General features: G+C 61.9%; 57 protein-coding genes and 2 tRNA genes. 30 read left to right on the forward strand and 29 right to left on the reverse strand.

Annotation, left to right across the window (positions count from 1 at the left end; all coding sequences use genetic code 11):
• Positions 1-149: 149 nt before the first annotated feature.
• The 6 genes from NCT04_RS06170 to NCT04_RS06195 form a co-directional block, all read right to left on the reverse strand.
• Entirely contained in the window at positions 150-401 is a 252-nt protein-coding gene (locus NCT04_RS06170) for a type II toxin-antitoxin system death-on-curing family toxin (RefSeq protein ID WP_250464388.1), read from the reverse strand.
• An 8-nt stretch (positions 402-409) separates the two neighbouring features.
• Positions 410-592 carry a hypothetical protein gene (locus tag NCT04_RS06175; protein ID WP_250464389.1) on the reverse strand — a complete coding sequence of 61 codons (183 nt, stop codon included), beginning with the start codon at positions 590-592 and terminating at the stop codon, positions 410-412.
• Between the two features lie 88 nt (positions 593-680).
• On the reverse strand, positions 681-1,541 hold the full coding sequence (locus NCT04_RS06180; RefSeq protein WP_244827672.1) for an efflux RND transporter periplasmic adaptor subunit: 861 nt from the start codon (positions 1,539-1,541) through the stop codon (positions 681-683).
• Positions 1,542-1,587: 46 nt separating this feature from the next.
• A complete protein-coding gene (locus NCT04_RS06185) occupies positions 1,588-1,788 on the reverse strand; it encodes a DUF1656 domain-containing protein (protein ID WP_250464390.1) in 201 nt (66 codons plus the stop codon).
• The gene (locus NCT04_RS06190; RefSeq protein WP_250464392.1) at positions 1,778-3,931 is read right to left on the reverse strand and encodes an FUSC family protein; all 2,154 of its coding nucleotides are present in this window, start codon (positions 3,929-3,931) and stop codon (positions 1,778-1,780) included. Before NCT04_RS06190 ends, NCT04_RS06185 begins: the two co-directional genes overlap by 11 nt.
• A gap of 11 nt (positions 3,932-3,942) precedes the next feature.
• Positions 3,943-5,472, reverse strand: coding sequence for an efflux transporter outer membrane subunit (locus NCT04_RS06195; RefSeq protein WP_250464394.1), 1,530 nt, complete (start codon positions 5,470-5,472; stop codon positions 3,943-3,945).
• A 166-nt stretch (positions 5,473-5,638) separates the two neighbouring features.
• Between NCT04_RS06195 and NCT04_RS06200 the strand changes: the two genes are divergently transcribed.
• Together NCT04_RS06200 and NCT04_RS06205 are read left to right on the forward strand one after the other, a co-directional pair.
• Positions 5,639-6,577 carry a LysR family transcriptional regulator gene (locus tag NCT04_RS06200; RefSeq protein WP_244827676.1) on the forward strand — a complete coding sequence of 313 codons (939 nt, stop codon included), beginning with the start codon at positions 5,639-5,641 and terminating at the stop codon, positions 6,575-6,577.
• Positions 6,578-6,727: 150 nt separating this feature from the next.
• Positions 6,728-6,892 carry a hypothetical protein gene (locus NCT04_RS06205; protein ID WP_244827677.1) on the forward strand — a complete coding sequence of 55 codons (165 nt, stop codon included), beginning with the start codon at positions 6,728-6,730 and terminating at the stop codon, positions 6,890-6,892.
• 2 nt (positions 6,893-6,894) lie between these two features.
• Here NCT04_RS06205 and NCT04_RS06210 read toward each other — a convergent pair whose 3' ends face one another.
• The 5 genes from NCT04_RS06210 to wrbA all read right to left on the reverse strand — a co-directional run bounded on the left by NCT04_RS06210 (position 6,895) and on the right by wrbA (position 11,087).
• On the reverse strand, positions 6,895-7,620 hold the full coding sequence (locus NCT04_RS06210; RefSeq protein ID WP_250464396.1) for an SOS response-associated peptidase: 726 nt from the start codon (positions 7,618-7,620) through the stop codon (positions 6,895-6,897).
• A gap of 30 nt (positions 7,621-7,650) precedes the next feature.
• Entirely contained in the window at positions 7,651-8,454 is an 804-nt protein-coding gene (locus tag NCT04_RS06215) for a metallophosphoesterase (RefSeq protein ID WP_244827679.1), read from the reverse strand.
• Positions 8,451-9,911, reverse strand: a complete 1,461-nt coding sequence (locus tag NCT04_RS06220) for an FAD-binding oxidoreductase (RefSeq protein ID WP_250464398.1) — start codon at positions 9,909-9,911, stop codon at positions 8,451-8,453. Before NCT04_RS06220 ends, NCT04_RS06215 begins: the two co-directional genes overlap by 4 nt.
• Positions 9,912-10,058: 147 nt before the next feature.
• Positions 10,059-10,445, reverse strand: a complete 387-nt coding sequence (locus tag NCT04_RS06225) for a DUF2069 domain-containing protein (protein ID WP_250464400.1) — start codon at positions 10,443-10,445, stop codon at positions 10,059-10,061.
• A gap of 27 nt (positions 10,446-10,472) precedes the next feature.
• Positions 10,473-11,087 carry an NAD(P)H:quinone oxidoreductase gene (gene wrbA / locus NCT04_RS06230; protein WP_244827682.1) on the reverse strand — a complete coding sequence of 205 codons (615 nt, stop codon included), beginning with the start codon at positions 11,085-11,087 and terminating at the stop codon, positions 10,473-10,475.
• Positions 11,088-11,182: 95 nt separating this feature from the next.
• Between wrbA and NCT04_RS06235 the strand changes: the two genes are divergently transcribed.
• Positions 11,183-12,490: a YihY family inner membrane protein gene (locus tag NCT04_RS06235; protein WP_370652103.1), complete on the forward strand. Its 1,308-nt coding sequence runs from the start codon at positions 11,183-11,185 to the stop codon at positions 12,488-12,490.
• Between the two features lie 9 nt (positions 12,491-12,499).
• Here NCT04_RS06235 and NCT04_RS06240 read toward each other — a convergent pair whose 3' ends face one another.
• The 3 genes from NCT04_RS06240 to NCT04_RS06250 form a co-directional block, all read right to left on the reverse strand.
• Entirely contained in the window at positions 12,500-12,820 is a 321-nt protein-coding gene (locus NCT04_RS06240; protein WP_244827684.1) for an Mpo1-like protein, read from the reverse strand.
• 322 nt (positions 12,821-13,142) lie between these two features.
• Entirely contained in the window at positions 13,143-13,973 is an 831-nt protein-coding gene (locus tag NCT04_RS06245; RefSeq protein ID WP_250464402.1) for an alpha/beta fold hydrolase, read from the reverse strand.
• Positions 13,970-15,322: an O-acetylhomoserine aminocarboxypropyltransferase gene (locus NCT04_RS06250; RefSeq protein ID WP_250464404.1), complete on the reverse strand. Its 1,353-nt coding sequence runs from the start codon at positions 15,320-15,322 to the stop codon at positions 13,970-13,972. Before NCT04_RS06250 ends, NCT04_RS06245 begins: the two co-directional genes overlap by 4 nt.
• Positions 15,323-15,561: 239 nt before the next feature.
• Here NCT04_RS06250 and NCT04_RS06255 point away from each other — a divergent pair, with 239 nt between their 5' ends.
• From NCT04_RS06255 to aroC, 3 genes are all read left to right on the forward strand, one after another.
• Positions 15,562-16,014: a CBS domain-containing protein gene (locus tag NCT04_RS06255; RefSeq protein WP_244827687.1), complete on the forward strand. Its 453-nt coding sequence runs from the start codon at positions 15,562-15,564 to the stop codon at positions 16,012-16,014.
• 196 nt (positions 16,015-16,210) lie between these two features.
• Positions 16,211-18,154: an MFS transporter gene (locus NCT04_RS06260; RefSeq protein WP_250464406.1), complete on the forward strand. Its 1,944-nt coding sequence runs from the start codon at positions 16,211-16,213 to the stop codon at positions 18,152-18,154.
• A 52-nt stretch (positions 18,155-18,206) separates the two neighbouring features.
• The gene (gene aroC, locus NCT04_RS06265; protein ID WP_250464408.1) at positions 18,207-19,313 is read left to right on the forward strand and encodes a chorismate synthase; all 1,107 of its coding nucleotides are present in this window, start codon (positions 18,207-18,209) and stop codon (positions 19,311-19,313) included.
• A 136-nt stretch (positions 19,314-19,449) separates the two neighbouring features.
• On the opposite strand, the gene NCT04_RS06270 is transcribed toward aroC, so the two are convergent.
• A complete protein-coding gene (locus NCT04_RS06270) occupies positions 19,450-21,123 on the reverse strand; it encodes an electron transfer flavoprotein-ubiquinone oxidoreductase (protein WP_250464410.1) in 1,674 nt (557 codons plus the stop codon).
• Between the two features lie 203 nt (positions 21,124-21,326).
• Here NCT04_RS06270 and NCT04_RS06275 point away from each other — a divergent pair, with 203 nt between their 5' ends.
• Entirely contained in the window at positions 21,327-22,100 is a 774-nt protein-coding gene (locus NCT04_RS06275) for an SDR family oxidoreductase (protein ID WP_244827691.1), read from the forward strand.
• Between the two features lie 28 nt (positions 22,101-22,128).
• A complete protein-coding gene (locus tag NCT04_RS06280; RefSeq protein ID WP_250464412.1) occupies positions 22,129-22,560 on the forward strand; it encodes an acyl-CoA thioesterase in 432 nt (143 codons plus the stop codon).
• Positions 22,561-22,570: 10 nt separating this feature from the next.
• Here NCT04_RS06280 and NCT04_RS06285 read toward each other — a convergent pair whose 3' ends face one another.
• Positions 22,571-23,116, reverse strand: coding sequence for a LuxR C-terminal-related transcriptional regulator (locus tag NCT04_RS06285; protein WP_250464414.1), 546 nt, complete (start codon positions 23,114-23,116; stop codon positions 22,571-22,573).
• Between the two features lie 194 nt (positions 23,117-23,310).
• Between NCT04_RS06285 and NCT04_RS06290 the strand changes: the two genes are divergently transcribed.
• The 14 genes from NCT04_RS06290 to NCT04_RS06355 all read left to right on the forward strand — a co-directional run bounded on the left by NCT04_RS06290 (position 23,311) and on the right by NCT04_RS06355 (position 36,874).
• The gene (locus tag NCT04_RS06290; RefSeq protein ID WP_244827694.1) at positions 23,311-24,015 is read left to right on the forward strand and encodes a CoA transferase subunit A; all 705 of its coding nucleotides are present in this window, start codon (positions 23,311-23,313) and stop codon (positions 24,013-24,015) included.
• Between the two features lie 2 nt (positions 24,016-24,017).
• Positions 24,018-24,659: a CoA transferase subunit B gene (locus NCT04_RS06295; protein ID WP_244827695.1), complete on the forward strand. Its 642-nt coding sequence runs from the start codon at positions 24,018-24,020 to the stop codon at positions 24,657-24,659.
• A gap of 172 nt (positions 24,660-24,831) precedes the next feature.
• Complete coding sequence (locus NCT04_RS06300; RefSeq protein WP_250464415.1) at positions 24,832-25,752, forward strand: alpha/beta fold hydrolase; 921 nt, start codon at positions 24,832-24,834, stop codon at positions 25,750-25,752.
• A gap of 60 nt (positions 25,753-25,812) precedes the next feature.
• Positions 25,813-26,163: a RidA family protein gene (locus tag NCT04_RS06305; protein ID WP_244827697.1), complete on the forward strand. Its 351-nt coding sequence runs from the start codon at positions 25,813-25,815 to the stop codon at positions 26,161-26,163.
• A 30-nt stretch (positions 26,164-26,193) separates the two neighbouring features.
• Positions 26,194-28,416: a RelA/SpoT family protein gene (locus NCT04_RS06310; protein WP_250464417.1), complete on the forward strand. Its 2,223-nt coding sequence runs from the start codon at positions 26,194-26,196 to the stop codon at positions 28,414-28,416.
• Between the two features lie 124 nt (positions 28,417-28,540).
• Positions 28,541-28,617, forward strand: a tRNA-Val gene (locus tag NCT04_RS06315).
• 284 nt (positions 28,618-28,901) lie between these two features.
• Entirely contained in the window at positions 28,902-30,809 is a 1,908-nt protein-coding gene (gene thrS / locus NCT04_RS06320) for a threonine--tRNA ligase (RefSeq protein ID WP_244827699.1), read from the forward strand.
• A gap of 47 nt (positions 30,810-30,856) precedes the next feature.
• Positions 30,857-31,384: a translation initiation factor IF-3 gene (infC, locus tag NCT04_RS06325; protein ID WP_074168877.1), complete on the forward strand. Its 528-nt coding sequence runs from the start codon at positions 30,857-30,859 to the stop codon at positions 31,382-31,384.
• Positions 31,385-31,612: 228 nt separating this feature from the next.
• Entirely contained in the window at positions 31,613-31,810 is a 198-nt protein-coding gene (rpmI, locus tag NCT04_RS06330) for a 50S ribosomal protein L35 (protein ID WP_244827700.1), read from the forward strand.
• A gap of 29 nt (positions 31,811-31,839) precedes the next feature.
• Positions 31,840-32,199, forward strand: a complete 360-nt coding sequence (gene rplT / locus NCT04_RS06335) for a 50S ribosomal protein L20 (protein WP_050454097.1) — start codon at positions 31,840-31,842, stop codon at positions 32,197-32,199.
• A 202-nt stretch (positions 32,200-32,401) separates the two neighbouring features.
• A complete protein-coding gene (gene pheS, locus NCT04_RS06340) occupies positions 32,402-33,415 on the forward strand; it encodes a phenylalanine--tRNA ligase subunit alpha (protein WP_244827701.1) in 1,014 nt (337 codons plus the stop codon).
• 78 nt (positions 33,416-33,493) lie between these two features.
• Entirely contained in the window at positions 33,494-35,926 is a 2,433-nt protein-coding gene (gene pheT / locus NCT04_RS06345) for a phenylalanine--tRNA ligase subunit beta (protein WP_250464419.1), read from the forward strand.
• A gap of 72 nt (positions 35,927-35,998) precedes the next feature.
• A complete protein-coding gene (locus tag NCT04_RS06350) occupies positions 35,999-36,406 on the forward strand; it encodes an integration host factor subunit alpha (RefSeq protein WP_244827703.1) in 408 nt (135 codons plus the stop codon).
• A gap of 84 nt (positions 36,407-36,490) precedes the next feature.
• Positions 36,491-36,874: a MerR family transcriptional regulator gene (locus NCT04_RS06355; protein WP_244827704.1), complete on the forward strand. Its 384-nt coding sequence runs from the start codon at positions 36,491-36,493 to the stop codon at positions 36,872-36,874.
• Positions 36,875-38,260: 1,386 nt separating this feature from the next.
• Here NCT04_RS06355 and NCT04_RS06360 read toward each other — a convergent pair.
• The 4 genes from NCT04_RS06360 to NCT04_RS06375 all read right to left on the reverse strand — a co-directional run bounded on the left by NCT04_RS06360 (position 38,261) and on the right by NCT04_RS06375 (position 41,657).
• Positions 38,261-38,668: a hypothetical protein gene (locus NCT04_RS06360; RefSeq protein WP_244827705.1), complete on the reverse strand. Its 408-nt coding sequence runs from the start codon at positions 38,666-38,668 to the stop codon at positions 38,261-38,263.
• Between the two features lie 517 nt (positions 38,669-39,185).
• The gene (locus tag NCT04_RS06365; protein ID WP_250464421.1) at positions 39,186-39,794 is read right to left on the reverse strand and encodes a CatB-related O-acetyltransferase; all 609 of its coding nucleotides are present in this window, start codon (positions 39,792-39,794) and stop codon (positions 39,186-39,188) included.
• Between the two features lie 533 nt (positions 39,795-40,327).
• On the reverse strand, positions 40,328-40,723 hold the full coding sequence (locus tag NCT04_RS06370; RefSeq protein WP_250464424.1) for a nuclear transport factor 2 family protein: 396 nt from the start codon (positions 40,721-40,723) through the stop codon (positions 40,328-40,330).
• Positions 40,724-40,922: 199 nt separating this feature from the next.
• Entirely contained in the window at positions 40,923-41,657 is a 735-nt protein-coding gene (locus NCT04_RS06375; RefSeq protein WP_250464426.1) for an SDR family NAD(P)-dependent oxidoreductase, read from the reverse strand.
• Positions 41,658-41,765: 108 nt separating this feature from the next.
• Between NCT04_RS06375 and NCT04_RS06380 the strand changes: the two genes are divergently transcribed.
• Positions 41,766-42,134 (forward strand): winged helix-turn-helix transcriptional regulator, encoded by a 369-nt coding sequence (locus NCT04_RS06380; RefSeq protein ID WP_250464428.1) that lies wholly within the window; start codon positions 41,766-41,768, stop codon positions 42,132-42,134.
• A 60-nt stretch (positions 42,135-42,194) separates the two neighbouring features.
• On the opposite strand, the gene NCT04_RS06385 is transcribed toward NCT04_RS06380, so the two are convergent.
• Together NCT04_RS06385 and NCT04_RS06390 are read right to left on the reverse strand one after the other, a co-directional pair.
• Entirely contained in the window at positions 42,195-43,133 is a 939-nt protein-coding gene (locus tag NCT04_RS06385; RefSeq protein ID WP_250464430.1) for an SDR family oxidoreductase, read from the reverse strand.
• A gap of 50 nt (positions 43,134-43,183) precedes the next feature.
• Entirely contained in the window at positions 43,184-43,819 is a 636-nt protein-coding gene (locus tag NCT04_RS06390) for an NADPH-dependent F420 reductase (RefSeq protein WP_250464432.1), read from the reverse strand.
• A 124-nt stretch (positions 43,820-43,943) separates the two neighbouring features.
• Here NCT04_RS06390 and NCT04_RS06395 point away from each other — a divergent pair, with 124 nt between their 5' ends.
• Positions 43,944-44,396, forward strand: a complete 453-nt coding sequence (locus tag NCT04_RS06395) for a winged helix-turn-helix transcriptional regulator (RefSeq protein ID WP_244827711.1) — start codon at positions 43,944-43,946, stop codon at positions 44,394-44,396.
• 425 nt (positions 44,397-44,821) lie between these two features.
• Here the strand turns inward: NCT04_RS06395 and NCT04_RS06400 are convergent.
• From NCT04_RS06400 to NCT04_RS06420, 5 genes are all read right to left on the reverse strand, one after another.
• Positions 44,822-44,898, reverse strand: a tRNA-Pro gene (locus tag NCT04_RS06400).
• An 89-nt stretch (positions 44,899-44,987) separates the two neighbouring features.
• Positions 44,988-45,404: a hypothetical protein gene (locus NCT04_RS06405; protein ID WP_244827712.1), complete on the reverse strand. Its 417-nt coding sequence runs from the start codon at positions 45,402-45,404 to the stop codon at positions 44,988-44,990.
• A 183-nt stretch (positions 45,405-45,587) separates the two neighbouring features.
• Positions 45,588-46,484, reverse strand: a complete 897-nt coding sequence (locus tag NCT04_RS06410; RefSeq protein ID WP_250464434.1) for a LysR family transcriptional regulator — start codon at positions 46,482-46,484, stop codon at positions 45,588-45,590.
• A gap of 125 nt (positions 46,485-46,609) precedes the next feature.
• Positions 46,610-47,533, reverse strand: a complete 924-nt coding sequence (locus tag NCT04_RS06415; protein WP_244827714.1) for a LysR family transcriptional regulator — start codon at positions 47,531-47,533, stop codon at positions 46,610-46,612.
• Between the two features lie 75 nt (positions 47,534-47,608).
• Entirely contained in the window at positions 47,609-48,421 is an 813-nt protein-coding gene (locus tag NCT04_RS06420) for an IclR family transcriptional regulator (RefSeq protein WP_250464436.1), read from the reverse strand.
• A gap of 220 nt (positions 48,422-48,641) precedes the next feature.
• Between NCT04_RS06420 and NCT04_RS06425 the strand changes: the two genes are divergently transcribed.
• The 6 genes from NCT04_RS06425 to pcaC are packed head-to-tail and all read left to right on the forward strand — an operon-like array spanning position 48,642 to position 53,819.
• A complete protein-coding gene (locus tag NCT04_RS06425) occupies positions 48,642-49,346 on the forward strand; it encodes a 3-oxoacid CoA-transferase subunit A (RefSeq protein ID WP_250464438.1) in 705 nt (234 codons plus the stop codon).
• 12 nt (positions 49,347-49,358) lie between these two features.
• Entirely contained in the window at positions 49,359-50,015 is a 657-nt protein-coding gene (locus NCT04_RS06430; protein WP_244827717.1) for a 3-oxoacid CoA-transferase subunit B, read from the forward strand.
• Between the two features lie 33 nt (positions 50,016-50,048).
• Positions 50,049-51,251: a 3-oxoadipyl-CoA thiolase gene (gene pcaF / locus NCT04_RS06435; protein WP_250464440.1), complete on the forward strand. Its 1,203-nt coding sequence runs from the start codon at positions 50,049-50,051 to the stop codon at positions 51,249-51,251.
• A 4-nt stretch (positions 51,252-51,255) separates the two neighbouring features.
• The gene (locus NCT04_RS06440; RefSeq protein WP_250464442.1) at positions 51,256-52,614 is read left to right on the forward strand and encodes a 3-carboxy-cis,cis-muconate cycloisomerase; all 1,359 of its coding nucleotides are present in this window, start codon (positions 51,256-51,258) and stop codon (positions 52,612-52,614) included.
• Between the two features lie 27 nt (positions 52,615-52,641).
• Positions 52,642-53,436: a 3-oxoadipate enol-lactonase gene (gene pcaD / locus NCT04_RS06445; protein ID WP_250464444.1), complete on the forward strand. Its 795-nt coding sequence runs from the start codon at positions 52,642-52,644 to the stop codon at positions 53,434-53,436.
• On the forward strand, positions 53,433-53,819 hold the full coding sequence (gene pcaC, locus NCT04_RS06450; protein WP_244827721.1) for a 4-carboxymuconolactone decarboxylase: 387 nt from the start codon (positions 53,433-53,435) through the stop codon (positions 53,817-53,819). Before pcaD ends, pcaC begins: the two co-directional genes overlap by 4 nt.
• A 65-nt stretch (positions 53,820-53,884) precedes the next feature.
• Here the strand turns inward: pcaC and NCT04_RS06455 are convergent, their stop codons facing one another.
• Positions 53,885-55,195 carry a DUF3443 domain-containing protein gene (locus NCT04_RS06455; protein WP_250464446.1) on the reverse strand — a complete coding sequence of 437 codons (1,311 nt, stop codon included), beginning with the start codon at positions 55,193-55,195 and terminating at the stop codon, positions 53,885-53,887.
• Positions 55,196-55,209: 14 nt separating this feature from the next.
• Positions 55,210-55,683 (reverse strand): DUF2844 domain-containing protein, encoded by a 474-nt coding sequence (locus tag NCT04_RS06460; protein ID WP_244827723.1) that lies wholly within the window; start codon positions 55,681-55,683, stop codon positions 55,210-55,212.
• Positions 55,684-55,996: the final 313 nt, after the last annotated feature.

Raw genomic sequence — 55,996 nt, forward strand, 5'->3', positions numbered from 1 at the left:
CGGAATAGCTAGCGAATCGCGCAGATGACGCCGAGGTAATCGGCCAATTCTTCTCGACTGATGTTGCCTTCGGCCACATCCACCATTGTTTCGACCAGATCCTCTTCAATGTCTGGCGTCGCGGACAGGTCGTATCCCTGTTCCCCCAGCTACGCCAAGGCACAGACAAGCGCTGTTCGCTTGTTACCGTCGTTGAATACGTGCCCTCGGGCAATGGCCACCGCGTACATCGCTGCAATACCGAAAATATCGTCCAGCCCTGCGTAATGGGCGTGATTCTCTACTCGGGCAAGCACGGCGTCCACGCCGCCCGGACCCGCTTGCGCGAAACCCGGAAGCCCGCCTTCCCAGGCCAGTATGTCGTCGTGCGCGACGATGACGAATTCAGCGTTTAATAGCATGGCGAGACTCAGCGCTTTGCGAGTGCCTTGATCGCGACGTTATGCGTACGGATCACCTTGCGGATCGCAGCCGAGGCTCTTTCGCGCGCTTCCGGCGTCGACATGTCGATGGCTCGTTCAGGCTTGGGCGTGATTCTTTCACGCGGCGGAATGTCTTCGACCGCGAAGCGACCGATCTTCTTGGATCCCATTCGAGACTCCTTTACTGCAACGAAAATTTCGTTCGACTTTACCTCGAACCCGTCCGTCGCATGAGCGGCGCTGCTCGCCCTTCGTACCTCACATCGCCCCAATCACCACCGTACAAGTCGTCCCCGCCGCGAGCAGCACGCCTTCCGGCACATCATCGATCTTCACGCGCACCGGCACGCGTTGCGCAAGCCGCACCCAGTTGAACGTCGGGTTCACATCCGCGAGCAACTCACGGCTTTGCGGATTGTCGCGATCGTAAATGCCGCGCGAAATGCTCTCGACGTGACCCGTGAGCTCGCCGCCGCTCATCAAACGAATCTGCGCCTTGTCGCCGATCTTCACATGCGGCAGCTTGGTCTCTTCGAAATAGCCATAGACCCAGAACGAATGACTATCGACGATGGCGAGCTTCGCCGCGCCCGCCGTCGCGTAGTCGCCGCGATACACGTTCAGATTCGTCACATAGCCATCCACCGGGGAAAACACCTTGGTGCGTTCCAGATTGAGCTTCGCGGCATCCAGCGCGGCGTTCGCCTGCTGCAACTGCGCCTCGGCAGTCGATGCCGTCTGCATGGAGTTCTCGCGTGCTTCCTTCGAGACGACCAGCGCGTCCATGTCCGCGCGACGCGCCGCATCGGCCCGGCGCATGCGCAACTCGGCCGCGCGCGCCGCGACGTTCGCCTGCGCCTGCTCGACGGCGATCTGGTAATGCGACGGGTCGATCTCCAGCAGCAAGTCGCCTTTCTTCACGAACTGATTGTCGTGCAACGGCATCTGCACGACCGCGCCCGACACGTCCGGCGCCACGTTGACCACATCGGCGCGCACCCGTCCATCGCGCGTCCACGGATCGTTCATGTAATGCACCCACAGCATGCGGCCGATGACGAGCGCCGCGGCGAAGATGGCTATCGTCATGACGAAGCCGACGAGTTTTCTGATCAGCATGATGCAACTCTCTTGAATATGTTGTTGGCGACGAAGCGGTCGAGAATCATCGATACACCGCGAGACCCAGCACGCCGCACACGCAGACGAGCAGGCTCGCGCGAAACAGCGCCGGATGCCAGACCACGCGATACAGTCCGGTCAGCGCCAGCACGCGGTCGATGATCCAGGTGACGAGCCCGCCCGCGAGGCACAGCAAAAGCAGCGTTGGCACGTAAGCTTCGAGAATCGCGGTATCACGCGGCATGGGACGCTCCTTCAGGCGAAATCGGTTGGAACGCTGCGAACGGCGATTCCGGGTCGAGCAGCGCGGTACGAATGAAATGCAGATGACTCACGATGCGTTGCAGCCGATGCCGCTCTTCACGCGGCGTATCCGAATCCGAAGCCTGCGAAGCAAGCCTGGCCTGCATCTCGTCGATGGCGTGTTCCGTCGCGACGAGCGCGCCATCGAAACGCGCTTGCCGTGGCCGATCGAAGAGCCGCGCCACCGCATCGAGCGTCGGGTTGACGACGCGTTCGAAGCCCGCCATTTCGCGTCGCAAATCGATCACCGCATTGCCGAATTCGAGCACCGCGAAGAGCCACTGCAAGGCCTCGCGTTGCAGCGCGGGCTTGTCGGAAGCGAGCGCGTTGATCTGCGAAAGCAGGTCGCGCGTGCGGCTTTCGAAATGCGTCGTCAGTTGCGCGAGACGTCCGCGCCGCGCGCTCACTACTTCGCGGCGCAGGTCCGCGAGCAGCAGACGGCGCAGCCACGGCGCATCGGTCGGCAGGAGCACGGCGAAGGCGATCGCGGAGACGATCATCGACAAGACGAGCGCGATGGCGTCGTTCATGAAGCCGGTCGGATCGTAATGCACGAGGTTGTCCGGCCCCGCGAGAAAGCAGAAGAAGATGCAGTAGCCGATGCCCACGCCCGCGAGCGAGCGACGCGTCGTCAAGAACGCGCCGAGCATGAGCGCGGGCACGAGCGCCGCGCACATCAGCACGAAGCCGTCGATATGCGGAAACACGCCGAACACGACGATCATGCCCGTGATGCTCGCGAGCGTCGTGCCGATAGCCATTTGCGCGGCCATCTGCGTCGGCCGTGGCGACGACGACGCCAGCGCGCATACGGCAGCGGCGTTGAGCACCATCGTGCCGCCGCTCGGCCACGCGCTCGCGATCCAGAACGCGCTCAGGACGAACATCACGACCGCGCCGCGCAGGCCGGAAATCGCGGCCGCGAGCAGATTGGTCTTGGGCACGTAACGCGCGACCCAGCGCTCGCGTTCATGCGACGGCGCCGCGAGCGACGCGTAGGTGTCGGCATACGCGAGCATGTCGTCGACGAAACGATAAAGCAGCTCGGTCGCGGTATCGAATTCGAGTGCGGTGAAGCCGGGCGCGGCTTCGAGCGAGATACGCGTCGCGCGCACGCGCTTGGGCAACGCGGCCTTGTAGTCGCGCAATTGCGCGGCGGCGTGCGCGGCGTCGGCAGCGTTGCGCACCGGCTCGCCCGCAATCAGCAACAGCGGCGGCACTTCGTGGATGAACGGTTCGAGCGCATCGATGGTCGTGCCCGACGCGTTTGCGCGCAGCCGGTTCATCAACTGATGCAGCGCGTGAAAGCGCGTGGATGCGCTCATGAATTCGCTATTCAGCCGCGCGAGCCGCCCGCCGCGCCGCCGCGATTCGGGATGCTCGAAAATCGCGACACTGCGCGCCGCCTCGAAGCCGACGATATCCGCGACGAAGCTCAGATTGGTGCGTTCGATCTGCGCGCGCTCGAGCTTGCCGGACATCGCGTGACAGACGTAATCGACGAATTGCGTGAAGCGCCGTCGCACCGTGGTGCGGATCTGCTCGCCCGCGAGTTGCGGAAACACGAGCGCGCTCACGGCGCCCGCGCACACGATGCCGAGCGACACTTCGCCCACCCGCGTCAGGGCCGACAGATACGCGCCATCCGGATGCTGCGCCGCCGGTATGCCGATCAGCGCCGCCGTGTATCCCGCGAGCACGAAGCCATACGAGCGGAAGTTGCGATTGCGCGCCGCGCCCGCCGTGCAGATGCCGACCCAGAGCGCCGTCGCCGAGAGAAACAGCACCGGCTGCTGCGAGAACAGGCTGATGAATGCGAGCATGACGACGAGACCGACCATCGTGCCGCAGAAACGGTAGAAGCTCTTCGCGAGCACCATGCCGCTTTGCGGCTGCATCACGACGAAGACGGTGGTCATCGCGGTGCGCGGCTGCTGCATGTCGAGCCGCATGGCGATCCATAGCGCGATCAGCGCCGCCAGCACCGCCTTGAAGATGTAGATCCACGCGAGGCCGTCGGTGCGCGCCCAATCCGCGAAGGCGTTCACGAGCGATGCGCGCTTGTCGATGAGAACAGTGGCCATGAACGTTCTCCTCACTTCACCGAGGACGACGCGCCGAGCGACGAACCGAACGGGCCGATATGCTTCGCGGGCGCGAGCGCCGTTTCTTGCGGACCATTCGAGGGATCGTCGATACCGCCGCCGAGCGCGGAGGTGAGCGTTGCATAGGCTGCGAGCCGTTGCGCCCGCACGCGTGCTTCGCCGTCCTGCGCGCGCAGCAATTGCGCTTGCGCGATCAGCACGTTGACGTAATCGGTCAGGCCGCGCTTATAACCGGCGTTGGCGAGGTCGTAGTTCTTGCGTGCGGCGGCGACCGAGCGCCCCGACGCTTCCAGCTGCGTGTCGAGCGAACGCACGCGCACGACCTGATCGGCGATGTCCTTGAGCGCGGCGACGAGCGTCGCGTCGTAGTGATCGACGGCTACGTCGTATTGCGCCGACACCGCGCCGAGTTGCGAGCGCAGCCGTCCGCCTTCGAAGATAGGCAACGACAGCGCCGGGCCGAATGTATAACCCGTCGCCTTGCTCGTGAGGAAGCTGAGCAGCGCGCCGCCCGCGAAAGTCTGCGTGAGCGACGCCGCGAGATTGATGTTCGGATAGAACTCGGCCTTCGCGACATCGATACCGCGCGCTTGCGCCGCCACCATCCAGCGCGCCGCGACGATGTCGGGCCGATGACCCACGAGTTCGGCGGGCAGCGACGAGGGCAAGGGCAGCGGCGTCGCGAGCGCGAGCGTGGGACGCGTGAGCGCATCGCCCGCGCCGGGACCTTCGCCTGCAAGCGCGGCGAGCTGATGGCGCGCGAGCTCAATCTCTTCCTGATAGATATCGACCTGACGCTCGTACTCGGGCAACGGCGTTTCGGCCTGACTCACTTCGAGCTGTGTGCCGATGCCGCCTTTTAAACGCCGCTCTGCGAGATCCGCGATGCGCTGCTGCTGCGCGAGCGTCTGTTGAGCGATATCGAGCAGCGCGAACGCCTGCGAAAAGCCGATGTAGGCGCGCACCACGTTGGTTTCGAGTTCGAGCTGGGCGGCGCGGGCATCGGCCGCGCGCACGTGGGCGACATCGAGCGCGCGTTCGGCGGCGTTATCGTCGCGGCCCCAGAGATCGAGGTCATAGGAGAGCGAAAGGCCGGCGGTGTTGTCCCACGTAGTCGTGCCGCCGTAGTAGCCGGGGCCGTAGAAGTCGTTCTCCGGCCAGTGCTTGCGTTGCAGGCTCATCGCGCCATCGACGTGCGGCAAAAGCGCCGAGCGCGCCACGCCGGCTTCCTCGCGCGCCTCGCGAACGCGTGCGGCGGCCATCGCCAGTGTCGGGTTGCCGCCGGTTGCGCGTGTAATCCAGGCATCGAGCTGCGGATCGCGATACGCGCGCCACCATTCCTGGCCGGGCCACGCGGCGTCCGCATTGGCGGCGCGAATGGCGTTGCCGACATCGAGCGTTGCCGCGTCTTTCAGCGGATCTTGCGGCGCGACCTTGCCCGTACCTGCGCATCCGGCGATTGTTAAAAATGCCGTAAGAACCGCGGCATAAGCGGCGTAACTGAACGACCGACTCCGCACGATTCCCTCCCAAAATTGAATAGAATTTGAGAGTGAATTATATTTTTGCAGGGATTGTCGAATAACCAGTAACGATGTAAAGCATTCTTACTGAGATTGCGATAATCGCTGTTACTGGTCATGTAACAATTCGATCTACACAAACGCCGAAAAACGGGAAAGCGTCATGGATACGCTCCAAAACATGCGCGTGTTCGCGCGCGTCGTCGAGGCGGGTAGTTTCACTGCCGCCGCGCAGCATCTCAATACGACCACCGCCTACGCGTCGCGCGCCGTGTCCGACCTCGAAGCGCATCTGCGCACGCGGTTGCTCAATCGCACGACGCGCCGAATCGCGCTGACCGAGGCGGGCGAGCGCTATTTGCAACGCTGCGAGCAAATTCTCGCTTACGTCGATCAGGCCGAAGCCGAAGCCAGCGACGCCCACGCGCGTCCGGCCGGCAAACTCAAGGTGCATTCGATGACGAGCTTCGGCGTGCACTATGTCGTGCCGATGATCTCGCGCTATCAGCAGCGTCATCCGTCCGTGCAGGTCGAGCTGACTTTGGCGCAACGCGTGCCGGATCTACTGGACGAGGGTTACGACGTGTCGGTGGTGCTGGCTTCTGAGTTGCCGGATTCCGCATTGGTGTCGGCGCGGCTCGGCACGGTGTTCAGCATTGCATGTGCGTCACCGGCGTATATCGAGAAGCACGGCACGCCGCATGTGTTGTCCGATCTGGTGCGCCACACCTGTCTGCAATTGATGACGCCCGTGTTTCCGCCCGACCGCTGGGTCTTCGACGGTCCGAACGGGCAGGAAACGGTCAGTCTCGGCGCTTCGCCCTTCACGGTGAACGTGGCCGACGCCATGGTGACGGCGATCCGGGAAAACATGGGCATCGGCGTATTGCCGACGTCCTCCGCGCTGCCCGCCTTGCGCGCAGGCACTTTGGTGCGTGTGCTGCCGCAATACACGATGCAGGAACTGACGGTCTACGCCCTGTATCCGTCGCGCCAGTATCTGGACGCCAAGATCCGCACGTGGGTGGAGTTTCTGCGCGAGGCGCTGCCCGACACGCTCGCCGCCGATTCCGAGTCGCTCAAGGAGTTCGTAGTAGGCTGAATATGCTTGCCGTCAGTGCTGTCGGCTCCGGCGCGCTGACCGAAGTCCGGTTACGAAATAAGCTGCGGCGCAACACTTGCTTACTCCTGATTCACCCGCATTTGCTACTGTCTGTCCACGTTCACTGCATTTATCTTGGGGACTCGTCTGATGAGCACGCCACTTATGTTCGCTCTTGCCGCGCTTGTGTCGTTGATCGCCGTTCCGGCGTCGCGCGAGCTTTTCAATGCCATGCGTGCCCAGTCGGAAGAAGAGGCAAGAAAGCGCCTGATCCCGATTCGCGTCGAAAGCAACCGCGACCGGCGCACCCGCTGAATCTAAAAAAGCGCTTCCAGCGGCTCGATGAGCCGCGCTTCGTCCGTGGTGGCGCGGTTCACATCGGTTGAAACGCGGTGCCAGACGAAGTGCGAAGCCGGCATGCCGTCGGACTTCACGAGCCGCGCCAAATCCTCCGCTGATGCGTCCGGGTCCAGCCAGCGCCGCGCCGTGGCTGCGGAGAAAACCAGCGGGCGGCGGTCGTGGACGTCCACGAGGCCTTCGTCGGCTGCTGCCGTGACGATCACGAAGCCCGCGCCGGGCTGCGCGGCGTCCTCCTCGCGCGTGATGCTCGTGAGCGCGGCAAGGAACATGGGCTCGCCGTCGGCGCGTCGAATGTAATACGGTTGCTTGAGGGGCTTCGCGGCGGCGGGTTTGGTCGCCAATTCGCCCGGACGCGGCTCGATTCGCCATTCGAACCAGCCATCCGCCGGCACGAGAATGCGCGCTTTTTTCCACAGATTGCGAAAATAGGCACTGGTCGACGCCGTCTCGACGCGCGCATTGATGGTCTGCGGCAACTTCTTTTGTATCGCCCACGGCGGGCAATATCCCCAATGCACAGCGCGAATCGATTCGTCGGGATAGACGGCGAGCGGATGCGTGCCCGGCGACAAGTTGTAGCCGGGTCGCCGGTCGGCGGCATCGACGAGTACGAACGGGTTCTTCAGATGCAGACGTTGCGCGTAATGCATCGGCAGTCGGTACTGGCTGATTCGGCCGCACATGGCTTGGCTCCCGTTATTCGCGTTGCTCCGTCAGATTTCGACGACCTTGTCCCAGGCGAACTGTTCGTTTTCCCAGCGCCCGGAGCGACGGTCGAAGTAGCCGCGCGGATTGCAGACCACGCGCGTCCCATTCGCCGTGTAGTCGAACGACGTATGCGTGTGGCCGTGAATCCAAAGCGCGGCGGGCGTGCGGGCGAGCGTCGGCAGATGATTGACGAAGCCCGCCGACACGATATCCGTCGCATACCGCTCGGACAGACTTTCGCGCAACGGCGCGTGATGCGTGACGACGATCGTCTGGCCCGCGAACGGTCTGGCCAATTCGTTTTCGAGCCACGCGCGCGCTTGCTCGTGCAGCGCGAGGGAATCTTCCGGTGCGAACGCGCGGGGTTCGCCGTCTTGCTCCGGCCACGCGAGCTGGATCAGCCCTCGATAATCCAGCATGACCTTGATGCACGCTTCCTGCGCGCGGCCGATTTCTTCGTCGCTCGACCCGAACAGCGCGAAGTCGGTCCAGAGCGTCGTGCCGAGAACGCGCCACGCGCCGCGCCGGTCGACGAGCGCCGCGTTGTTCAGGTAATGCACGTTGTCCACGCTTTGCGCCGCGTCGAGCATGGCGACTTCCATCGCGCCGAATTCGGCGTCGTAGTACTCGTGATTGCCCGGCACATAGACGATAGGCACATCCGAACCGAAATTCTCCACCGCCCAACGCACGCCCTCGGCGTGATTGTGGATATCGCCCGCCAGCACGACGAGATCGGCTTCGGCATAAGGAATCGCGAGCGGCTCGTCGTTTTCCAGATGCAGGTCCGACAGCACGCGTATCTTCATGCGATGTTCTCCTTCCTTGTCCCGGCTTGCGCCCAGCGCACGACCTTGCCCGGATTCATGCGATTCTCGGGATCGAGCGCGGCCTTGATGCTTTGCATGAGGCGCACCTCGACGGCCGATTTATAGTGCATCGCTTCGTCCACCTTCAGTTGCCCGAGACCGTGCTCCGCGCTGATACTGCCGCGATGCGCATGCACCTGGTCGTAGACGAGTGCGTTGATCGGCGTCTGGAACGCTTCGAGAAATTGCTTCTGATCGACGCCTTCGGGCGCCTGCACGTTGTAATGCAGATTGCCGTCGCCCAGATGTCCGAAGGTCACCATGCGCGCGCCAGGCGTGGCTCGAGCGATGATCGCGTCGGTTTCCTCGATAAAGCGGCCGATGCTCGAGATCGGCACCGCAATGTCATGTTTGATGTTCAGCCCTTCCTCCGCCTGCGCGAGCGGGATATGCTCGCGCAAGTCCCAGAAAGCCTGCGACTGCGCCAGGCTTTCCGCGACCACGGCATCTTCGACGATACCTTCTTCCATAGCCTGTTCCATCAGCCTTTCGAAGAGCGCGCGGGCGTGTTCGTCGCTTTCGCTGTCGGAGAGTTCGAGCAGCACGGTTTGCGCGTGCGGTTCGCCGAACGGATAACGCAGTTGCGGAAAATGCCGGCCGACGAGGCGCATCGAGAAGTCGGACATGAGCTCAAAGCCGGTCAGGAGCGCACCTGCGTGACGTTGCGCCATTGCCAGGAAATCGAGTGCGGCGTGCGGCGAGGCAAGACCCGCGAGCGCCGTCACGCGCGCGACCGGCGCGGGATGCAGTTTCATCACCGCCGCCGTGATGATCCCGAGCGTGCCTTCCGCGCCGATGTACAGATCGCGCAGATCGTAGCCGGTGTTGTCCTTGCGCAATCCGCGCAGGCCGTCCCAGATATCGCCTTGCGGCGTCACGACTTCGAGGCCCAGGCACAACTCGCGCGTGTTGCCGTAACGCAGAACGCCCGTGCCGCCCGCGTTGGTCGAGAGGTTGCCGCCGATCGTGCAACTGCCTTCGGCCGCGAGACTCAGCGCGAAGAGACGTTGTGCGCTTTTGGCGCGCGCCTGGACTTCGGCGAGCACGACGCCTGCTTCGACGGTAATGGTGTTGTTATGCGGATCGATACCGCGAATGCGGTTCAGGCGGCGCAGGCTCAACACCGCTTGCGCGCCGCTCTCGTCGGGGGTTGCGCCGCCCGCGAGTCCCGTGTTGCCGCCTTGCGGCACGATGGCCACGCCGTGTTCATGCGCGAGTCCGACGACGGCGGCGACTTCCGCGGTATCGGCGGGAAGCAGCACGGCGCACGCATTGCCGCGATAGCGCTTGCGCCAGTCGACGAGAAACGGCTCGGTGTCGTGATCGTGCGTGAGAACGTGGGACGCGCCGAGCAGTTCGGTGCAGGCGGCGATGAACGGGGCGTGAGAGGCAGTCATGGATGAGGGCAGATTGGACCGTGTAGCGTAGTCGACAGTATCGCGCAGCGGGGCGCGGCTTGCGCCTCGGCCGAATGGCATAGGCCGCGCGCAGCGTTTCGATCCGTGCTAAAAAGCATCACGTCCGTATGGAAAAAAGCGAACGATTCAGCGTTTTCTTGCACGCGCCGCACGTTTGAAGGGGGCGACGAAGCCGAGCGCGCAGACGAAGAATGCGAACGCAAGCAAAGTTTCGAGCCAGGCGAGGCGCGCGGAGAGGCCGGTATCGGTCATGCCGCGCACGATGCCTTCGGCGAAGTAGAGCAAAACGAGCATCGAAGCCCATTGCAAGGTATAGACGTTGCGCTTGATGACACCGGGCAGCGCGCATGCAAGTGGCAGTGCTTTCAACGCGAGTGCCCATGCGCCGGGACGCAGCGGCGCGAGCCACAGCTCCCAGAGAAGCGAGAGCACGATGAGCGCGGCAAGACTCGTCAGCGCACCGATGGCAAGCGGCGCGTTCGTTCGCGGCTCGGTCAGCGAAGGTGCGGTCATGGCGGGCTTAAGCGGGTTCAAACGGATTTAAGCGGCCTTCGCGCCACGCACGAGGTCGAGCGCGGTGCGCGCGAGCCTTGCGCCGAGCGCGACGGCGAGCGCTTTCTCGTCGGCGGTGATGCCGTGCTGGCTGGCGTCGCCCGTGCGCGCATGATGCGATGCGCCGTAAGGCGTGCCGCCGCTTTGCGTGGTAGTCAGGCGCGACTCGGTGTAAGGAATGCCGACGATCAGCATGCCGTGATGCAGAAGCGGCAGCATCATCGAGAGCAGCGTGGTTTCCTGGCCGCCGTGCAGGCTGCCGGTGGAGGTGAAGACACTCGCCGGCTTGCCCGCGAGCGCGCCGGACAGCCACTGCGGCGTGGTGCCGTCGAGGAAATATTTGAGCGGCGCGGCCATGTTGCCGAAGCGCGTGGGCGAACCGAGCGCAAGACCCGCGCATTCCTCCAGATCGCGCAGCTCGGCGTAAGGCGGGCCGTCGGCGGGAATGTCGGGCTGCGTGGCTTCGCAGACGGTGGAAACCGGCGGCACCGTGCGCACCCGCGCGGCCATGCCAGGAACGCTGTCGACGCCCTGGGCGATGGCGAGCGCAAGCTCGCGGGTCGCGCCGTGGCGGCTGTAGTAGAGCACGAGGATGTCGTTCATAAGGCTTTTTTAGTGAACGGCTATTATAGGGATTAGCCTGTTTTTAGGGGCGCGCAGGGCAATAGCCTCACGCGGCCTCGCTTGGGAGAATGCGTTTGCGGCACGTTTTCATCGATCTCGCGGCAGTCAAGCGTCTCGCCGGTTTCGTCGCGCGGCGTCTTGGCGAGGATCGCGTCGCGCAGGTGGCGGGCAGTCTCACGTTCACGAGCGTGCTGTCCGTCGTTCCGCTCGCAACCGTCGCGTTCGCGCTCTTCACCGCGTTTCCCATTTTCGGTTCGTTCCAGTCGTCGTTGCAGGACTTCCTGGCGGCGCACCTGATGCCGACGCAGATCAACACGCAGATCTTCAATTATCTGAACCAGTTTGCCGCGAAAGCGAAGGGCCTGACCACGGTCGGCCTCATTATCCTGTTCGTCACCTCGGTGATGACCATGATGACCATCGAATCGGCGCTCAACGTCATCTGGCGCGTGAAGAAGGCGCGCCCGTTCGCGCAACGCGTCATGGTCTATTGGGCCATCATTACACTCGGGCCTATTCTCTTCGGCTGCAGTCTTTCCATCTCGTCCTACGTGTTCGCGCATTCGATCGCGTTCGCGGGGTCGCACAATCTCATGCCGCCTATCGTCGAATGGGCGCTCACGGGCGTTTCGTTGCCGCTCACGGTGTTTGCCTTCACCATCATTTACGTGTTCATGCCGAACTGCAAGGTCGAATGGCGCGATGCCGTCATTGGCGGGCTGATTGCAGCGGTGGCGTTCGAACTGGGCAAGCGCGGCTTCGGCTACTACGTGCGGCGTATTCCCACTTACACCGCCGTGTATGGCGCGTTCGCCGCGCTGCCGGTGTTTCTGCTGTGGGTTTATCTCTGCTGGATGATCGCGCTCGTCGGTGCAATGGTGACGTCCGCGTTGCCGGCCATTCGCATCGGGCAATATCATCGGCGCGAGTTTCCGGGCAGCGACTTGCTTTACGCGCTCGAAATACTCGCGCGACTCGTCGAATTGCGCGACGAAGGCAAGCCTGGCTACACGGCGATGGAACTCGCCAAGATGGCGCGTTGCGATCTGGATACCTCCACGCGCTTGATCACGCGGCTCGATGCGCTCGGCTGGATCGGCCGGCTCGAAGACTCGAAGATGCCGCGTTTCGTGTTGATCGCCAACCCGGCGCACATCACCATGACCATGCTGTTCGACCAGTTCGTGATCGACCGGGAGGAACTGGATTATCAATTGCGTCTCGATGCCACGCATCTCGATCGCACGGCGCTGATGGAAGCGCTCGAAAACGACAGGCTCGAAGCCACGCTCAATTCACTCGTCGCGGCGCGCGCGGCGGCGCTCACAAACCCGCGCCTGCTCGAAACACCGCGTTCTTCCATGCCGCAGCAACCGGCCTGAGTGCGCGGTTCAAAGCGAGATCCTGCCGATGCAGATGTCCTTGAACATTACCCAGTCGCCCATCAGGCTATAGACCGGATGGCGAAAGGTGGCAGGGCGGTTCTTTTCGAAAAAGAAGTGGCCGATCCACGCAAAGCCGTAGCCGCAGATCACGGCGGCCGGCAGCCAGAGCCAGTCGCCGGTGGCGATGGCCATGGCAATGCAGCCAATCACGCCGAGTGAGCCTAAAAAGTGCAGCCTACGCGATGTCAGATTGCGATGCTCGTCCAGATAGTACGGATAGAACTCGGCGAAGTTCGCGAAGTGTTCTCCGTGTGTCGTCTGCGCCATGATCGCCTGCGGGTCGATGCGGTGCCTTCCACCTGACGAATACGCCAGCAAGATTCATTCTGCGACGGCGCGCATGGTGGTGCAAGCGATGCAAGGCTTTGATACGCGTGAGGCGTTCAACTATTGCAAACCACGCGCTAACCGGATTTCCATGCACTTCGGCGCCAAGACAAACGACGTGCCCGATTACCCGGCTATCTGCGCAGAATCGTGACTCAGACCGGAAGCGCTTACCGCTTCCCCACACACTTCGGCGCCAAGACAAACGACGCGTCCGGTTCCTCGGCCAACAGCGCAGAATCGTCAATCGGTTCGAAAGCGCTTACCGTTCCCCCGCACACTTCAGCGCGAACGTAAACAACGTGTCCAGCACGGCATCCGGTTGCTCGGCCATTAGCGCATGACCGCCGTCCAATTCGACCGCGCTCACCGTTGCGCCCGCACGCTTCATCGCCTCGACGAGCGGGCGGGAGGCGCGGGGCGGCGTCATTACATCGCGCTTGCCGCTCAGTATGAGTACCGGACACTGCACCGTTGCAGCGCGTTCGAGCGCATCCGCGTAACCGTTGCACGCGCTGAAATCGGTGTGAAAAAGCTGCGCCTCGCCTTGAGCGCTGATGCGTTCCATCAGGCGCTGGTTGACGCCTCGCAACCAGAATCCGGGCGCCGGAGCCGACGGTTTCGCGGCGATGGTCGAATGCGACCATTGGTTGACCATATCGATCGCTTCCGGCTCGTGTTCGCGCGCGGCATCGAGAAGCATGTCGGAGACGGCCATCGGTGCGGCCGTGCTGACGAGCGCCAGTCCGAGCGCGCGGGCCTGATGGCGCGCGGCGGCATCGAGCGCTACTAGCGAACCCATGCTGTGCCCGACGAAAATGGCCTTGTCCGTTTGGGCTGCATCGAGAAGGTGAATCGTCCAGTCGGCGAGCGCGGCGATGGTGCTCAACGCGGGCCCGGCGCTACGGCCATGCGCGGGCAGATCGGGCGCGAGCACACCAAAACCGTGATGCGCGAAGTAACGCGTCTGCAAGCCCCAAACGCTGTGATCGTGCTGCGCGCCGTGCAGGAAGACGATCGTTGGCCTGGCGGCATCGAACGGTTTGCCGCCGGTGTAGGCATAGGCCGGGCGCCCGGCGATATCGAACATCATGCGCGGCTCCCAAGCGGCGCGGCGCGTGAGCCTTCGCTGCTTTTGCCGCTCTCTGCGCTTTCGGCCGCCTTTTGCGCTGCTTTGAGCCCGCGTTTGAGATCGTCGATGAGATCGTCCGCATCTTCCAGTCCGATAGACAAACGAATACGTCCCGGACCGATACCCGCCGCGGCGAGCGCCGCCGCGTCCATGCGAAAGTGCGTGGTCGAGGCGGGATGGATGACGAGCGAGCGCGCATCGCCGACATTGGCGAGATGCGAAAACAGCGTCAGCGACTCGATGAACTTGCGCGCCGCCGGCACGCCGCCACGCAGATCGAAGCTGAACACCGCGCCCGCACCGCGCGGCAGAAGCCTCTTGGCGAGCGCATGGTCGCGATGCGTCGGCAGTTCGGGATAAGCCACGCCTTCGACTGCCGGTGAACTCAGCAGGAATTCGATCACCTTGCGCGTATTCGCAACGTGCCTATCCATGCGCAACGGCAACGTTTCGATGCCTTGAAGCAACTGCCACGCAGCCTGCGGATGCAGACACGCGCCGAAGTCGCGCAGCCCTTCGCGCCGCGCGCGCAACAGGAACGGCGCAACCGTGCTTTCCTCGGCGAAGACCATGCCGTGAAAGCCGTCGTAAGGCTGGGTGAATTCGGGGAAGCGTCCGCTCGCCGCGAAGTCGAACGTGCCGCCATCCACCAGCACGCCGCCGATGGTCGTGCCATGACCGCCCAGAAACTTGGTCGCGGAGTGGTAGACCAGGTCGGCGCCGTGTTCGAACGGTCGCAGCAGGTAAGGCGTGGTGAAGGTCGAATCCACAAGCAGCGGCGCGCCATGTTCATGCGCGATCTCCGCGACGCCCGCGATATCGAGCACGTCGAGTCCCGGATTGCCGAGCGTTTCGCCGAAGAAGAGGCGCGTTTCCGGACGCGCCGCTTGACGCCACGCATCGAGATCGTGCGGCGCGACGAAGGTGGTCTCTATCCCGAAGCGCCGCAGCGTGTAGTGCAGCAGATTGTGCGAGCCACCATACAGCGCGCTCGATGCCACGACGTGCGAGCCCGCGCCCATCAGTGTGGCGATGGCCAGATGCAGCGCCGCCTGGCCGCTCGCCGTGCCGATTGCACCGGCGCCGCCTTCCAGCGCCGCCACGCGTTCCTCGAAAACCGCCACCGTCGGGTTCGAGATGCGGGAATAGACATGCCCCGAGCGCTCCATGTTGAAGAGCGCGGCGGCGTGATCGGTATCGCGGAAGGTGAACGACGTGGTCTGGTAGATCGGCGTGGCGCGCGCCCCGGTCACGGGGTCGGGCGCGGCGCCCGCGTGCAGCGCGAGCGTGTCGAAGCGGTTGGCGGGCATGGTTGGCGGCCTGTGCGGAGCAGGTCAGGAAAATAGCGGTCGATCATCGTAACATCCGCCTCGCGCGGGAAAACCTAGGGCGAACACGCGCGCATCGAATGGGGAATCGGCCCGCAAAGCCTTATCCGAATGGCCAGACAAGGCTGCTTTGCTTTCTTTTTGCGGGCCTTTCCGATAGCATCGAAACATGGTTTCAAGAACGTTCGGCAATTGAACAGGCATTTCGCGAGGAGACAGTCATGCGAGTCAGCGACATTCTGAAAGTAAAGGGCAACGCGCTATTCACGGTCACGCCCGACACGCCGCTCGCCGAAGCAATCGACGCCATGGCGGCGCATGACATCGGCTCGCTCGTCGTCATGGAATACGGCGATCTGGCCGGCATGCTTACCTTCCGCGAAATCATCGTCACCTTGCGCGACAACGGCGGCAGCGTCGGCACAACGAGCATCCGCAAGATCATGGACGACCATCCGCTCACCTGCACGCCCGAAACGGACGTCAACGAAGTGCGGCGCATGATGCTCGAGCATCACGTGCGTTACTTGCCGGTCATGGAGAATCGCGCGCTGATGGGCGTGATCTCGTTTTATGATGTCGCGCGCGCGGTCGTCGAGGAACAAGGCTTCGAGAATCGCATGCTGAAAGCGTATATACGCGACTGGCCTGAGCAACAGGAAGAAGCGCGCTGAGCACCTGCCCGATCCAACGCTTCGACGCTTCGCGTGACACCCCATGGAAGCGCGCCCCGGTGGCGCGCTTTTTTTCGTCCGGCTCGAACGCCTTTGCAGGCTTCGAGCTTCTTTTCCCGTGACATCCGCATTCGATCGCGCGGCGCCATTCAAGCCCGGTTCGCGATCAACTCCGGATCAATTTTTGTAGATAGCCATGAGTAGTGAAAATCCGTCGCGTGCCTCGTCGCGCGCATCCCGCGCCGCACGCCACGAAGAGAAAGGCCAGTTCGGTCTTTTGCGCGAACGCCGTTTCGCGCCGTTCTTCTGGACGCAGTTTCTAGGCGCGATGAACGACAACGTCTTCAAGGTCGGCTTCACGTCGCTCGTCACGTTTCAGGCGGCGCGCTTTTCCGGCGTCGATCCGGGCACGGCCGCGTTCCTCATTTCGGCCATCTTCATCGTGCCGTTCGTGCTGTTCTCCGCGACCTCCGGCCAGATCGCCGACAAATATGACAAGGCCACGCTCGCGCGCCTGGTCAAGAGCTTCGAGATTCTCGTCATGTTGGTTGGCGGCGCGGGCTTCGTGCTGCATAGCGCGCCGCTTTTATACGTCTGCACATTTCTGATGGGCGTGCACTCCACGGTGTTCGGGCCGGTGAAGTATGCGTATCTGCCGCAGCATCTGGAGGCTTCCGAACTCGTCGGCGGCAACGGGCTCGTGGAAATGGGCACATTCGTCGCGATTCTCATCGGCACGATCGTCGGCGGGGCGGCGGCGGGTGCGGTCGAACACGGGGCGATGGTGCTCGCGGCTGCGTGTCTCGCGTTCGCGATCCTTGGGCGCGTCGTATCGAGCTTCATTCCGAAGTCCAAGGCGTCGCAGCCGGATTTGCGCATCAACTGGAATCCGGTCTCGGAGACGTGGCGCAATCTCAAGCTCGCGAAAGCCGACCGTACCGTGTTCTTGAGCCTGCTCGGCATTTCATGGCTGTGGTTCGTCGGCGCGACTTTTCTCACGTCGTTCTTCAACTTCGCGAAGGACGTGCTCTCCGCGAACCCCGATGTCGTCACCATTCTCCTCGCGACGTTTTCGCTCGGCATCGGCACGGGTTCGCTCTTGTGCGAGAAGCTGTCGAAGCGGCGCGTCGAGATCGGACTGGTGCCGCTCGGGTCCATCGGCATCAGCGTGTTCGCCATCGATCTGTTCTTTGCCAGTCATCGGATTGCGCCGGCGGGGCATCTGCTCGGCGTTGCGGAGTTTCTGCTCGCGTTGCCGCACTGGCGCATTCTCGCGGACCTCTTTCTCCTTGCCATGTTCGGCGGCTTCTACAGCGTGCCGCTCTACGCGCTGATCCAGGCGCGCAGCCAGCCGACGCATCGGGCGCGCATCATCGCCGCGAACAATATCCTGAACTCGTTCTTCATGATCGTCTCGGCGTTGATGGCGCTCGGGCTCACGGCGCTCGGCGTAGGCATTCCCGGGCTCTTTCTCGCGACCGCGCTGCTCAACGTGGTTGTCGCCGTGTACATCTATTCGCTCGTGCCGGAGTTTTTGCTGCGCTTCATGGCCTGGGTGCTGGTGCATACGTTCTACCGCATTCGTCTCGTGGATGCCGAGCGCATTCCATCGCGCGGCGCGGCGGTGCTGGTGTGCAATCACGTCAGTTTCGTCGATGCCATCGTCATCATGGCCGAAAGTCCGCGCCCGATCCGCTTCGTGATGGATCACCGCATCTTTCGCTCGCCGGTAATCGGCTGGCTGTTCCGCCATGTGAAGGCGATTCCGATCGCGCCCGCGCACGAAGACGCGGAATTGCTCGAACGCGCGTACCAGAAATGCGCCGAAGCGCTCGAAGAGGGCGAGCTCGTGTGCATCTTTCCCGAAGGCAAACTCACGCGTACGGGCGAGATCAATCCGTTCAGGCACGGCATTTCGCAGATCCTGCGGCGGCATCCGGCGCCGGTCGTGCCGGTCGCGCTGCGAGGCTTGTGGGGCAGCGTGTTTTCGCGTCATGAAGATGCGCGCTGGCCGCGGCCTATCCAACGCGGCGTCATGACCCGCCTGACGCTGGCGGTAGGCGAACCGATCGCGCCGGAAGAGGCGACGCCGGAACGTTTGCAGCAGATCGTGACGGCGTTGCGCGGGGCGCGGCGCTAGATGCCACTGGCATAATGTCGGTTTCCCCGGCACTTTTCTAAGGTCGACGCTCATGTCCGGCAATACCCTTGGCACGCTTTTCACCGTCACCAACTTCGGCGAGTCGCACGGACCGGCGATCGGCTGCGTGATCGACGGCTGCCCGCCCGGCATGGCCCTGACCGAGGCCGATATCCAGGTCGAACTGGACCGCCGCCGTCCCGGCACGTCGCGCCACGTGACGCAGCGCCAGGAAGCGGATCAGGTCGAGATTCTCTCGGGCGTGTTCGAAGGCGTGACCACCGGCACGCCCATCGCGCTGCTTATCCGCAATACGGATCAGCGCAGCAAGGACTACGGCAATATCGTCGAAACCTTCCGCCCCGGTCACGCCGATTACACTTACTGGCAGAAATACGGCGTGCGCGACTATCGCGGCGGTGGCCGTTCGTCAGCGCGTCTGACGGCGCCGACAGTCGCGGCAGGCGCGGTCGCGAAGAAATGGTTGCGCGAAAAGTTCGGCGTGGAAACGCGCGGCTACATGAGCGCGCTCGGCGAGATTCCCATTCCGTTCGTCGGCTGGGAACATGTGCGCGAGAACCCGTTCTTCGCGCCGAATGCCGACGTGGTGCCGCAGCTCGAAGCGTACATGGACAACTTGCGGCGCGACGGCGACTCGGTCGGCGCGCGCATCGAAGTGGTCGCGAGCGGCGTGCCGGTCGGCTTGGGCGAGCCGCTTTACGATCGACTCGATGCGGACATCGCCAAGGCGATGATGGGCCTGAATGCAGCGAAGGGCGTCGAGATCGGCGCGGGCTTCGCGAGCGTGGCGCAACGCGGTTCGCAGCATGGCGACGAAATGACGCCCGAAGGTTTCGCGACCAACAATGCGGGCGGCATCCTCGGCGGCATTTCGAGCGGGCAGGACATCACCGTGTCGATTGCGATCAAGCCGACATCGAGCATTCGCACGGCGCGGCAGTCGATCGACAAATCGGGCGCGCCCGCGACTGTCGAGACCTTCGGCCGTCACGATCCGTGCGTGGGTATCCGCGCGACGCCTATCGCCGAGGCCCTGCTTGCGCTCGTGCTAATGGACCACGCGCTGAGGCATCGTGCGCAGAACGGCGATGTCGTCGTCGGCACACCGAAGATTGCGGCGCATACGCCGGCTAGTTGATTGCGCGTTGATTGCGCTTTTCTGAACGGCAGGCTTGACCGCGCCGGCGTTATCCTCGCCGAAATAAGCACGGCGCCGGTTCAAGACCGGCGCCGTACGACAGCCGCGCCTACGCGCAGCCCACCATCTCACCCGATTACATATTCGGGTAATTCGGCCCGCCGCCGCCTTCAGGCGTCACCCACACGATATTCTGCGTTGGGTCCTTGATATCGCATGTCTTGCAATGCACGCAGTTTTGCGCGTTGATCTGCAGACGTTCGCCGCCATCGTCCGTCTTCACGAACTCGTACACCGCTGCCGGGCAATAACGTCCTTCCGGACCTGCATAGGTCCGCAAATTCACGTTCACCGGCACGCTCGGGTCTTTCAGCGTCAGATGCGCCGGCTGATTCTCTTCGTGATTCGTGTTCGAAATGAACACCGACGAAAGTCTGTCGAACGTCAGCTTGCCATCCGGCTTCGGATAAACGATCGGCTTGCTCTGCGACGCGGGCTTCAGCATCTCGTGATCCCAATGCTGATGATGCAGCGTCCACGGCACGTTGCCGCCCATGACCTTCTGTTCCAGCCCGACCATGAACGTGCCGAGGTACAGGCCCTTGCTCATCCACTGCTTGAAATTGCGCGCGCGATGCAGTTCGGTCTTGAGCCAGGAAGTATCGAAGGCTTCTGGATAGGCGCTCAACTCGTCGCTCTGACGGCCCGCCTGCACCGCGTCGAAGGCGGCTTCGGCGGCCATCTTGCCGGACTTGATCGCCGCGTGGCTGCCCTTGATGCGCGATGCGTTCAAAAAGCCCGCGTCGTCGCCGGCCAGCGCGCCGCCCGGAAACACGAGCTTTGGCAACGACATCAGGCCGCCCGCGGTAATGGCGCGCGCGCCGTAGGAAATGCGCTTGCCGCCTTCGAGGAACGGGCGAATGGCCGGATGCGTCTTGTAGCGCTGAAACTCTTCGAACGGCGAAAGATACGGGTTTGAATAGCCGAGCCCGACCACGAAGCCCACCATCACCTGATTGTTGTCCATGTGATAAAGGAACGAGCCGCCGTACGTGTCGGGATCGAGCGGCCAGCCCGCCGTGTGGATAACGAGCCCCGGCTTGTGCTTGACGGGATCAATCTCCCACAATTCCTTGATGCCGATGCCATATACCTGCGGATCGGCATTCTGATTGAGCTTGAACTTGTCCATCAACTGACGGCCGAGATGCCCGCGCGCGCCTTCGCAGAAGAGCGTGTACTTCGCGTGCAATTCCATGCCGAGTTGGAAGTTCTCGGTCGGCTCGCCATCCTTGCCGATGCCCAGATTGCCGGTGACGACGCCTTTCACCGCGCCACTGTCGCTGTACAGCACTTCGGCGGCCGGAAAGCCCGGGAAGATCTCGACGCCCAGTTCCTCCGCCTGCGCGCCCAGCCAGCGCGTGACGTTGGCGAGACTCACGACATAGTTGCCGTGATTCTTGAAGTTGTCGGGAAGCAGCCAGTTCGGCACCTGCTTCGCGCTGTCCTGCGTGAGAAAGAGGAAGCGGTCTTCGGTCACTTCGACGTCGAGCGGTGCGTTTTTTTCCTTCCAGTCGGGGATGAGTTCGGACAGACCGCGCGGGTCCATGACCGCGCCCGACAAAATGTGCGCGCCGATCTCCGAACCTTTTTCCAGCACGCACACGCCGATTTCGACGCCTTTTTCTTGCGCAAGCTGCTTTAACCGGATAGCCGCCGACAAACCGGCTGGCCCGCCGCCGACGATGACGACGTCGTATTCCATCGATTCGCGGGGACCGTACTGCTCGATAAGGCTCGCCGGGGTCATCAATGCTCCTCTGTACCGTTAGAATGGCCTTTTAAGATCGCGTATTGTCAGCGAACGTCAGGCAGGCTGCAACCGACCTTGTCTGATCGAGTACGATCGTACTATTCTAGACGGCGCCGCGAAATCGGTGTCGATGCCACTAGCGGACTGGCGCATGCCGCGTGCCGCGTAAGGCCGAATCAACCGTAAAAGAAGGAAGCACAATGGGCCGTTCGATCAATCTGGAAGGCAAGGTCGCGCTGATTACCGGCGCGTCCAGTGGACTTGGAAAGCGTTTTGCGCAAGTACTGTCGCAAGCCGGCGCGAAAGTGGTGCTGGCGAGCCGTCGCACCGAGCGTCTCAAGGAATTGCGCGCGGAAATCGAGGCATCGGGTGGCGCGGCGCATGTCGTGTCGCTGGACGTGACCGACTATCAGAGCATCAAGTCGGCGGTCGCGCATGCGGAGACGGAAGCCGGTACCATCGACATCCTCGTGAATAATTCGGGTGTTTCGACCACGCAGAAGCTGACCGACGTCACGCCCTCCGACTACGAATACGTCTTCGGCACCAATGTGCGCGGCGCGTTTTTCGTGGCGCAAGAAGTGGCCAAACGCATGATCATGCGCGGCAGCGGCGCGGCCAAGCCGGCGTATCGCATCATCAACGTGGCTTCGGTGGCGGGACTGCGCGTGTTTCCGCAGATCGGCCTCTACGCCATGAGCAAGGCGTCGGTCGTGCAGATGACCAAGGCCATGGCGCTCGAATGGGGCCGCCACGGCATCAATGTGAACGCCATCTGCCCGGGTTATATCGACACCGAAATCAATCACCATCACTGGAAAACCGAGCAAGGCCAGAAGCTCGTGTCGATGCTGCCGCGCCGCCGCGTGGGTTCGCCCGGCGACCTCGACGGCCTTCTGCTCTTGCTCGCCGCCGACGAATCGCAGTTCATGAACGGCGCGGTCATCTCGGCGGACGACGGTTTTTCGCTCTGAGCGCGCGCGCTTTCTCGAACAGGCAAACATGAGCAACAACCCTTTTCACACCGTCTTCGAACTTTCCATGCCTATCCGTTGGGGTGACATGGACGCCTTCGGGCACGTCAACAACACCGTCTACTTCCGCTACATGGAGCAGGTGCGAATTTCGTGGTTCGAAGAGCTCGGCATCGTCGGATCGAACGCCGAGGGACAAGGGCCGGTGATCGTCAATGCGTCGATGGAATTCCTGCAGCAACTGCATTATCCGGGCAACGTGATCGGCCGCATGTCGGTCGGCAAGCCTGGACGCAGCAGCCTGGAAACGCACTTCGAGCTGTATCGCGACGACGCGCCCGGTGAGCTCTTTGCAAAGGGCGCGGCCAAGATCGTGTGGGTGGATTACAAGGCGGGCAAGTCCGTGCCGCTGCCGGACTTGCTTCGTCAGATCATCGAGACGGCTGCGCCCGCACTATGAGCGTGCGCGCTCAGTTGCCGAGCAGGCGCTGCAGCAACTCCGTCGCGTTGCCCGTATCGTATTTGCGCATGAGCCGCGCGCGGTAGATATCGACCGTGCGCGGGCTAATGTCGAGCACGCGGCCAATTTGTTTGCTCGTCTTGCCGGTCACGAGTTGCGCGGCGATCTCCCTTTCGCGCGGCGTCAGTTCTATGGCCACACGCCGCGTCGCGCTCAAATCCTCGAAAGTCCAGACGCCCGCCGCATGCGGTGCGTCGCGCTCCAGCGCGCGGCCGGTGACGTGGCACCAGAACATTTCCCCATCCGAGCGCTTCATGATGCGATCGTCGCTGTAGGTGCCTTGCGTGCTGATATGCGCGGCAATACGCTCGCCGATGCGCGCAAACTCGTCCGGACTCGGATAAAGCACCTGAAACGACTCGCCGATGAGCGCCGCGCGCTCGAAGCCGAACATGGCGCAGACCTGCTCGTTGCAGTCCTCGATGATGCGCTCGCGCGAAAGCACGAGGCCAACGGGCGCGAGATGAAACGCGGTTTGGTAGTCCAGTTCAGGCATGAGGAAAAGGTGCGCCCGTGCTTCGCTCCCGGACGGAACCAAAGGGCGCGGGCAAAGACTTATGTATTTTTGCGTATTGTGCCGGATGGATCGCTAAGCGTAATCTTTGCCCAAGTCTAAACGCCGCCTTGCATGCCACGGCGGCCAAGAAAAGCCGGTTTTCAGTCGGGTTCACAAATGGAAGGGACAATCAGATGAACAAGGTCTATCCCAGCGCGAAGGCGGCGCTCGATGGCATCGTCAAGGACGGGCAGACATTCGCCGTCGGCGGTTTCGGGCTGTGCGGCATTCCCGAAGCGCTGATCGCGGCGTTGCGCGACTCGGGCGTGAAGGACATCACCTGCATCAGCAACAACGCGGGTGTCGACGGCTTCGGGCTCGGCCTCCTGCTCGAAACACGTCAGGTCAAGAAAATGATTTCGTCTTACGTGGGCGAAAACAAGGAATTCGAGCGGCAGTATCTGGCCGGCGAACTCGAACTCGAATTCACGCCGCAAGGCACGCTCGCCGAAAAACTGCGCGCGGGCGGCGCGGGCATCCCGGCGTTCTTCACGAACACGGGCTTCGGCACCGTGATCGCGGACGGCAAGGAAACGCGTCAGTTCGGCGAAAACCATTACGTGCTCGAGCATTCGCTGACAGCGGACGTCGGTATCGTGAAGGCATGGAAAGCCGACAAATCGGGCAATCTCATCTATCGCCGCACGGCGCGCAACTTCAATCCGATGTGCGCCATGGCCGGCAAGATCACCGTGGCCGAAGTGGAAGAGATCGTCGAAGTGGGCGAGCTCGACCCCGATCACATCCATACGCCGGGCATCTTCGTGCAGCGGCTCGTCCTGAATGCGCACCCTGAAAAGCGCATTGAGCAACGTATCGTCCGCGCGAAAGGAGAATGACCATGGCTTGGACTCGTGACCAGATGGCCGCGCGCGCGGCGAAGGAATTGCAGGACGGCTTCTATGTGAACCTCGGCATCGGCTTGCCGACGCTCGTTGCCAACCATGTGCCGGACGGCATGGAAGTATGGCTGCAATCGGAGAACGGCCTGCTCGGCATCGGCCCGTCGCCGACCGAAGAAGAAGTGGACGCCGATCTCATCAACGCCGGCAAGCAGACGGTGACCACGCTGCCGGGCTCGTCGATCTTTTCGTCGGCGGATTCATTCGCGATGATCCGCGGCGGCCACATTAACCTGGCGATTCTCGGCGCCATGCAGATCAGCAAGACGGGCGACCTCGCCAACTGGATGATTCCCGGCAAGATGATCAAGGGCATGGGCGGCGCGATGGACCTCGTAGCGGGCGTGAAGAAAGTCGTCGTGCTGATGGAACACGTCGCGAAGGGCGACCAGCACAAGATTCTCGAAGAATGCTCGCTGCCGCTGACGGGCGTGGGCGTGGTGGATCGCATCATTACGGACCTCGGCGTGATCGACGTGACCGAGAATGGTCTCAAGCTCGTCGAACTGGCCGATGGCGTCAGTGCCGAGGAGATTCAGCAAAAGACCGGCGCGCCGTTGGATGTCAGCGGCGTGAAGTAATCGGCTTGAGTAAAGCGGCGTCTTTCGACGAGGAAAGGCGGGCGGGGCTGCGAGGCTTCGCCCGCTTTGTTTTTGATCACCGTGGTCAAGGGGTCGTCCGTTCGGCCGATGTTCAGTCGGTTTCGCGCGCGGCGCTTACAATCGATTCGACATCTTCCTGCGAGGAATACCCATGAGCACATCCATCGTCGTCGAAGCGCCACATCCGGCGGCCGCCGTGCCGCGCCAGCGTTTCGTGCAGTGTGCGAGCCCGGCCGGCCTGCATCGCATGGCCTACACCGAATGGGGCGATCCCGCCAATCCGCGCGTGCTGATGTGCGTGCATGGCCTGACGCGCTCGGGCCGCGATTTCGACAAGGTGGCGCAGGTGCTCGCAAACGAGTATCGCGTGGTGTGTCCGGATGTCGTCGGGCGTGGCCTGTCGGACTGGCTCGCCGACCCGCGCCATTACGGCGTGCCGCAGTACGTCGCGGACATGGTGACGCTCATCGCGCGTCTGAACGTGGAAACGGTGGACTGGTTCGGCACCTCGATGGGCGGACTCATCGGCATGGCGCTCGGCGGCTTGCCGAATACGCCGATTCGCAAGATGCTCATCAACGACGTGGGACCGCATATCGAGCCCATCGCGCTCACGCGTATCGGGGAATATCTCGGCAAGCCCACGCGCTTCGCCTCGCTCGATGAAGGCGTGCGGCACGCCGCCGCGCTTGCGGCTTCGTTCGGCAATCTCACGGACGAGGAGTGGGCAAGCATCAATACGCCGCTTCTGCACGAGAAGGACGGCGCGTGGCGCTTTCGCTACGACCCGGACATCGCGAAGCCGTTCAAGGCGTCGACGCCCGAACAGAACGCGGCGGGTGAAGCGTACTTGTGGCATGCGCTGGCCTCGTTCAAGACGCCGGTGCTCGTCGTGAGAGGAGAGCATTCGGACTTGCTGTCGCGCGAGACGGTCAAGCGAATGGTGTCGAAAGGGCAGGCGGTCACGAGCGTCGAAGTGGCGGATACCGGACACGCGCCGGCCTTCCTCGCGGCGGACCAGATCGCCACCGCGCGCGCCTTCTTTCTCGGAAATGACGCGGGCGCGGCATAATATCGGGCTGAGCGCCTGGCGCTTTATCCCAATTTGCATCTTTATCGAACAGGAACGCATATGGCAGTTACTCGTCATCACGTCGGCGCACGGCTTTCGGAAATCGCCATCCACAACGGCACCGTGTATCTCGCGGGCCAGATCGCCGAGGACACCGACCAGGACATCACCGGCCAGACGCGCGAAGTGCTCGGCCATATCGACCGTTTGCTCGAAGAAGCGAACAGCGACAAGTCGCATCTGTTGTCGGTGCAAATCTACGTCTCCGACATGGTGCACTTCGCCGCGATGAACGCCGTGTGGGACTCGTGGGTCGCCGCGGGCAACACGCCGCCGCGCGCTACCGTCGAAGCGAAGCTCGCGAACCCCGCATGCCTGGTGGAAGTCGTCGTCGTGGCGGCGCAGCGCTAAGCAGGTTCGCCGAAGAGCAGTCATTCGCGCATGACCGAGTCCGCCGTTATCGCCGACACCTTGCCGGAGCCATCCATCGACGATGCGCTCGCGTTCATCCGCGAGCACGCGAAGGATGCGCGCGTGTCGACGGGCGAACTGCTCACCGAGCACGCGGAAGGCACGGCGCGCATCATGCAGACGCTCAACGTCGACGCTCACGCGATCGCCGCTGCGGCGCTCTTCGTGTTGACGCCGCATCTGGACGACCCGGAGAAGGTCATCGAGGAGCGCTTCGGCGCGGAAGTGCAGCGGCTCGTCGGCGATGTGCGCAAGCTCTTGCGTCTCGGCTCCGTCAGTTCGCGCGCCACGCTCGCGGACTTGCCCGAGAACACGCGCGACGCACAGGCCGCGCGGCGCGCGCAAGTCGAATCATTGCGCAAGATGTTGCTTGCTTTCGCGCAGGATATTCGCGTGGTGCTGATTCGCCTCGCGTCGCGCCTGCAAACCTTGCGCTATCACGCGGCCAACAAGATCGATCCCTCGCCCGATGTGCCGCGCGAGACCATGGAAATCTACGCGCCGCTCGCGAACCGTCTCGGCATCTGGCAACTCAAGTGGGAGCTCGAAGACCTGTCGTTCCGCTTCGAGGACCCGGTCACGTACAAGCGCATCGCGAAGTTGCTCGACGAGAAGCGCGTGGAGCGCCAGTCCTATGTCACGGACGCCATCGCGCGGCTGCAAACTGAACTCGATACCGCGCAGATCAAGGCCGAAGTCAGCGGCCGGCCAAAGCACATCTACAGCATCTGGAAGAAGATGCGCGGCAAGCATCTCGACTTCTCCGAACTGAACGATGTGCGCGCGTTTCGCGTGATCGTCGGGGACATCAAGGACTGCTATACCGTGCTCGGCATCGTGCACAACTTGTGGCAGCCGGTGCCGCGCGAGTTCGACGACTACATCTCGCGGCCCAAGCCGAATGGCTACAAGTCGCTGCATACGGTCGTGATCGGCGACGACGGGCGCGCGTTCGAAGTGCAGATCCGTACCTACGAGATGCATCAGTTCGCCGAGTATGGCGTGGCGGCGCACTGGCGCTACAAGGAAGCGGGCACGCGCGGCTACGCGGGCCAGGTCACGGCAAGCGAGAAGTACGACGAGAAAATCGCCTTTCTGCGCCAGTTGCTTGCCTGGAAGGACGATGTCGAAGGCGAGCAGCCCGGTTGGCAGCAGTTGCGCGACGCCACGCTCGACGACGACCACATCTATGTGCTGACGCCCCAGGCGCGCGTAATCGCGTTGCCGCACGGCGCGACAGCGGTCGACTTCGCGTATCACCTGCATAGCGAGCTTGGGCATCGCTGTCGCGGCGCACGTGTCGATGGCGTCATGGTGCCGCTCAACACGCCGCTGCAAAACGGGCAGACGGTCGAGATCGTCGCGGTGAAGGAGGGCGGCCCGTCGCGCGACTGGCTCAATCCGCAGCTCGGCTATCTGCACAGCCCGCGCGCGCGGCAGAAGGTGCGCGCGTGGTTCAACACGATCGATGCGGCGGAGAACATCGCGGAAGGTCGCGCGATCGTCGAAAAGACGCTGCAGCGCGAAGGGAAGACCTCGGTCAATCTCGATCAGCTCGCGAGCAAGCTCGGCTTCAAGGCGCCCGAGGATCTCTACTCGGTCGTCGGCAAGGACGAATTCAGCCTGCGCAATATCGAACAGGCCTTGAGCGATACGCCGCCCCCCGAGCCCGAACTCGAAACGCCCGAGCAGTTCGAAAAGCGCAGCAGCGGACAGAGCGTGGCGCTCGGGGCGTCGACGGGCGTGCTGGTCGTCGGGGTCGATGCGCTGCTCACGCAGCTCGCGCGTTGCTGCCGCCCGGCGCCGCCGGACCCTATCGCGGGGTTCGTCACGCGCGGCAAGGGCATGTCCATTCATCGGTCCGATTGCGCGACGTTCCAGCGCATGGCGCAGCGTTCGCCCGAGCGCGTGCTGCATACGACGTGGTCGGCGCAGGTGATGAACGGGCGCGGGTCGTCGGTGTATCCGGTGGATTTGTCGGTCGAGTCGGCGGATCGGCAGGGACTATTGCGCGACATCACTGAAGTCTTCGCGCGCGAAAAGATCAACGTGATAGGCGTGAAGACGCAAAGCCGGCGCAACGTGGCCTACATGCAGTTCACCGTGGAAGTGTCCAACGCGATGCAGATTCAACGTGCGTGCACCTTGCTCGGGGAAGTCGTGGGCGTGATCCGCGCGGCGCGCCGAGCCTGAACGCAAGCTACGGCCGGGAGCGTCGCTGCGCGAAAAGTTGAACGGATCGACGAATAATTTTTCGATTCATCGCACAGATGCACTTGCCAAAAATCGAAACGCTCCATATAATCTCACTTCTTTCAGGCTCGTAGCTCAGCTGGTTAGAGCACCACCTTGACATGGTGGGGGTCGTTGGTTCGAGTCCAATCGAGCCTACCAACGAAAACGAAGCCTCGGTCCGCCGAGTCTTCAATCCGCAAGAAGCGCATTGCGCACAAGGCGAAAAAATATGGCACGTCGAACGTTGACCGAAACAACTTCGGAGCGACGCTAGTCGAGGACCTAATTCGCCTTCTGCCAATCTGTTTGCGGTATGTGTGAAAAGTGAATGCGGCCCCTCGATAGCGGGGCCGCATTTTTTTTGTCTCTCGGGTTTTGCACGGTATCGAGCGGCATGTTTTAGTCGAACTCGCCTGGCGTGAGCTGGCGTCTTGGAGAACGAAATGGTTTCGGTACGTTTGCCTGATGGGTCGGTCCGTCAATACGACCACCCGGTGACCGTCGCGGAAGTCGCGGCATCGATCGGCGCGGGTCTCGCCAAGGCCGCGCTTGCCGGCAAGCTCAACGGCGAGCTCGTCGACACGTCGTTTGTCATCGACCAGGATTCGTCGCTCGCCATCGTCACGGACAAAGACCCGGAAGGCGTCGATGTCGTTCGTCACTCCGCCGCGCACTTGCTGGCCTACGCGGTCAAGGACTTGTTCCCCGAGGCGCAGGTGACCATCGGGCCGGTCATCGACAACGGCTTCTATTACGACTTCGCGTACAGCCGTCCCTTCACGCCCGAAGACCTCGAGAAGATCGAAAAGCGCATGCAGGACCTCGTCAAGAAAGACGAGCCCGTGTCGCGGCGCGTGGTGTCGCGCGACGAAGCGGTCGAGTACTTCAAGAGCATCGGCGAGAAGTACAAGGCGGAGATCATCGAATCGATCCCGGCTTCGGACGAAATCAAGCTCTATTCGCACGGCGGCTTCACCGACCTGTGCCGTGGTCCGCACGTGCCGTCCACCGGCAAGCTGAAGGTCTTCAAGCTCATGAAGGTCGCGGGCGCGTACTGGCGCGGCGACTCGAAGAACGAACAGTTGCAGCGTATCTACGGCACCGCCTGGACCAAGAAGGAAGACCAGGAAGCGTATCTCCACATGCTCGAAGAAGCGGAGAAGCGCGATCATCGCAAGCTCGGCAAGCAGCTCGACCTGTTCCATTTGCAGGACGAAGCGCCGGGCATGGTGTTCTGGCATCCGAAGGGCTGGTCGCTGTGGCAGCAGGTCGAGCAGTACATGCGCCGTCGGATCAATGAGGCCGGCTATCTCGAGATCAAGACCCCGATGGTCATGGACCGCTCGCTGTGGGAAGCGTCCGGCCATTGGCAGAACTATCGCGAGAACATGTTCACGACCGAGTCCGAGAAGCGCGACTACGCCATCAAGCCGATGAACTGCCCGGGCCACGTGCAGGTGTTCAATCACGGCCTTCGGTCGTATCGCGATCTGCCGCTGCGCTACGCGGAGTTCGGATCGTGCCATCGCAACGAGCCGTCGGGCGCGTTGCATGGTCTCATGCGCGTGCGCGGTTTCGTTCAGGACGACGCGCACATCTTCTGCACGGAAGATCAGTTCATCGCCGAATCGATCGCGTTCAATACGCTCGCGATGAGCGTGTACAAGGACTTCGGCTTCGATCACATCGACATCAAGTTGTCGCTGCGTCCGGAGCAGCGCGCCGGTACCGACGAAACCTGGGATCGCGCGGAGCAAGGCCTGCGTGACGCGCTCACCGCGTGCGGCCTGCAGTGGCAAGAACTCGCGGGCGAGGGCGCGTTTTATGGTCCGAAGATCGAGTACCACATCAAGGACGCGCTCGGCCGGTCCTGGCAATGCGGTACGCTGCAGCTCGACATGGTGTTGCCGGAGCGTCTCGGCGCGGAGTACGTCGGCGAGGACAACAGCCGCCGCCGTCCGGTCATGCTCCATCGCGCCATCGTCGGGTCGATGGAGCGTTTCCTTGGCATCCTGATCGAGCACCACGCCGGTGCAATGCCGCCGTGGCTCGCGCCTGTGCAGGCAGTCGTGCTGAATATTGCCGAAAGTCAGGCCGAATATGCGGCTTCTCTGGCCCAATCGTTGCAAAAACAAGGGCTTAGAGTTGAGAGCGATTTGCGCAATGAGAAGATTAGCTATAAAATACGCGAGCACACGCTGCAAAAGGTTCCGTATTTGCTGGTCGTCGGAGACAAAGAGCGTGATGCACAAACCGTAGCCGTGCGTGCTCGTGGCGGTGTCGATCTGGGCGTGATGCCGGTCGACGCATTCCTCGAACGTCTGCAGCAGGAAGTGCGGGCGTTCAAGTAAGTCACTCGCAGCGCGGCTAGTCTTTTTATTTTTAGAGGAAACGTAACATCGCTACTGATAAGTCGTCACATCGCATCAACGGTGAAATCACTGCGCCGGAAGTGCGCTTGGTCGGAGTGGACAACGAGCCGCTCGGAATCGTGAAACTGGCCGAGGCTTTCCGTCAATCGGAACAGCTCGACGTGGATCTGGTCGAAATCGCGCCGCAGGCTTCACCGCCTGTCTGCCGTTTGATGGATTACGGCAAGTTCAAGTACTCGGAAGCGAAGAAGCAGCACGAGGCGAAGCTCAAGCAGAAGATCGTGCAGGTGAAGGAAGTCAAATTCCGCCCCGGCACGGACGACGGTGATTACAACGTCAAGCTGCGTAACCTCACGCGCTTCCTCGAAGACGGCGACAAGACGAAAATCACGTTGCGTTTCCGCGGTCGGGAAATGGCGCACCAGGAAATCGGCATGCGCATGCTCGAACGTCTGAAGACGGATCTGGACGAATACGGTCAGGTCGAGCAAATGCCGAAGATGGAAGGGCGTCAGATGATCATGGTGCTTGCCCCGAAGAAAAAGGGTAAGTAACGAGCGTCGTAAAGCGTTGGATCGCGCGCCGTGAAAAGCGTGAGCGCGGCATCGCAGGTGGTTTCAGGGCTGGCGTCACTTTGGTGACGCCGCTCATGAAAAGCGGTAGCCACAAAAGGCTGTCCGCACATAAGTGGAGCGTGGGTTTCGAAGGGCGGCAAGGGGTCCAATGTTTGTTTGACGGATCATCCGCACACCCATGACCATCTAATAAACTGGAGTAGTTTCATGCCGAAGATGAAGACCAAGAAGAGTGCTGCAAAGCGCTTCGTGGTGCGTCCGGGCGGTACCGTCAAGCGCGGTCAGGCCTTCAAGCGCCACATTCTTACCAAGAAAACCACCAAGAACAAACGCCATTTGCGTGGCACGACGGCCGTTCATGAGTCAAATCTGAACTCCGTCCGCGCAATGTTGCCGTTCGCTTAACCCTTAACCGACACTCATAGGAGCGCAACATGCCTCGAGTAAAACGTGGGGTTACCGCACGGGCCCGTCACAAGAAGATCATCCGTCTGGCCAAGGGTTACCGCGGCCGTCGCAATAACGTCTACCGCATCGCCAAGCAAGCGGTCATGCGCGCAGGGCAATACGCCTATCGCGATCGCCGCAACAAGAAGCGTGTGTTCCGCGCATTGTGGATCACGCGTATCAACGCGGCGGTGCGTCAGCACGACATGACGTACAGCGTGTTCATCAACGGCCTGAAGAAGGCTTCGATCGAACTTGACCGTAAGGTGCTGGCCGACATGGCTGTGTTCGACAAGGCTGCTTTTGCTGCGATCGTGAATCAGGTGAAAGCCGCCGTTGCAGCCTAATTGCGAAATTAGTACTGCGTGGTTCGCCTGAGCGTCGTCCGGTTGTTCAGGGTGGCGCGAAGGTAGAAAACGGGGCTCTCACCGAGCCCCGTTTTTGTTGGTCGGACGGTTTTGCTTATCGCATGTGAGGCGTACGAACCAATCGTGCGCATAAGCCAAACCGTAATTCAATTAGAACTTCGACGTTGAAAAGATGGGATCAATGGATCTGGACCAGATTGTCGCCGACGCAAAAAGCGCCTTTGAAGAAGCCTCCGACGCCGCCGCGCTCGAAAACGCGAAGGCCCGCTTTCTCGGCAAATCCGGCGCGCTGACCGAACTGCTGAAGGGTCTCGGCAAGCTCGATCCGGAGGCGAAGAAGACCGAAGGCGCGCGGATCAACGTGGCCAAGCAGCAAGTCGAAGCGGCGCTCAACGCGCGTCGTCAGGCGCTGGCCGACGCGCTCCTCAACCAGCGGCTCGCTGCCGAAGCTATCGACGTTACCTTGCCCGGACGCGGCGCGAGCACGGGCACGTTGCATCCGGTCATGCGCACGTGGGAGCGCGTGGAGCGCATCTTCGGCACGATCGGCTTCGATGTGGCGGACGGTCCCGAGATCGAAACCGACTGGTACAACTTCACGGCGCTCAATAGCCCTGAGAACCATCCGGCGCGCTCGATGCAGGACACCTTCTACGTCGACGGTAAAGATGCCGAAGGCCGCCCGCTGTTGCTGCGCACGCACACGAGCCCGATGCAAGTGCGCTACGCGCGCATGAACAAGCCGCCGATCAAGGTGATCGTGCCGGGCCGCACGTATCGCGTGGACAGCGACGCCACGCATTCGCCCATGTTTAACCAGGTCGAAGGCCTGTGGATCGAAGAGAACATCAGCTTTGCGGACCTGAAGGGCGTCTATACCGATTTCCTCAAGAAGTTTTTCGAGCGCGACGACATTCTCGTGCGCTTCCGCCCGTCGTATTTTCCGTTCACGGAGCCGTCGGCCGAGATCGACATGATGTTCGAACACGGCAAGAACGCGGGCAAGTGGCTGGAAATCTCCGGCTCGGGTCAAGTACATCCGACCGTCATCCGCAACATGGGGCTCGACCCGGAGCGCTATATCGGTTTTGCGTTCGGTAGCGGCCTCGAGCGTCTCGCCATGCTGCGTTACGGCGTGCAGGACTTGCGTCTGTTCTTCGAGAACGACCTGCGTTTTCTGCGCCAGTTCGCTTAAACGCCGCACGGCCCGCGGAGCCCGGTTTGGCAACAGCAACCGGGCGAGAGTCACCACCTCATTCGAACGTAGACACACATGCAATTCCCAGAATCCTGGCTCCGAAGCTTCGTCGATCCCGCACTCACGACCGACGAACTTGCGCACGCACTCACGATGGCCGGTCTAGAAGTCGAAGACCTGAGGCCGGTCGCGCCGCCGACCAAGAAGATCGTCGTCGGACAAGTGCTGGAAGTGGCGAAGCATCCGGACGCCGACAAGCTCAACGTCTGTCAGGTCGATGCCGGCACGGGCGAGCAGTTGAACATCGTGTGCGGCGCGCCGAACGTGACGCCCGGTATCAAGGTGCCAGTCGCGCTGGTCGGCGCGGAGTTGCCGCCTGCCGAAGCCGGTGGCGCGCCTTTCGCGATCAAGCTCTCGAAGCTGCGCGGTGTCGAAAGCCAGGGCATGCTGTGCTCGGCGCGCGAACTGAAGCTCTCGGAAGACCATAGCGGCTTGCTGATCCTTCCGGCCGATACGCCGATCGGACAAGACATTCGCGAAGCGCTCAATCTCGACGACACCGTCTTCGAGATCAAGCTCACGCCGAACAAGGCGGACTGCCTTTCGGTTTTTGGCGTCGCGCGCGAAACCGCCGCGATCACGGGCGCGACGTTGAAGTCGCTCGACATGCCGCCGGTCGAGGTCAAGCTCGACGAAAAGCTGCCAGTGAAGATCCTCGCGCCGGATCTGTGCGGCCGCTTTTCAGGTCGCGTGATTCGCGGTGTGAACGCGCGCGCGAAGACGCCGCAGTGGATGGTCGAGCGCCTCGAACGCGCCGGTCAGCGCAGCATCTCGGCGCTCGTCGATATCTCGAATTTCGTGATGCTTGAACTCGGCCGTCCCTCGCACGTGTTCGATCTCGACAAGATTCACGGCGGTATCGAAGTGCGTTGGGGCAAGAAGGGCGAATCGCTCAAGCTGCTCAACGGCAACACTATCGAACTGGATGAAACCGTCGGCGTGATCGCGGACGGCGCGCAGGTCGAAAGCCTCGCGGGCATCATGGGCGGCGACAGTACGGCTGTCACGCTCGATACCACCAACATCTATCTCGAAGCCGCCTTCTGGTGGCCGGACGCCATTCGCGGCCGTGCACGCAAATACAACTTCTCGACGGACGCCGCGCATCGCTTCGAACGCGGTGTCGATTACTCGACCACTGTCGAGCATATCGAACGCATTTCGCAATTGATCCTCGACATCTGCGGCGGCGAAGCCGGCCCGGTGGACGATCAGACCGTCAACGTGCCCGAGCGTCATCCGGTGACCATGCGCGTGTCGCGCGCGCACCGCATTATCGGCGTGGACATTAGCGTGGACGAGATCGCACAGATTTTCACGCGTCTGAATCTCGCTTTCGAGCGCGACGGCGATACCTTCAGCGTGACGCCGCCGGCTTATCGCTTCGATATCGAGATCGAGGAAGATCTGATCGAGGAAGTCGCGCGCATCTACGGTTTCGAGAAAATTCCCGCGCGCCCGCCGGTTGCTGCCAGCGAAATGCGGCGCACGAACGAAACGAAGCGCTCAATCCACACATTGCGTCATGCCGTGGCCGCGCGCGACTATTCGGAGACCGTGAACTTCAGTTTCGTCGATGCCGACTGGGAGAAGGATTTCGCCGGCAACGACAATCCGGTGAAGCTTATCAATCCGATCGCGAGTCAGCTTTCGGTCATGCGCACGACGCTGTTCGGCAGTCTGATCGACGTGCTGCGCTACAACCTCAACCGGCGCGCGGACCGTATTCGCTTGTTCGAAGCCGGGCGTGTGTTTCTGCGCGATGCATCGGTTACGGCGGGCGAATTGGCTGTCGAAGGTTTCGCGCAACCGAAGATGATCGGCGGTCTCGCCTACGGTCCCGCGCTAGACGAGCAATGGGGCGCGCCGTCGCGCAGCGTCGACTTCTTCGACGTGAAGAGCGACGTCGAAGCGCTGTTCGCTCCCGTCGTGCCGCGCTTCGTGAAGGCGGAGCATCCGGCGCTGCATCCGGGACGCAGCGCGCGTGTCGAAGTGGCGGGCCGGGCGGTGGGCTGGATCGGAGAACTGCATCCGCGCTGGCAGCAAAAGTACGACCTGCCGCATGCGCCGATCCTCTTCGAAATCGAAGCGGACGCGTTGATGGATCGCGCGCTGCCGGCGCCTTCGGAAGTGTCGAAATTCCCGCCCGTGCGGCGTGATATCGCCGTCGTCGTGGATCAGAAAGTACCGCTCCAGGCGTTGCTCGACGAGCTTGAAAATGCCCGTTCCGAACCTGCCTGCAAGCACGTCACAAGGGTTGCGCTTTTCGACGAATTTCGTCCAAAATCAAATACTTCCGGTGGGTTGGCGGAGCACGAGAAAAGTCTTGCCTTCCGTGTTACGTTGCAAGATACTGGCGGCACGCTTCAGGATGAAACGGTCGATACGGCCATCAAAACGCTGGTGGATCGCCTGGCTCGAGTACACGGCGCGCGGTTGCGCGGATAGCCTGCGGTTGGGCATGTAGTTGGCCTGCAGTTGGCTTAGTCCGTCTTCATCGTCGTCCGCCGTTTTACCGATATGAACCAAATGAACTCGAGTGATTTCGAAGCCCTTCTTTCGGCGCAGCGTAGCGCCATGACCCGAGATATCCCGACTTCGGGCGCCGTGTCCAATGACACGCCCACGCTCACGAAAGCCGAACTGGCCGAGATGCTGTTCGACCACGTCGGCTTGAACAAGCGCGAAGCGAAAGACATGGTCGAAGCCTTCTTCGAAGTCATTCGCGACGCGCTCGAAAGCGGCGATAGCGTCAAACTCTCCGGCTTCGGCAACTTCCAGTTGCGCGACAAGCCGCAGCGTCCGGGACGCAATCCGAAGACTGGCGAAGCCATTCCTATCGCGGCACGGCGGGTCGTCACATTTCATGCAAGTCAGAAGTTGAAGGCGCTGGTGGAAACGGGAGCGGAGTCAGGTCTCACGCGTTGAATTCGCTCATGCGCTGAACATCGCGCGAATCGCTTTTGCTTGCCGTGCTTCATCGACATCACTCACCAAGATGGTTGATCGACGATGGAAAAAGTCGTCTTGCCTCCGATCCCGGCCAAGCGTTATTTCACGATTGGCGAAGTCAGCGAGCTGTGCGGTGTCAAGCCGCACGTGCTGCGCTATTGGGAGCAGGAGTTTACGCAGCTGAGACCGGTCAAGCGGCGCGGCAATCGGCGCTACTATCAGCATCATGAAGTGCTGCTGATCCGGCGGATTCGCGAACTGCTATACGAGCAGGGATTCACCATCAACGGCGCGCGTAATCGGCTTGATTCGCAAGGCCGCCCGATCAGCGATGACGCCGAAGCCGAAGATATCGAGGGCGTAGCGGCTGCGCCTTCAGCGGGCGTCGATGTCGATCAGTTGCGCAAGGAGATCACGCAGGTGATCGATTTGCTCGGTGGCTGAATGCCGCTTGTCTTGTAGGAGTGACCAATGCCGCGATGGACTCGCGGCATTTTTTTGGTCTGTGTGCATTGCGTTCTGAGTGCGACTGCGCGAGGAACATGGGCTGTATGGTGCCGTTCTACCCGCGCAATGGCGAATCACAAAGCATGGGTTGGATCTATCAGCCGACGGTCAGGTTCACGCTTGGCGCCTCTACACCAACCGACCAGTACACAAGGCTGGGCCCCATACCCATAGGCGGATAGATACGCCAGTCATCAGGTCCGTGATGGAAGAAGTACAGCGCAAAGCGCCCGCCATTCTTGCATGCGCTCACACATACATAGCGGCTCCCGCCCAGATAGATGCGGCCGAACCGTGTAACGCGCGCGGATGACACCGAAACGAACCATCTTGCGACTTCGAGACGCAAGCTGGAAGTTCGGGCTGACAGCGGTTGCCTTTGAACGACAGGCGCGAGGGCAAGCGAAGGCATCAGGCGGCGTTCCTTATACGTCACTTTAAGATTAGAGCTTAAGGGCCTGAGTTACAAGTGGTTTTTGTGCCTTTTAAGTCTGAGTAAAAGCGGGCAGTTGCCTTAGGGAGACGATACTTTCTCGTTTCTGATCTACAGTGAAAACCGATGAATCCAAGCGCTTCGGAACAAACTCCTGACGGTTTCGGCGAGCATACCGCAAACGTTTGCTTTTCGAACTACTTTTCAGCGTGCAAAGTCATGCGCAATTTAGAAAAGCAGCGACAAGTTTTCAAGTGCTGTGAAGCAAGCGGTGCCATAGCGCTTCGGAAAGTTTGATTAGGGCGACAGTATTGTGAAATGCGTCGACTGTTCTTCGTTATCCATACGCCGCAGAAATCGCGATGCATCGACCGGACAAAATAGCGCTTCTGTGCGGACTAACGGCGGATGAGTCCGTCGAGCTTCTACCCGCTGGTTCGGTGCCTTGCTTTTTTTATGCGGTGAGCGGGTCGTTGAGCGTCGCGTCAAAATCGCGTTAAGGCAGGCACGGCCAATCATCGCGAACGCCGCGAGTTCAGTGTTTTTTGCATTGCATGCAGCGCGCAAACCTATCTGAACGTTTTAGCGCGCCCATTTTCGCGTATGAACTTCGGCGTGGCGACTGCTGCCCATTTTTCCGCGCACGTGCGGGAGAGCACGGTGAGAAGAGGATAAGCAACTCTCGGGTTTCGCACGACGAGTCGGCCCATCTCGAGCAGCACGGCAATTCTCTGGCGGCGATGCATTCGTAAAGTCCAGGATGTGCGACGGTGGTCCTTGCCCGACGGTCGATTGACGAAGGACGGTATTCGCTGAGCAAGAGGCTTCATCACTACAGGCGCCTGGCGCCGAGTGACCATTGCATTACGACAACGCTTGAAATCGCTAGATCAGCTCTGTTGAGCAAGACGGCACTGTCGACTGACTACCTGATGTGCGGCGTCGATAGCTTCCAGGAACTGTTGCATGCCGGCCTGACGTGCCTCGCCATTGGCGATGAATTGCAAGGCTTCAAGGGCATCCACTTGCAGCAGATGGCCGGAGGTGTTCGCCAGGTCTTTGATTTCAGCGTGCTTGCGTTCTAGTTCCTCAAGCACGGCTTTGGGCCAAGGCCGTTCAGGATCAGTCTGATACATGACTCGGAACACAACGCCCGAAAGCTCGGCGAGCGTTCCGAGCACTTCACGATAGACATGTGCGAGTGCATCCGCTGTCACCTCCGGCTTCTTGTCTCGACGCCCGAGATAGTGGAGGCTGGCGGTGGCACCGCGGACGACAACTGAGAGAATGGCTGACACGGCACGCCCCGATTTTTTATCTAATGATGATGATCGGAATATGAGGCAGTCTGGTTAGAAGTTGAGTGCGCCACTTAACGAAACGCCGCAATCAGCGTCAGGCCTGTCGAAAGTTTGGCGTGATTTGCATGACACTCGCGTGCCTCGCGGTCTTTCAGGTGGCGATCAAGGTGCAACGGCAAACACTGCGTGTGCCTAACAATCGTGGCCGCTCGAACTGATCCGATGATTTGTCGATAGATTGCGCGAAGAAGCGGTTGTCCGCATCGAAGCGCCTGGGTCAAATGATTTTTGGCAGTAGGATCTGCTCGGCGATAACGGGCAAGGCGATTCCGCACAAGAGAGTACAGCTAGGATCGGCAAAGCGTCGATGCCGCAAGCGGAGCCAGTATCGGACACGCCTACAGGAGTTTTGTAGAGAGGGCAGTGCGGCTTCATCACCATGGTCCTTCAGAGACACATTCCCATCGTTGAACGAGAAGCAAATGAACAAGACGCCAAACGAATTCGCCATCCCTCAAACCGAATTCTCAAACAGCATTAGAAAATCATTTATATCTGTGCTTTTCATCAAGAGCGGATTCAACGTCTCCGGATTGTGTTCCCACCAACGTGAGTCGAGTAATCGGGCTATCACGTCTGGCTCGAAGCGATAACGCAGAACGCGCTGCGGATTACCGACGACTATCGCGTAAGCAGGAACATCTTTGCTGATCGTGGCGCCCGCCCCGATGATCGCTCCGGTGTGGATCGTAACGCCTGAAAGGATGGTGGTGTTTGCGCCGACCCAGACATCGTTGCCAATGACGACGTCTCCCTTCCATCTATTGGAAGCATTTATTTGATGCAGCGTCGTGTTCGTAGACAACGAAAGCTTCGGATGCTCGCCGCCTAACACGAATGTTGCTCCCTGAGCAATTGAGCAGTAATTCCCAACCTCAAATGCACACGGAGCCCCCCAGTAATAAACGGTTGGTCGGTTTATATGACTGTGGTTACCGACCGCGACTCTGATTTCCTGAACTGGGAAAAAGAACCGTCCGTCAGTCACTTCCGGTGGCGGTAACGGAACCTCGACTGCCGGTTGCGGGGCCTTTCTCGAAAAAAATTTAGATAGCGGCTTCATGCTTCATCACCTGTCTCGCGCGCTGGGGCCGTTGTGAAAGTCGTCGTTGTCAAGCCGATTAGCCGGACGGCGCTGTGCACACGAATCCTTCGTATCCACACTGTTGGCCCGTGCTAGAAGACACTTGAGCTTGGCTTGTGGCGCTACCACGAGCCGCCATCACGCAGGCAGGCATGATAGCAAGCGGGGCGAAATGACTTTGGATTCGTTGATGTGTGAGACAGAGCCGATCTTCCTCTCGCCATGACGAAGCCCGCTGCAAAGCGTGAACGGTTCCTCGCTATTGCGGGCGAAAGTATCTGACGGTCGGTGGCGCACAAAACGATGCTGCGGAAGCGGCGCGGCGGAAGGTAAAGAGGCGTCTCACGCCTGGCTGGACGCGGAAGTGCGCAGGCATCCGACTATGAAACCGCTCATCCCGCTGCTAGTTATCAAATATGAGTTCTTCGAGGTTGATGGCTATCAGCCAGCTCGGGGGAGACTACGAACGCAGCGACTTGCTGATCTTCCGTCGCCCAACACAACGACTAGCCTTAAAGTTCGGAGGCCCGGGCCAGTGCAAGCGTGTCGATGTACTCGCGGATGCTCGCGACCTTGCCATTGCGAACGGTGATGGCAAAGATCCAGTGGTCTTCGAAGGTCTTGTTCGTGGCTTTGATTCTGCCCGTCGCGAAGCCGACGACCAGAACCCGGTCACCCTGAGCAACGAATTCGGGCGGGGCGGGGTAGGACGTATCCACCATCTCGGACGCCTTCTGCAACAGGTTCGCCAAGTCCTCGTGTCCACGGTGGGTGCCGGCCAGCGCCCACTCGCCCGGAACGATCCACTCGATGTCTTCTGCGGAAATGGCCAGCAAAGCTTGCTTATCGCCGCTGCCCAGCGCGGCAAAGAAATCCTTCACGACCTGGACGTTCGCTTGTGCGTTCATCGGTATCGCTCCATGTTTGTGACACAGACCCGCAACTGGAACAGGTCGCGCTCTTACGTCGGACGGCCTCTGCTCCATCGATGTGCCGCGCGGTTTGCAGTCCAACACGCGGCACTTAGGACCCACGCTTTCCGCCGTCGACCAACAAGCCCACTGAAGGGGCCCTGCGAAGGACGTTAGCCAGAGCCGCCACAACACATCAAAGCTGCGCCAAGCCGCCGTCGACGGCCACCTCGCTGGCGGTCATGAAGCTACTGTCCGACGACGCGAGAAAGGCAGCCACCGCTCCGATCTCGGCCGGATCGGCCATGCGCTGAAGTGGAGTCATCGAGGCGAAAGCCTTCTGGCCTTCCTCGCCCAGCGCTTCCTTCGCGAGTTCGGTTGCCGTCGCCCCGGGTGACAACACGTTCACACGGATGCCGGTGCCTTTCAGGTCCTCCGCCCACGTTCGCGCGAGGTTGCGCACGGCCGCCTTGCTCGCGCTGTAGGCGCTCATTCCAGGAGCGCCCGTAGTGCCGGCGCTCGATCCGGTCAGGATGATCGAACCGCCATCGCGCATCAGCGGCAACGCCTTCTGGACCGTGAAGATCGAACCCTTCACATTGGTGTCGAAGGCTTCGTCGATGTGCTCGGCGGTGATCTTGCCGAGCGCTAGCTGGCTTCCCGCGCCGGCATTCGCAAAGACGATATCGAGGGTCCCGCGCTCGTCCTTCACGGCAGCATAAAGTCGGTCGAGGTCGGCCTCATCCGAGACCGAGCCCTTTACCGCGCGGGCATTGGGCCCGAGGTCGGCCACGGCATCGTCGAGTGCGTCTTGCCGACGGCCGAAGATGAAGACGAAAGCGCCTTCCTCGATGAAGCGCTTCGCTGCCGCGCGGCCAATGCCCGTGGCGCCGCCGGTGATGACAGCCGTCTTTCCGTTGAGTCTGGTCATGTCGTGCATCCTTCTTTCAAGTTGTACGGAAGCAGGAATTGCTTGCTTGAAACAAGTATGCGGTTGGACTAACCTAAGAACAAGTATGCACCTTTTGGTAACCACAATATGACCGACTGTTCTCCGACCTGCGGTGGCCGCTACTCTTACGGGCTAGCCGCGACCCTCAGCATCATCGCGGGCAAATGGAAGCCACTGATCTTGTACTTCCTGCTCGACGGCCCGAAGCGCTACGGCGAACTCAAGCGCAATGTCCACGGCGTCAGCGCCAAGGTGCTGATCCAGCAATTGAAGGAACTCGAAGCCGATCGCGTCCTCGCGCGGACCGACTATCAGGAGGTGCCACCGCGCGTGGACTACACGCTGACGCCGCTCGGTCGAAGCCTGGCCGACAAGATCGTCCCGCTGTGCACTTGGGGAACCGAGAATATGGCCGAAATGGTGAACATGCTCGCTGAGCGCGACAGGTTGAGATAAAAGACAGCCGACATCCACGTTTAACGCGCTATCAAAACGTGCCCGCGCTGTTTTCGCCACTCAAAGAGCAGGGAAGTAGTGGCCATTGTCGAGGTCCTCGATCAGGCCGGGCTGGGCAGGCTTCCAGCCGAGAGCCTGACGCGTGATGAGATTGGACGCCGGAAGGTCCAGCGTGACCAGGTTTGTCAGGAAGCCAAAGTATCCCGGCAGCATCAGCACGTCGATGGGAATGCTCACGGCCGGCAGGCCCAGGCGGCTGCCGATGGCCTCGGCGATCTCGCGCAAAGCGATGCCCTCGCCCTCGATGCCGTGCCAACTTTTGCCAGCCGGACCTTTCTCCAGCGCGAGACGGAACAAGGTGGCGAGGTCGCGGCCATGCACGGCCGGCCACAAGTTTGCGCCGTCTCCCGGATAACCGATGACGCCCTTGTCCTTTGCGAGCGCAATCAGCAACGGGAGGAAGCCTGCATCGCTCGTGCTGTGCGCGATGGGAGGAATCCGCACGACCGAAGACCGCACGCCCTGCTGCGCGAGTGCGATCACGGCGAGCTCCACGACGTTACGAACTCGCAGGGTTCCTTTGTATGCATCGCCGGCCGGAAGGGCAGGGTCGTCCTCGCTGACGGGCCGGCCGAGGCTTTCCCATCCGGGTGAGCCGATGCTCGCCGACACGACCAGCGGCTTGCCGGTTCCGGCCAGTGCGTCGCCATACGCAAGCATGATCTTGAGTTCCGCGGCGGCCACGGCATCGAGCCCGCCAGAGGGAAGCAGGTCTTGTCTATGCGCGACATGGATGACACCGTCTGACTCCGACGCCGCGGCCTTGAGTTCATCGAGATCGGAGATATTGCCGCGACGCACCTTTGCGCCGAGCGCGGACACCGCCGCCGCGGATTTGTCCGACCTGGCGAGGCCGGTTACCTCGTGGCCGGCGGCGATGAGCTCGGGAATGATGTACGAACCGATATGGCCGGTCCCGCCCGTGACGAAAACGTGCATGTTATTGCTCCCTACAGAAGATGTGATGCGAGATGTCGTGGCGGGTGCAATCAGCCGAACAGGCTGACGCCGATTGAGAAGTTGGCGTGCTTGACGGAGTGAGTGAGCAGTCCCAGCGACAGCAGGCTGACGTGCTCCAGCGTCTTCGCCATGAGCAGCGGCCCGGTATCCATCGGGCGCAGTCCGAGGCTCGCGACGAATGCCGAGACGCGTGCTTTCGCCTGTGCATCGTCCCCGGCGATGAACACGTCCAACAGGCGGCCCTCTACTGGACCGGCAGCCAGGACGTGAGAAAAAAGGGTGTTGAACGCCTTGACGATTTTCGCGTCGGTAGGCGCGGCCTTGGCGATCTCCCGCGCGCCGAAGCTGTCGCCCGGAGTCACGAAGCTCACGTGATCGGAGGCGATGGGATTGGTGATGTCCACGAGAACCTTGCCTGCAAGCTCGTTCCCGTACTGCTTCACCACATCGAGAACGGTTGGGTAGGGAAGCGCCAGGATGACCATGTCCCCGGCCGGGGCGACGCCGAACATTCCTGTCGTCGCGTTGGCTCCAAATTTTTCGGCAAGCGCCCGCGCCTTGGCAGCGTCGCGACTCATTACCTCGACTATGTGACCCGCATTGGCGGCAAGGCCGCCGATCGCTGCGGCCATGCCGCCTGTGCCAATGATGCTGATCGTGCTCATGCAGTCTCCTGGTGAGTTGGGTGGTGCTCGTAACCACTAGCAACCATCCTATTCACATAACTTGCAAAAAACAAGTAAACGAGGAAATTTACTTGCTTCATGCAAGCGATGTTAATATTCGGCCATGAAGACGACATCCAAAGAAGACCTTCGATCCCATTGCGCGGTGAACTACGGCGTGGAGATCTTTGGCGACCGGTGGTCGCTCTTGATCATTCGCGACATCGTCTTTGTTGGCAAGAAGACGTATGGCGAGTTTCTGAGATCGGAAGAGGGAATCGCGACCAATGTCCTTGCGTCCCGCCTTGCGTTTCTTGAGGAGCAAGGAATTCTCTCGAGGGCGCCCAGCCCCGACGATGGGCGCCGTGACTTCTACACGCTGACCGAGAAGGGCTTGGACCTCATCCCTGTCGTGCTGAACATCGTCCTATGGAGCGCGAAGTACGATTCAAAGTCGTACGTTCGGCGAAGTAAGGCTTTCATTGCCCGATTAAGACAAAGCCCCCTGCTGGTGAGCGAAGAGGTGAAGACGCTGGTTCGGAATGGCGGATGTATGTTTCCGGAGAGCAAGGAATAGACAGGACGGCAGGCATGCCGTGCTACGTCGATAGACGATGCGCGCATGACTAGCCGAGAGGTGCGGCGAATAGCGGCCCGATGTCGAGAACGGTTCTGGAGACCGTGACTGAGGTTCAGCGGCCTGAGCGGGCGAAAAGTCGCGCCGGCTTCGGCTCCATTCCGTACGCGGTCTGAGACATTACGGCGAGCGCGATAACGGATGAAAAGAAAGCGCGACCACTACATCGACGCCCTTCAGTCCGCCCTAGCACGCGCCACGCGCGCGAAGGACGGAGATGAAGATTCAGCCGCGCAGGACGCCTATTTTGACTGTACGCAGTGCGCTTCGGCGGCGTTCTTTTGGAAGCCGTCAGAACTGCTACTTCCGCCATGGACATACAAATGAGAAAGCCCGCGTAATCAAAAGATCACGCGGGCTTAATTTGGTCGGGGCGAGAGGATTTGAACCTCCGACCACCTGCACCCCATGCAGGTACGCTACCAGGCTGCGCTACGCCCCGAAAGAGCAAAAGTATATCAGAGCGAAACGAATAGTAGAACTGCTTCGACGAAATTCGTGTTCGGACTCGTCGAATCTACTCGAAAATGCTCACAGCCTGAGTTCAGACTGCGTGTAAGGGGAAGTCTTGATCGAAACAGGCGCGTCATTGTTACGCAGCGTCGGCACGCGCCGCTTGCGCGCAAGCGCTGCGCGCTGACGCTTGCGAAAGCGCTGTGCCAACAACGCCGACACGACACAAGGAATCAGGTAACTCAGCACGCGTTCGCTCCACTTGCTCCGCGTTGCGATGCTTTCATACTGCGTGTGATCATGAAAACTCGCGGACGCAAAGACCATCGTCAGTACGAAGTCGAGAGCCATTGCCAGAAAGCAGAAGATGAAGAACACGAGTGCGCCATTCCACAGCAGCTTGCCGTGACTTGCGTTGATCGTGCGGCAGACGAACATCACCGCGCACAGAAGCAAGAGGTTGAACAACAAGGGGAGCCAGGGAAAGAAGTCCATGTGCGCTAAGCCAATGATGATGCGTGAAAGAGCCAGCCTCCGCAGCGGCGATCGTCACAATCCGTGATAACCAGATCGTGGAAGGCCAAACCGGGAATTGGGCGCGATATTCACACACGGCAAGCAGCGCTTGAATACGAGTATTCTTAATCTACGACTAATCCGAATTCTGTCGTGATTCGGTCACTTCCTTGGTTCTTGATCGCTCAGCGAGTCCGATAAGAAATCGATGAAGGTTCTGACCTTCGTCGTCATGTACTTGCGGCTCGTGTACACCGCATACACCGATGGCGCGAACGCTTCGTAGCCCGGCAGCACGCGCAGCAAGTTGCCCGCGCCCAGTTCGGGATCGACGATCCACGCCGGCAGATACGCCAGGCCCATCCCGGCACGCACGAGCTGGAGCGCCATCGACGTATCGTTGGTCTTCAGCACCGGCTGATTCCTGACCGTGAACGCGCCGTCCGCGCCCGTCAGCGTAACCATCTCGATATTGGTGTAAGTCGGCAGCACGACGCGATGCCGCGCCATGTCGTCCGGATGCCGCACCGGCCCATGCCGTTCGATATACGCAGGCGATGCCGCCAGCACGAAAGGCATCCGGCACAACGGCCGTACGATGAGCGAGGGCGACGGCTCGGACGTCGCGCGCAAGGCCATGTCGTAGCCTTCCTCGACCAGATCGACGAAGCGGTTCTCAAGGCGCAGATCGACGAGCACATCCGGATAACGCGCCTGATAAGCCACTAGCAAATCCGCGAACTTACGATTGGCGAACCAGCCCGGCGCGGTCACCTTGAGCACGCCATGTGGCTGCGCCGTCTGTGTGCCGACCGCGGCTTCTGCCGCGCGCAGGATGTCGAGCGCCTCGCTGCACTGTTCGTAATAAACGTTGCCGGCTTCGGTCAGGCTGAGATGCCGCGTCGTTCGATTCAGCAACCGCACGTTCAAATGGCGTTCGAGGTTGGCGACGTGTTTGCTCGTCATCGCGGTCGAGATGTCTAGCCGTTCGGCCGCCTTCACGAAACTTCCGGCTTCGACGACCTCGCGGAATACGCGAAGACTGGTGAGCGCATCCATCGATCATTTCCTTCGAGGAAACAAAACGCCAATGTTAGCCGGATTTATCCGCGGATGAGAGCCACTCGGACGCAAGCCGGAGCGGGCGTCTTAGACATCGCCGCACGTCGAGGAAAAGCTGCCCGTCACTTCGGCCATTCGTCGAGTGCGTCGTTGAAGAGCGAGGCGACGACGCCACGCAGCCAACTCGTGCGTGGATCGTTATGAAACTTGCGATGCCAATGCTGCCGCAGATCGAACCTCGGCAGCGCGAGCGGCGGCTCGGCGAGCGTGATCGACGCGTGTTCGGCCACATACGCGAAGCCGATCGCATGCGGCACCGTCGCGATGAGATCCGTACGCGACAAAATGAACGGCAAGCTCATGAAGTGCGGCGTTTCCAGCACGGCGCGGCGCCGCACGCGTTCCTTGTCGAGATGATTTTCGAGTATTTCCTGACTGCGTCCCTCCGCGCGCACGACGGCGTGGCCGCATGCGCAGAAGCGTTCGAGCGTGAGAGGCTCGCGCGCGAAGGGATGATCGCGCCGCATGAGACAGATGAACCGGTGCGAAAAGAGCCGCTGCTGGAAGAAGTTGTTGCCGCGCAGATCGGGAAAATAGCCGACCGCCAGATCGATCGAGCCGGCTTCGAGTCCGCGCTCGACATCGCCGTGTGAAGCCGACACAGACCGCAGATTCGCTTGCGGCGCCTCGGTTGCGAACGCCTGCAACAAGCGCGGCAGAAACACGATCTCGCCGACATCCGACAGCGCTATCGAGAACGTGTCGGTGCTCGACGAGGGATCGAAGTGCTGCGTATCGAGCAAACCGCGTTCGATCCGCCCGAGCGCCTCGCGCGCCGCCGGCACGAGCGCCAGGGCGCGCGGCGTCGGCTCCATGCCGCGCGAGGTCCGCACGAACAGCGGGTCGTTGAAATATTCGCGCAACCGTCCGAGCGCCGTCGACACGCGCGGCTGACTCACGCCGAGCCGCTCGGCGGCGCGGCTCACGTTGCGCGTCTCCTCTATCGCGACGAGGAACGGGATCAGATTCAGGTCGAGGTCGGTCATGCGGCCGTCGTTATCGTCCGGCGAAATAGTGCGTCATGCGGCATTCGCCTCGCGGATAGTGGAGTGTCGCGCGGATCATCCACGCCGCGCAACCATGTCCGACACGCGCTGCGCCGCTTCCTGCAGCGGCGTCAGGAACGACTTCACCATTTGCTTCGCGCTCTTGCGCTGCGCGTTGCCGGAAAGGTTCAGCGCGGCGATCACGCGGCCTTGCCGGTCGCGAATGGGCGCCGATAAGGAGATCAATCCTTCTTCCAGTTCCTGATCGACGATAGCCCAGCCCTGGCGCCGCACGAGCGCGATCGATTCCCTGAGCGCAGTCTTGTCGACGATGGTGTGCGGCGTGCGCGCGACGAGTTCGCTGGCATCGAGTGCTTTGTCGAGTTGTGCGTCGTCGAGTGCGGCGAAAAGCACGCGGCCCATCGACGTGCAGAACGCGGGCAGACGGCTGCCGATCGACAGATTTTGCGTGATGATCTTGTGGGTCGGCACGCGCAGCACGTAGACGATCTCCGCGCCGTTCAACACCGCCGCCGAGCAGCTTTCGTGAACTTGCGCGACGAGTTCTTCCATGACCGGCTCGGCGAGATTCCAGAACGGCATCGACGTGAGATAGGCGAAGCCCAGGTCGAGTATCTTCGGTGTGAGCTGGAAGAGGCGGCCATCGGCTTCGACATAACCGAGCGTCTGCAACGTAAGGAGAATGCGCCTTGCGCCCGCGCGCGTTAAGCCGGTCGCGGCGGCGACATCGGTGAGCGTTTGCGCCGGGCGGTTCGCGTCGAACGAGCGGATGACCGAGAGCCCGCGCGCGAACGATTGCACGTAGGCGTCGCCGGGACGCGCGGGGTTATCGGATGAATCCGCGTCGGCATTCGTTGGAGTGGACATATAGAAAGCGTGAAGACCCGTACAAACCCGCACTTCGCGCATGCTTCGTTGACACGACAAAGAACCGGGGACTAACATGCCGATGTTCGCTTAACGAATCCATGTTCGCATATCGAACATTTCGAAGCAAGCTTGTCGGCGCACAGGTAAACCCCGAGATGCGTTTGCTTCAAGCAGGCGCTGACACGCAAGTCGGTTCGACACAGGAGAAAGTACGGCAATGATCAACAAGATTTTCGACTCGCTCGCGTCGGCGGTGGCGGATGTGCAGGACGGCGCGACCATCATGATCGGCGGTTTCGGCACGGCGGGCATGCCCTCGGAACTGATCGACGCGCTCATCGAACAGGGCGCGCGCAATCTCACCATCGTCAACAACAACGCGGGCAATGGCGACACGGGTCTCGCCGCCTTGCTGAAGGCGAAGCGCGTCAGCAAGATCATCTGTTCGTTTCCGCGTCAGACCGACTCGCACGTCTTCGACGCGCTCTACCGCGCGGGCGAAATCGAACTCGAACTCGTGCCGCAGGGTAATCTCGCGGAGCGCATTCGAGCGGCGGGCGCGGGCATCGGCGGATTCTTCACGCCGACCGGCTACGGCACGAAGCTCGCCGAAGGCAAGGAAACCCGCGTGATCGACGGCAAGCACTACGTGCTCGAAGCGCCGCTACACGCCGACTTCGCGCTCGTGAAGGCCTATAAGGGCGACCGCTGGGGCAATCTGGTCTATCGTAAGACGGCGCGCAACTTCGGGCCGATCATGGCGAGCGCCGCGAAGACCGCCATCGTGCAGGTGTCGAAGGTCGTGCCGCTCGGCGAGCTTGACCCCGAGAACATCGTGACGCCGGGCATCTTCGTGCAACGTGTCGTCGAAGTGCCGCAGGCGGTGCATGCCGCCAAACTCGAAGCTGAACTTGCATCCTGAAGGATCGAAGCCATGAAGAAACTTTCCCGTGACGAAATGGCCCGCCGCGTGGCCGCGGACATTCCCGAAGGCGCGTATGTGAACCTCGGTATCGGCGTGCCGACGCTCGTCGCCAATCATCTCGCGGCGGATCGCGAAATCTTCCTCCATAGCGAAAACGGCCTGCTCGGCATGGGTCCCGCGCCCGCGAAGGGCGAAGAGGACGACGAACTCATCAACGCCGGCAAGCAGCACGTCACGCTCTTGACGGGCGGCGCGTTCTTCCATCACGCCGATTCCTTCGCGATGATGCGCGGCGGCCATCTCGATTTCTGCGTGCTCGGCGCGTTCCAGGTCTCGGCGACGGGCGACCTCGCTAACTGGCACACCGGCGCACCCGATGCGATTCCCGCCGTCGGCGGCGCAATGGACCTGGCCATCGGCGCCAAGCAGGTGTACGTGATGATGGAACTGCTCACGAAGCAAGGCGAGAGCAAGCTCGTGGCCGAGTGTTCTTATCCGGTGACGGGCGTACAGTGCGTGGATCGCGTGTATACGGACCTCGCCGTGTTCGACGTGACGCCGGAAGGCTTTGTCGTGCGCGAGATGGTGGAAGGTCTGTCGTTCGACGAACTGCAAAAGCTGGCCCAGGTGCCGCTGCAATACGTGCCGCTGTCCGAGGCTGCATAAACGCTTCGCCTGAGAGATAACTGGAGTTGACCGATGAAAGAAGCTTTCGTATGTGATGCCATCCGCACGCCGATCGGCCGTTACGGCGGTTCGCTGTCTTCCGTGCGTGCCGACGACCTGGGCGCCGTGCCGCTGCGCGCGCTCGTCGAACGCAACAAGGAAGTGGACTGGGAAGCCGTCGAGGAAGTGATCTACGGCTGCGCGAATCAGGCGGGCGAAGACAATCGCAACGTCGCGCGCATGTCGGCGTTGCTTGCCGGCTTGCCTGTGGGCACGCCCGGTTCGACGGTCAACCGCCTGTGCGGTTCGGGCATGGATGCGGTCGGCATCGCGGCGCGCGCCATCAAGTCGGGCGAGGCGAGCCTTTTGATCGCGGGCGGCGTCGAGAGCATGAGCCGTGCGCCGTTCGTGATGGGCAAGGCGACGAGCGCGTTCTCGCGTCAGGCCGAGATTCACGACACGACCATCGGCTGGCGCTTCGTCAATCCGCTGATGAAGAAGCTCTATGGCGTCGACTCGATGCCCGAAACCGCCGAGAACGTCGCCGACGACTACAAGGTGAGCCGCGCCGATCAGGACGCGTTCGCGTTGCGCAGTCAGCAGAAAGCATCGCGCGCGCAGAAGGACGGCACGCTCGCGCAGGAAATCACGCCGGTCAGCATCGCCCAGAAGAAGGGCGACGCGCTCGTCGTGTCGCAGGACGAGCATCCGCGTGAGACGAGTCTCGAAACGCTCGCGAAACTGAAGGGCGTGGTGCGTCCGGACGGCTCGGTGACGGCGGGCAACGCGTCGGGCGTGAACGATGGCGCCGTCGCCATGCTGATCGCCGACGAAGAAAGCGCGAAGCGTCATGGCCTCACGCCGCGCGCGCGCATTCTCGGCATCGCGACCGCGGGTGTCGAACCGCGCGTGATGGGTATCGGACCGGCGCCCGCATCGCAGAAGCTGTTGGCGCGCCTTGGCATGACGATCGACCAGTTCGATGTGATCGAACTGAACGAAGCCTTCGCCTCGCAAGGGCTCGCCGTGCTGCGCATGCTCGGCATTGCCGACGACGATCCTCGCGTCAACCCGAACGGCGGTGCGATCGCGCTCGGACATCCGCTCGGCGCGTCCGGCGCGCGGCTCGTGACGACCGCGAGCTATCAGTTGCAGCGCACGGGCGGGCGCTTCGCGCTCTGCACCATGTGCATCGGCGTGGGCCAGGGCATTGCGATGGTCATCGAGCGTGTCTAAGGACATGTTCGCCTCGACCGGACGTCTCACGGATCTCATCTGCGGCAACGAGGCCGCCAACGCGCTATGGTCGGCGCGCGCGACGGTGCAGGCCATGCTCGATGTCGAAGCGGCGCTCGCGCGTGCATCGGCGGAGCATGGCGTGATTCCGGCGAGCGCGGTCGATGCGATCGTCGCCGCGTGCAATGCCGACAACATCGACGCCGGCGCGTTGATGACCGGCGCGGCCGCCGGCGGCAATCTCGCGATTCCGCTCGTCAAGCAATTGACCGCCGTAATGAAGGCCGGCGACGCCGAGGCCGCGAAGTACGTGCATTGGGGCGCGACGAGTCAGGACATCATCGACACGGGCGTCATGCTGCAACTGCGCGCCGCATTCGAACTGATCGATGCCGATCTGCGCGAACTCGCGGCATCGCTCGCGCAGCAGGCGCAGAAGCATCACGCGACGCCGATGATCGGCCGCACATGGTTGCAACAGGCGCTGCCAATCACGCTCGGTCTCAAGTTCGCGCAATGGCTGGACGCAGTGACGCGTCATCGCGGGCGTCTGTACGAACTGAAATCGCGCGTGTTCGTGCTGCAATTCGGCGGCGCGGCGGGCACGCTGGCGAGTCTGCGCGACAAGGCCTTGCCGGTGGCGCAGTCGCTCGCCGATGAACTTCAGCTCGCCCTGCCCGCGCTGCCTTGGCATACGCAACGCGATCGCATCGCGGAGGCGGCGGCGTTTCTCGGCATGCTCACGGGCACGCTTGGCAAGATCGCGCGCGACATCTCGCTCATGATGCAGACCGAACTCGGCGAACTCGCCGAGCCGGCCGCCGCAGGCAAGGGCGGGTCGTCCACCATGCCGCACAAGCGCAATCCCGTGGGTTGCGCGGCGGTGCTTACTGCCGCGACGCGCGCGCCCAATCTCGTCGCGACGATTTTCGCGGGCATGGTGCAGGAACACGAACGCGCGCTCGGCGGCTGGCAGGCGGAATGGGAAGCGCTGCCCGATCTCGCGCGGCTTACGGCGGGAGCGTTGTCGAATATCAAGGGCATCGTGCCGGGTCTCGAAGTGAACGTCGCGCGGCTCGCGCGGAATCTCGACGCGACCAACGGTCTCGTGCTCGGCGAAGCGGTCATGCTCGCGCTCGGCGACGCCATCGGCCGGCTGGATGCGCACAAGCTCGTCGAGCAGTCGTCGAAGGCGGCGGTGGCAAGCGGCCAGTCTCTCTTCGATGTGCTCGCCGCGAACGAAACCGTCACGCAGCATCTTTCGCAACAACAGTTGAAATCCTTGCTCGATCCGGCGAATTACGCCGGTCAGGCACAGGCCTTCGTCGACGCCGCGCTCGAGCTTCATCGCGCGAACGCGTGAGCGCACAAGATTCAGGAGCGATACAGCATGCCCCTTGCCGCTATCAACGGTACCCGGATTCACTATCGAGTCGATGCCCGCGCGGGCCATGACGCCCCGTGGCTCGTGCTGTCGAATTCGCTCGGCGCCGATGTCTCCATGTGGACGCCGCAAGTCGAAGCGTTCGCCGAGCACTACCGCGTGGTGCGTTACGACACGCGCGGCCACGGCCATTCGGACGCGCCAGCGGGGCCGTACACCATCGATCAGTTGATCGGCGATGTCGTCGGGCTGCTCGATCATCTCGGTATCGAACGCGCGCATTACTGCGGTCTGTCGATGGGCGGGCTCACGGGCATCGGGCTCGCCGCGCGTCATCCCGAACGTTTCTCGCGCGTGGTGCTGTCGAACACGGCGGCGCTCATCGGCTCGGATGCGGTGTGGACGCCGCGCGCCGCGAAAGCGCGTGAAGCAGGCGGCATGTCGTCGCTGACCGACGCCGTGATCGCGCGCTGGTTCACTGCGCCGTTCATCGAGCGGCAACAGCTCGTGCTCGCCAACATCCGCGATGTCTTCCGGCATACGGAGGGCGAAGGCTACGCGTCGAATTGCGAAGCGATCCGCGACGCCGACCTGCGCGCCGAAGCGAAGACCATCGCGCTGCCGGTGCTCGTGATCGCAGGCACGCACGATCTGTCGACGACAGCCGAGCAGGGCCGCGAACTGGCGGGTTATATCGAAGGCGCGCGCTACGTCGAACTGGACGCGGCGCATTTGTCGAACATCGAGAAGCGCGACGATTACACGCGCGCCGTGCTCGACTTTCTCGGAGAACAACCATGACTGATGACGAACGTTACGAAGCCGGCATGAAGGTGCGCCGCGCGGTGCTGTCCGATGCGCACGTGGACCGCTCGCTTGCCAACCGCACCGATCTCACCACGGATTTCCAGAACTTCATCACGCGTTATGCGTGGGGCGAAATCTGGACGCGCGATGGCTTGCCGCGTCATACGCGCAGCCTTCTCACCATCGCGATGATGGTCGCGCTCAATCGTGGCGAGGAACTCGCGTTGCATCTGCGCGCCGCGAAGAACAACGGCGTGACGCAGGACGAGATCAAGGAAGTGCTGCTGCAGACGGCCGTGTATTGCGGCGTGCCGGCCGCGAACTCGGCGTTCCATCTGGCGCAGAAGATCTTCGAGGAAGAGGCGCAGAAGAAGTAAGTAGCTTTCCGCCTGTTGCGGCATGTCAAGCCGAGGGCCGTTCATCGCGAACGGCCCTCGGCTTTTCAGAACGCGTAATACGGCCCGTTTCCTGCGGGCGTCGCGCGTCCTTCGAGCGCCGTGAACACGCGTCTCCCAAAGAAGAATGGCAAGCCCCAGTCGAAGTATCCGCTCGACGGTCCGGCGAGATTGCTGAACGCAAAATTGCCGCTTGCGATCAACGTAGTCGATTGCGCGACGCTGAACGAGACGTCTGTCGTGATGCCGCTCGTCGAACGCACGGTCGCGCTCAAGGCTTGCGTCGCCGCCGGGCAATACCACGCGCCGCATGTCGTGATGCTCGTCGAAGGGAAGAACAACCCATTCGATCCGCTGTCGATGAAGCTCGTCCCATACTGACTGCCGCCGAAGCTCGTCGACACATAGCCGGAAGACGAACTCGATTTCAACACCGTCGCCGTGCCGAGTAGATTGTTCGCCTGCGTACCGATGCCGAAGGTCATCGTCCCCGTGACCGCGGATGCGCCTGCGGCTGGAATGGCGGGGAGTTCGATCAGCACGCCGTTGTTGTCGGCGGCGAAATTGGCGACCGGATTGGTCACCTGCTGCGCAACCGGCAAGCTGCTCGCCGTGCAACCGCCGCCTGCGTTGCAGGTGTAGTACCAGCGTGGCATGGCGGAGGCGGCGCAGCCCGCGCCGCAATCGGCGGCGAACGGACCGACGCCGAGAATGCCGTTGCCGCGCGGCTTCGATGCGTCGAGCATCGGCAGGCCGGACTGTGCGCAATCGGCGGGCGCCGTGGGCGTCGATGCATCGGCGATCAACTGCACGGAGGTTGCCCCCGCCACTTGGCCGGCGAGCCGCACATCGGCGGTGCGCACGGCGCCCCATGTGTAGCCCGTGCCAAACACCGAGCATTCGGCGACGAACCCGTTCGAACCGCTTGAAGCGACGAGCGGCAGCGCGATTTGCGAGTTCAGTGCCGACGCCAGCACGCGCAGCCCGTGCGAGCCGGTATCGACCTGGATGTTGTCGATGGTCTGGCAGGTATTCGTGCCCGGCACGCAGATAGTGACGCTCGTCTGCAGCATGTTGCGCGTGCGAGTTGGCGTGCTGGTGACGGTGATGGTCTGCACGTTCGGCGTGGTCGATTGCACGACGGTGGTGGAGTCGGCGCTCGGTGCGGATGCCGCGCTGGCGGCGCTTGCCGCGGCCGGGACGCTTGCCGTGCCCGGCGCGCTGGCCGTCGCGGGCGCGCTGGCTTGTGCAGGCGCGGCGGGTGCCGGCGTGGCGCTGTCGGAACCGCCGCCACCGCCGCATGCGGTCAAGGTCAGTGCGGTGACGATAAGAAGCGTGAGATGCGTGCGAATAGGCATGCGTGCCTCCATCGTCATTGAATATCGGCGGTGGATACGCCAACTGGAAGCGCGCTCACGAGCCATGCGCGGCCACTGAACTCACGCAGCCGCACGTGATTTTCGACGACGAGATCGCCATTCGCGATGCGCGTCGCGTGCAGACCGGCATCGCCCGAAGAAGCGTTCGCGCCGTCCTTGAAGCGCTGAAAGTACGCGCCGAGCAGCGCTTCTGTGTCGGGCATGGCCGGTCCGCGCCAGGAGATTGCGTACACGGCGCCGCTGGCTGCGACGTATTCGCGCACGACGATGCCGTTCGCGTCCGTCGTTTCGACGTAATCGAGCAGGCCGTGCGTCGATCGATGCGCGACGACACCTGGCGAAAATACGGCGCTGCGCGCTATCGCGCCGAGTTGCGCTTGTGCAGGCGCGGCCATCGATCCGCCGAGCGCGATGCAGGCCGCCGCGAGGTAATGAGGATTTCTTAGCGTATGTCTTGGCGTAGTCACGTGTTCCTCTCTCAGTTTCACTCAGATAATTCTTAATTTTGAGAGCGATTCTAGAGGGAAGAAGGGGATGGGCGATACCGTCGCCCGAGGCACTCGAAAGCCGCGAAAAGCCTTCGAAAGACGGGCGTGGTGCCTTGAAAATCAGTACGTTACGAAGCTCGAAAAGCCAAATCGCCTATTTTTGAGACTGTCATAAATTGTCATTTCGAGGCGAAGACGATTTAATGGCTTGGGTGCATCCATGCCTTTTGACCGCAACAAAAGCGCATTCGCTGCCGATGGCGAATTGCCAACAAATCTCGGCGACAAAAAG

Origin of the sequence: Caballeronia sp. GAFFF2 (genome assembly GCF_023631485.1) — a bacterium.
Taxonomy (GTDB): domain Bacteria; phylum Pseudomonadota; class Gammaproteobacteria; order Burkholderiales; family Burkholderiaceae; genus Caballeronia.

Bases quoted from the DNA above. Each gene is read 5' to 3' on its own strand.
- NCT04_RS06170 (WP_250464388.1), bottom strand. From the start codon at position 401: ATGCTATTAAACGCTGAATTCGTCATCGTCGCGCACGACGACATACTG.
- NCT04_RS06175 (WP_250464389.1), bottom strand. From the start codon at position 592: ATGGGATCCAAGAAGATCGGTCGCTTCGCGGTCGAAGACATTCCGCCG.
- NCT04_RS06180 (WP_244827672.1), bottom strand. From the start codon at position 1,541: ATGCTGATCAGAAAACTCGTCGGCTTCGTCATGACGATAGCCATCTTC.
- NCT04_RS06185 (WP_250464390.1), bottom strand. From the start codon at position 1,788: ATGCCGCGTGATACCGCGATTCTCGAAGCTTACGTGCCAACGCTGCTT.
- NCT04_RS06190 (WP_250464392.1), bottom strand. From the start codon at position 3,931: ATGGCCACTGTTCTCATCGACAAGCGCGCATCGCTCGTGAACGCCTTC.
- NCT04_RS06200 (WP_244827676.1), top strand. From the start codon at position 5,639: ATGGATACGCTCCAAAACATGCGCGTGTTCGCGCGCGTCGTCGAGGCG.
- NCT04_RS06205 (WP_244827677.1), top strand. From the start codon at position 6,728: ATGAGCACGCCACTTATGTTCGCTCTTGCCGCGCTTGTGTCGTTGATC.
- NCT04_RS06210 (WP_250464396.1), bottom strand. From the start codon at position 7,620: ATGTGCGGCCGAATCAGCCAGTACCGACTGCCGATGCATTACGCGCAA.
- NCT04_RS06215 (WP_244827679.1), bottom strand. From the start codon at position 8,454: ATGAAGATACGCGTGCTGTCGGACCTGCATCTGGAAAACGACGAGCCG.
- NCT04_RS06220 (WP_250464398.1), bottom strand. From the start codon at position 9,911: ATGACTGCCTCTCACGCCCCGTTCATCGCCGCCTGCACCGAACTGCTC.
- NCT04_RS06225 (WP_250464400.1), bottom strand. From the start codon at position 10,445: ATGACCGCACCTTCGCTGACCGAGCCGCGAACGAACGCGCCGCTTGCC.
- wrbA (WP_244827682.1), bottom strand. From the start codon at position 11,087: ATGAACGACATCCTCGTGCTCTACTACAGCCGCCACGGCGCGACCCGC.
- NCT04_RS06240 (WP_244827684.1), bottom strand. From the start codon at position 12,820: ATGGCGCAGACGACACACGGAGAACACTTCGCGAACTTCGCCGAGTTC.
- NCT04_RS06245 (WP_250464402.1), bottom strand. From the start codon at position 13,973: ATGATGTTCGATATCGCCGGGCGCCCGGCCTATGCCTACACCGGCGGC.
- NCT04_RS06250 (WP_250464404.1), bottom strand. From the start codon at position 15,322: ATGCCCGCCAACCGCTTCGACACGCTCGCGCTGCACGCGGGCGCCGCG.
- NCT04_RS06255 (WP_244827687.1), top strand. From the start codon at position 15,562: ATGCGAGTCAGCGACATTCTGAAAGTAAAGGGCAACGCGCTATTCACG.
- NCT04_RS06260 (WP_250464406.1), top strand. From the start codon at position 16,211: ATGAGTAGTGAAAATCCGTCGCGTGCCTCGTCGCGCGCATCCCGCGCC.
- aroC (WP_250464408.1), top strand. From the start codon at position 18,207: ATGTCCGGCAATACCCTTGGCACGCTTTTCACCGTCACCAACTTCGGC.
- NCT04_RS06270 (WP_250464410.1), bottom strand. From the start codon at position 21,123: ATGACCCCGGCGAGCCTTATCGAGCAGTACGGTCCCCGCGAATCGATG.
- NCT04_RS06275 (WP_244827691.1), top strand. From the start codon at position 21,327: ATGGGCCGTTCGATCAATCTGGAAGGCAAGGTCGCGCTGATTACCGGC.
- NCT04_RS06280 (WP_250464412.1), top strand. From the start codon at position 22,129: ATGAGCAACAACCCTTTTCACACCGTCTTCGAACTTTCCATGCCTATC.
- NCT04_RS06285 (WP_250464414.1), bottom strand. From the start codon at position 23,116: ATGCCTGAACTGGACTACCAAACCGCGTTTCATCTCGCGCCCGTTGGC.
- NCT04_RS06290 (WP_244827694.1), top strand. From the start codon at position 23,311: ATGAACAAGGTCTATCCCAGCGCGAAGGCGGCGCTCGATGGCATCGTC.
- NCT04_RS06295 (WP_244827695.1), top strand. From the start codon at position 24,018: ATGGCTTGGACTCGTGACCAGATGGCCGCGCGCGCGGCGAAGGAATTG.
- NCT04_RS06300 (WP_250464415.1), top strand. From the start codon at position 24,832: ATGAGCACATCCATCGTCGTCGAAGCGCCACATCCGGCGGCCGCCGTG.
- NCT04_RS06305 (WP_244827697.1), top strand. From the start codon at position 25,813: ATGGCAGTTACTCGTCATCACGTCGGCGCACGGCTTTCGGAAATCGCC.
- NCT04_RS06310 (WP_250464417.1), top strand. From the start codon at position 26,194: ATGACCGAGTCCGCCGTTATCGCCGACACCTTGCCGGAGCCATCCATC.
- thrS (WP_244827699.1), top strand. From the start codon at position 28,902: ATGGTTTCGGTACGTTTGCCTGATGGGTCGGTCCGTCAATACGACCAC.
- rpmI (WP_244827700.1), top strand. From the start codon at position 31,613: ATGCCGAAGATGAAGACCAAGAAGAGTGCTGCAAAGCGCTTCGTGGTG.
- rplT (WP_050454097.1), top strand. From the start codon at position 31,840: ATGCCTCGAGTAAAACGTGGGGTTACCGCACGGGCCCGTCACAAGAAG.
- pheS (WP_244827701.1), top strand. From the start codon at position 32,402: ATGGATCTGGACCAGATTGTCGCCGACGCAAAAAGCGCCTTTGAAGAA.
- pheT (WP_250464419.1), top strand. From the start codon at position 33,494: ATGCAATTCCCAGAATCCTGGCTCCGAAGCTTCGTCGATCCCGCACTC.
- NCT04_RS06350 (WP_244827703.1), top strand. From the start codon at position 35,999: ATGAACCAAATGAACTCGAGTGATTTCGAAGCCCTTCTTTCGGCGCAG.
- NCT04_RS06355 (WP_244827704.1), top strand. From the start codon at position 36,491: ATGGAAAAAGTCGTCTTGCCTCCGATCCCGGCCAAGCGTTATTTCACG.
- NCT04_RS06365 (WP_250464421.1), bottom strand. From the start codon at position 39,794: ATGAAGCCGCTATCTAAATTTTTTTCGAGAAAGGCCCCGCAACCGGCA.
- NCT04_RS06370 (WP_250464424.1), bottom strand. From the start codon at position 40,723: ATGAACGCACAAGCGAACGTCCAGGTCGTGAAGGATTTCTTTGCCGCG.
- NCT04_RS06375 (WP_250464426.1), bottom strand. From the start codon at position 41,657: ATGACCAGACTCAACGGAAAGACGGCTGTCATCACCGGCGGCGCCACG.
- NCT04_RS06380 (WP_250464428.1), top strand. From the start codon at position 41,766: ATGACCGACTGTTCTCCGACCTGCGGTGGCCGCTACTCTTACGGGCTA.
- NCT04_RS06385 (WP_250464430.1), bottom strand. From the start codon at position 43,133: ATGCACGTTTTCGTCACGGGCGGGACCGGCCATATCGGTTCGTACATC.
- NCT04_RS06390 (WP_250464432.1), bottom strand. From the start codon at position 43,819: ATGAGCACGATCAGCATCATTGGCACAGGCGGCATGGCCGCAGCGATC.
- NCT04_RS06395 (WP_244827711.1), top strand. From the start codon at position 43,944: ATGAAGACGACATCCAAAGAAGACCTTCGATCCCATTGCGCGGTGAAC.
- NCT04_RS06405 (WP_244827712.1), bottom strand. From the start codon at position 45,404: ATGGACTTCTTTCCCTGGCTCCCCTTGTTGTTCAACCTCTTGCTTCTG.
- NCT04_RS06410 (WP_250464434.1), bottom strand. From the start codon at position 46,484: ATGGATGCGCTCACCAGTCTTCGCGTATTCCGCGAGGTCGTCGAAGCC.
- NCT04_RS06415 (WP_244827714.1), bottom strand. From the start codon at position 47,533: ATGACCGACCTCGACCTGAATCTGATCCCGTTCCTCGTCGCGATAGAG.
- NCT04_RS06420 (WP_250464436.1), bottom strand. From the start codon at position 48,421: ATGTCCACTCCAACGAATGCCGACGCGGATTCATCCGATAACCCCGCG.
- NCT04_RS06425 (WP_250464438.1), top strand. From the start codon at position 48,642: ATGATCAACAAGATTTTCGACTCGCTCGCGTCGGCGGTGGCGGATGTG.
- NCT04_RS06430 (WP_244827717.1), top strand. From the start codon at position 49,359: ATGAAGAAACTTTCCCGTGACGAAATGGCCCGCCGCGTGGCCGCGGAC.
- pcaF (WP_250464440.1), top strand. From the start codon at position 50,049: ATGAAAGAAGCTTTCGTATGTGATGCCATCCGCACGCCGATCGGCCGT.
- NCT04_RS06440 (WP_250464442.1), top strand. From the start codon at position 51,256: ATGTTCGCCTCGACCGGACGTCTCACGGATCTCATCTGCGGCAACGAG.
- pcaD (WP_250464444.1), top strand. From the start codon at position 52,642: ATGCCCCTTGCCGCTATCAACGGTACCCGGATTCACTATCGAGTCGAT.
- pcaC (WP_244827721.1), top strand. From the start codon at position 53,433: ATGACTGATGACGAACGTTACGAAGCCGGCATGAAGGTGCGCCGCGCG.
- NCT04_RS06455 (WP_250464446.1), bottom strand. From the start codon at position 55,195: ATGCCTATTCGCACGCATCTCACGCTTCTTATCGTCACCGCACTGACC.